This window comes from Streptomyces sp. NPDC058295 (assembly GCF_042880655.1).
Taxonomy (GTDB): domain Bacteria; phylum Actinomycetota; class Actinomycetes; order Streptomycetales; family Streptomycetaceae; genus Streptomyces; species Streptomyces coriariae.
Window position 1 is genome coordinate 1 of the sequence record NZ_JBHVYO010000013.1, and the last position, 56,189, is coordinate 56,189.

Here is a 56,189-nt window from a genome sequence, read left to right on the forward strand (position 1 = left end):
GGGCACCTCTTCGGGAGCCCGGCGCCTTTCGCCGTGGTCGGTGGTGGGCGGCGCCCTCAGATGCCCTGCCACTCCGGCTTGTTGGCAAAGGTGTGCCGGAAGTACTCCGCGAGCTTCAGCTTGGACGCGGCGGCCTCGTCGACGACGACCGTGGCGTGCGGGTGCAGCTGGAGTGCGGAGGCCGGGCACACCGCGGCGACCGGCCCCTCGACGGTGGCCGCGACGGCGTCCGCCTTGCCCTCCCCGGTGGCGAGCAGCACCAGGTGCCGCGCCTCCAGGATCGTGCCGATGCCCTGCGTGATGACGTGGTGCGGGACCTGCTCGATGTCGCCGTCGAAGAAGCGCGCGTTGTCGACCCGGGTCTGTTCGGTCAGCGTCTTGATCCGGGTGCGCGAGGCCAGCGAGGAGCACGGCTCGTTGAAGCCGATGTGCCCGTCGGTGCCGATCCCGAGCAGCTGCAGGTCCACTCCGCCGGCCGCGGCCAGCGCGCGGTCGTACGCCTCGCACGCGGCCTGTACGTCCGGGGCCGTGCCGTCCGGTCCGAGGAAGGCCTCCATGCCGATGCCCAGCGGCTCCAGCACCTCGCGTCGCAGCACCGAACGGTAGGACTCGGGGTGCTCGGCGGGCAGGCCCACGTACTCGTCGAGCTGGGCGATCCGCGCCCGCGCGGTGTCCACCGATCCGGAGCGCGCCTCGGCCGCCAGTGCCTGGTAGACGGGCAGCGGGGTGGAGCCGGTGGCCACACCCAGCAGGGCGTCCGGCTTGCGCCGCAGGAGCTGCGCCATGGCCTCGGCGATGAGTTCGCCGCCCGACCGGGCGTCCGCAACGATGACAACTTCCACGCTGGCCTGCCGTTCTGAGAGGGGCACGGGGGGCCCGGAAGGGCTATGTGGTTTAGACCAATCTATGGGGTCAATCTAACAGAGTCGACCGTGTCCGTCTTCGGGCCCGGGAAGGGGTGGGGGAGGGGGTGGAGGGCCCCTCCGGGAGCGGATCGCGGAAACTGCCGCGCGTAACTGGCCCCGCGCGGGAACCCGCACAGGCTAGGCTGCGTTGTGGATGTCAGAGCGTCCGAATACCCACAACAACGAACGACCTTCCACACATGGACACCCCTAGTGGTCTAGTCCACAATGGAGGGGAGCGCGACACAGAACTTCCGTCTTCCCCGCACAGGAGGGCGGACCGAGGACCCGGAGCTCTCTGCCCTGACTGCCCCGGTTCCTCACCTTCGGTCGACGGGACCGCACACCCCGCGGCCGATATTGCTCCGGGCTGCGGTGCCGGGAGGGCTGAGGGTCCCTCCCAGGCGCCGCGGCCCGCGGGTGTTTCCGGGCCCGGGCCCCTCGCGGCCGACCGCGCGCCGCCGACAGGTTTAGGCCCCGCACAGACCCACGGGTACGCTCGCAGACGTGCCCTCCATGAACGAACTCGTACGCCAGCACACCGCACTCGACGACTCCGACCTCGAGTGGCTCCACCTGCTGGTCTCGGAGTGGCAGCTGCTCTCCGACCTCTCCTTCGCCGACCTGGTCCTGTGGGTCCCCACCCGGGACGGCACCCGCTATGTCTCGGTCGCCCAGATGCGGCCCAACACCGGCCCGACCTCCTACCAGGACGACATGGTCGGCCACCTCGTCCCGCGGGGCCGCCGTCCGCTGCTGGACGCCGCCCTGGACGAGGGCCGGATCGTGCGCGAGGGCGACCCGGAATGGCGTGAGGAGGTCCCCGTACGGGTCGAGTCGATCCCCGTACGGCGTGAGGGCCGCGTCCTCGGGGTCATCGCCCGCAACACCAACCTGCTCACCGTGCGCACTCCCAGCCGCCTGGAGCTCACCTACCTCCAGAGCGCCTCCGACCTCGCACAGATGATCGCGGCCGGCTCCTTCCCGTTCCCCAACCAGCAGATGGACATGGACGCCGCCCCGCGCGTCGGGGACGGCCTGATCCGTGTCGACGTCGACGGGATCGTCCAGTACGCCTCCCCGAACGCGCTCTCGGCCTACCACCGCATGGGCCTCGCCTCCGACCTGGTCGGCCAGCACCTCGGTCTGACCACGGCGGAACTCGCGCCGACCCGGGGTCCGGTGGACGAGGCGCTCGCCAAGGTTGCCAGCGGCTGGGCGCCCCGCGAGTTCGAGATCGAGGCCAAGGACGGGGTCATCCAGTTCCGGGCGATCCCGCTCAAGCCCAAGGGCACCCGCGTCGGCGCGCTCGTGCTGCTCCGGGACGTCACCGAACTGCGCCGTCGCGAGCGTGAATTGATCACCAAGGACGCGACCATCCGGGAGATCCACCACCGGGTGAAGAACAACCTCCAGACGGTGGCGGCCCTGTTGCGCCTCCAGGCCCGGCGCATCGAGTCAGAGCGCGGCCGGGAGGCGCTGGAGGAGGCGGTCCGCCGGGTCGGCTCGATCGCCATCGTGCATGAGACGCTGTCTCAGAACCTGGACGAGCGGGTGGAGTTCGACGAGATCGCCGACCGGGTGCTGGCGATGGTCGCCGAGATCTCGCCGGGCAAGGTCGCCGGCCGGCGCAGCGGACGCTTCGGCATCCTGGACGCCGAGGTCGCCACCCCGCTGTCCATGGTCCTCACCGAGATCCTGCAGAACGCCCTGGAGCACGGCTTCGTCGAGGGCGACACCGGCACGGTCGAGGTGTCCGCGGTCCGCGGCGGCACCACGAAGGAGACGCGTCTCCTGGTCACCGTCCAGGACGACGGCGTCGGGCTGCCCGAAGGTTTCGACCCGCACACCTCCGGCAACCTCGGGCTCCAGATCGTACGGACGCTGGTGGAGGGCGAGTTGGGCGGAACCTTCGACATGGTCCCGGGACCCGAGCGCGGCACCCAGGTGATCCTGGACATCCCGGTCCGCGCACAGAAGTAGCGGGCCCGCGACGGAGCGGGCGACGGCGTGCGCGGACCGCGGGCGCACAGCAAGAAGCCCCGGACCGTTCAGGGGTCCGGGGCTCGAATGCTCGTTGCCAGCTTGTGCTGCGCATCGGGGGTACTGCGCGCTGCGGCTCGGGGGCGGGAGATGCGTACTCGCTGTACGCGCCGCCAAGCTCAGGCTCGCGGGGCGGGTGTTGTCAGGCGGAAGCCTGACGGGCCCGGTTGCGGGCGGCGCGGCGCTTCATCGCACGACGCTCGTCCTCGCTGAGGCCACCCCAGACGCCGGAGTCCTGACCGGACTCGAGCGCCCACTGCAGACACTGCTCCATAACCGGGCAGCGACGGCAGACGGCCTTGGCTTCCTCGATCTGCAGCAGCGCAGGACCGGTGTTGCCGATGGGGAAGAAGAGCTCGGGGTCTTCCTCGCGGCAAACGGCGTTGTGACGCCAGTCCATGGCTGCTACCTCTCCTTGGTATTACGTGCAAGTTGCTTGTGAATGTGAACGCTTTCACGAATCCCTCAACAAGTGAAGGGCCACCAGCCAGGTTCCCTGGCGCGGTCCTGTTGTTTGAAGAGGGGTTCCGGTGATCAGTGGATGCCGGTGTTGCGGGCTGTCCCGATCGCCACGTAGAGACTCGCAAACCTCAGCGGCGGATACAACCCCTTCCGGAAAGTTTTTTTTGATTCCTCGGTGTCGACTAGGTCACAGCCGTACTTCCATGGGGTGGACCCTGGCCTAAACGTTCGAGTGAAAGGACTTCAGCCCTTTCTGCTCACACAATCACACGCAGTGCACGGCGTACGCCTGTGAACGTCACGCTTGTTCGCAGCCCCAGGTGGTCACCGTCCATCTGAAGGGGCAAAGGGACCTTCGAATGCAAGGTGAACTGGTCCAGATCGTGCAGGGAGACGGCGTGCTTGCCGTGCGGTCCCCGTTCGGGGGACGAAGTGAGCAACTGGGTGCCATATCGGGCAACCGAGGCCGTGGACAGACGGCTGAGACCCAGTACGTCGAGCCCCGTATCGAACGAGGCCTTAGGCGACGCGTACACCGGGCGATTGCCCAGATAGGTCCACGGAGCCGTGTTGCAGACTATGGACAGCACCAAATCGGTCACCGGTTCGGCACCCGGACGCTCCAGGGTGATCGACCCGTGCCGGCGCTGTGACTCACCCAACAACTGGCGCATGGCCTGACGGATGTAGAGAGCGTGGGTGGATCTCCTGCCGCGCTCGCGCTGCTGCTCCACCCGCCCCACCACTCCGGCGTCGAAGCCCAGTCCCGCGTTGAACGTGAACCAGCGCGAGGGCACCGCCTCGTCCTCCGTGCCCGGCGTGCCCGCCGCGAGGCCGAGCCCGACCGTACGCTCACTGCCCTCGCGCAGCGCGTCCAGCAGCGCGCCGGTGGCTTCCACCGGATCGTTGGGCAGCCCCAGGGCGCGGGCGAAGACGTTGGTGGAACCGCCGGGGACCACCGCTATGCCGGGCAGGTTCTCCGGATCGGGGCCGGCGTGCAGGAGGCCGTTGACCACCTCGTTGACCGTGCCGTCGCCGCCGAGGGCCACCACCAGATCGACGTTTCCGCTGTCCGCCGCCTGCCGGCCCAGGTCACGCGCGTGTCCGCGGTACTCCGTGGTGACCGCCTCGAGCTTCATCTCGCTCGCGAGCGCGTGGATGAGGACATCGCGCGTCCGTGCACTCGTAGTGGTTGCCGCCGGATTGACCACGAGAAGTGCACGCATGAGTTGCAGCGTACCTACTGGGTGGTACCGGGCACAGGCCGAGGTGGGGATCGGGTAAGAGATCGCGGAGTGAGCCTGGACACGAGCGCCGCGCCTTCGCGCGCGGGTGGCCCGGGGCCCGCTCAGAGCTGCGGGCTACCCTTCTGGGGTGAGCAGTGACGAGACTTCCGCCGCCCCGGAAACCGCCGGACCCCGCCCGCGTCGGCTGACGTACGCCGCCGCGCTCGTCGCCCTGGAGGGGCTGGCGCTGGTCGTCGGCGGGGTGTGCATGCTCGCCCTGGGGATCAGCGGCGACCCGGGCGACCGTCAGCAGGCCGTCACCGGCGGAGTCACCCTGATCGTCCTCGCGCTGCTGCCGCTGCTCGCCGCCCGTGGGCTGCTGGGGCTGCGCAGCTGGAGCCGGGGACCCGCGGTCATCACCCAGATCATGGCGCTGCCGGTGGCCTACAACCTTCTGCAGGCGGACAGCCTGGCCATCCCGGCGGGCATCGCCCTCGCGGCCACCGCCGTCGCCTCGCTCGTCCTGATCGTCAACGGCGAGACGACCCGGGCCCTCGGGATCCGGGGGCCGGGCCGCGCATCGGAGTAGGCGGTTCCCGCCGCCGCTCCTCTGTACCGCTTGTTTGCCTGTACCGCTATTCCTCGACGAGCAGTTTCTCCCGCAGCTGGGCCAGCGTGCGGGCCAGCAGGCGCGAGACGTGCATCTGCGAGATGCCGACCTCCTGCGCGATCTGCGACTGGGTCATGTTGCCGAAGAAGCGCAGCAGCAGGATCCGCTTCTCGCGCGGCGGGAGGTCCTCCAGGAGCGGCTTGAGGGACTCCCGGTACTCGACGCCCTCCAGCGCCTCGTCCTCCGCGCCGAGGGTGTCCGCGACCGCCGGCGACTCGTCGTCGGTGTCGGGCACGTCCAGCGAGAGGGTGGAGTACGCGTTGGCGGACTCCAGGCCCTCCAGGACCTCTTCCTCCGAGATCGCCAGCTTCTCGGCGAGCTCGTGGACCGTGGGGGAGCGGCCGTGCTGCTGCGACAGCTCGGCCGTCGCCGTGGTCAGCGCCAGGCGCAGCTCCTGGAGCCGGCGCGGCACCCGCACCGCCCAGCCCTTGTCGCGGAAGTGGCGCTTGATCTCGCCGACGACCGTGGGGGTCGCGTACGTGGAGAACTCCACGCCGCGCTCCGGGTCGAAGCGGTCGACCGACTTGATCAGGCCGATGGTGGCGACCTGGGTGAGGTCGTCCAGCGGCTCGCCGCGGTTGCGGAAGCGCCGCGCGAGGTGCTCGACGAGCGGCAGATGCATGCGGACCAGCTGGTTGCGCATCTCCGCGTACTCGGCACTGGTGTTCTCGAGCTTGCGCAGCTCGATGAACATCGCCCGTGCGCCGCTGCGGTCCCCAGGCGCGGGGGGACCCGGCACGGGGGTGGCCGGCACAGGGATGGCCGGTGGTTCGTGCTGCGTGCCCGGCACGCTCTGTTCGCCGTCTCGCTGGTGCTCGCTCATTGTCCCGCCCGTCGCCCTCTGTCGAGCCCTCGCCTCTGCTCGGCCCGGGGGCGAGCCCCCGATCCGCCTCTCCCGAGGTGAGCCCTGCACGGCACCTTCCGGCAGGGCCGCCTGCGCGGAGACCGAGTCGTCCTCCGGATGCGGCCGGGCCTGCTCGGGAATGCCGTCGATGCCGTCCGCCATGCGTCGGGAACCGTCCGGAGAGACTGGAATCTCGGCGTTCTCGGCCGGCAGCTCCCGTGTGCCGCGCTCTTCGTCCCGCACCGGCCCGTCCCCGTTCCTCACGCCGGCCCGGGTCCCGCGCCGCGTTGTTTGTAGAGACTGATCGTCACGGTCTTGTCCTCGTCGACGGCGGAGGACACCTTGCCCGCGAGGGCGGACAGGACGGTCCAGGCGAAGGTGTCCCGTGAGGGGGCGTGTCCGTCCGTGGTCGGCGCGGAGACGGTGACCTCCAGCGAGTCGTCGACGAGTCGGAACACGCAACTGAGGACGGAGCCGGGCACGGCCTGCTGGAGCAGGATCGCGCAGGCCTCGTCCACCGCGATGCGCAGGTCCTCGATCTCGTCCAGGGTGAAGTCCAAACGGGCCGCGAGGCCGGCCGTGGCCGTCCGCAGCACCGACAGGTAGGCACCCGCAGCCGGCAGCCGGACTTCCACGAAGTCCTGGGTCGCGGGCTCGCCTGCGATCTGGGACACCCTCACCTCCAAGGTGGTACAAGCTTTTCGGGGCCGAGGGTCGCCCCCCGGGGTAACGCGTGTGTGGTGCAGCGGTGACGCTATCGCGCTCTCAAGTTTCTGTCCCCGGGACCCCAACCCCCTGGCGTCACTCACAGTAAAGCTGTGAACACGCTCCGTGTCTAGAGGTCGGTCGGCCCAAATGGGAACAGGGCGCGCCGGGTTGACGTACCCATGCGTCAGATGGTCGAACCGTACCCGCCGGACGGCCGGGGCGTCATGGTCTCCTCATACGGGGCTCCTCATACGAGGACATGGTCGACGAAGCACCAGCGCCAGTTCTCGCCGGGTTCGAAGGTCCGCATCACCGGGTGACCCGACTCCTTGTGGTGCGCCGTGGCGTGCCGGCTCGGCGAGGAGTCGCAGCAGCCGACGTGGCCGCAGGTCAGGCACAGCCGAAGTTGCACCGGGTGGGTGCCGTCCCGCAGGCACTCCGGACACGTCTCGCCGAGCGGGACGGGTTCCGGGTGGGGCAGCGCGTCGGCGTGCGTGCACTGTTTCATGATTGCCAGATTACGACGGGCGTGCGGACGACCGCGCGGAAAAACGAGGGCGGGCTGGACATGGACGTGATGCCACTGCTGTTGCTGGTGGCCGGCAGTGCGGCTTTCGCGGCGGCGGCCCGGCGTACCCCGGTGCCCGCGCCGCTGCTGCTGGTGGCGGTCGGTCTGGTGGTGTCCTATGTGCCGGGGGTGCCCGACTACACCCTGGACCCGGACGTCGTGCTGCCGTTGCTGCTGCCTCCGCTGCTGTACACGTCGGCCACCGACAGCTCCTATCTCGACCTGCGCGCCCAGCTGCGTCCGGTGGCCCTGCTGTCGGTCGGGTACGTGCTCTTCGCGACCTTCGTCGTCGGCTGGGCGGCCTATCTGATCGTCCCCGGGCTGCCGCTGACGGCGGCGCTGGTGCTGGGCGCGGTGGTGGCGCCGCCGGACGCGGTCGCGGCCACCGCGGTCGCCCGCCGGGTCGGCCTGCAGTCACGGATCACCACGATCCTGCAGGGCGAGTCGCTGCTGAACGACGCCACCGCGATCACCGCCTACAAGGTGGCCCTCGCGGTCGTGGTCGGCGAGGGCGCGTCCTGGGCCGGCGGTATCGAGGAGTTCCTGGTGGCGGCGGTCGGCGGGACCGCCGTCGGTCTGGTCCTGATGGCCCCGCTGCACTGGTTGCGCACCCACCTCAAGGAGCCCCTGCTCCAGAACACGCTCTCCCTGCTGATCCCCTTCGTCGCCTACGCGGCGGCCGAGCAGTTCCACGCCTCCGGCGTCATCGCGGTGGTCGTCGTCGCGCTCTACCTGGGCCACCGCGCGTGGGAGGTCGACTTCGCGACCCGCCTCCAGGAGGAGGCCGTGTGGAAGATGGTCGCCTTCGTCCTGGAGTCGGCGGTCTTCGCGCTGATCGGCCTCCAGCTCCCGGTCGTCCTGAAGGGTCTCGGCGCCTACGAGGGGGTGGACGCCGCCTGGTACGCCGTCGCGCTGTTCCTCGTGGTCGTGGCGGCGCGCTTCCTGTGGGTGTACCCGGCGACCTTCCTGCCCCGGCTGCTGTCGGCGCGTATCCGCGCGCGGGAGGAGAATCCGACCTGGCGGGGGCCGATCGTCATCGCCTGGGCCGGCATGCGGGGCGTGGTCTCGCTCGCCATCGCGTTCTCCATCCCGCTCACCGTGGACCACGGCGACGCGCCCTTCCCGTACCGCAATCTGATCCTCTTCCTCACCTTCACGACGGTCATCGGCACCCTGGTGGTGCAGGGGCTGAGCCTGCCGCCGCTGATCCGGCTGCTGAAGTTCCCCGAGCCCGACCCGCAGGCCGCCACGCTCGCCGAGGCCAATGCCCAGGCGCAGGCCTCCCGGGTCGCCGAGGAGCGCCTGGACGCGCTGCTGTCCGACGAGCGCAACGCGCTGCCGCCGCCGCTCGCCGACCGACTGCGCAGCGTCCTGGAGCGGCGCCGCAACGCCGTCTGGGAGCGCCTCGGGCAGGTCAACCCGGTCACCGGCGAGACCGTCGACGACACCTACCGGCGCCTCTCGCGCGAGATGATCAGCGCCGAGCGCGAGATGTTCGTCCGGCTGCGGGACGGCCGCTACATCGACGACGAGATGCTGCGCACGCTGCTGCGCCGGCTGGACCTGGAGGAGGCGGCGGCCTTCCGGGAGACGGCGTAGGCGCGGCCGTCCGCCGTCGCCTCACGGGAACGGGCGGCCCGTGATCACGGCCGTCACGGTCGTCCCGCGCGCGAAGGCGTCCTCCTCGGCCAGGACGACGAGACCGTAGAGCGACTTGGCGACATAGAGGCGTTCCACCGGCACGTTGTGGCGCCGCTCGAAGTCTGCCGCGAAGGTCTCCAGCTCGGGGGTGACCCGGGCGTAGCCGCCGAAGTGGAAGCGCTCGTCGAGCCGCCACTCGCCCCGTCGGCCGCCGAACGCCTCTTCCTGGAGCGCCTGTATCCCGTCGTCCAGGAAGCCGCCTCTCAGCACCGGTATGCCCAGGGCCCGCTGGCCGGGGCCGAGGCCGGCCGCCAGGCCGGCGAGGGTCCCGCCGGTGCCGCAGGCGAGGGCGACGACGTCGGTGCGGCCCCGCAGCTCCTCGCCGAGCGCCCGGCAGCCGCGGACCGCCGCCGCGTTGCTGCCGCCCTCGGGCACGACGTACGCGTCCCGCGCGCCGACCGTGTCCAGTAGATTCCCGAGCACGTCCGGCTCGGTCTTGCGACGGTAGGTCGAGCGCTCCACGAAGTGCAGCCGCATGCCGTCGGCCGCGCACCGGGCCAGGGACGGGTTCAGCGGCCGGCCGGCCAGTTCGTCGCCGCGCACCACGCCCACCGTGGGCTGCCCCAGCAGACGGCCGGCGGCGGCCGTGGCCCGCAGGTGGTTGGAGTAGGCGCCCCCGAAGGTGAGGAGCGTCCGTCCCGCCGCCCGCTCCAGGTTGGGCGCGAGCTTGCGCCACTTGTTGCCGATCAGCTCGGGGTGGATCAGGTCGTCCCGCTTCAGCAGCAGCCGGACGCCGTACCGCCCGAACCGGTCGTCGGACACTTCCTGGAGGGGGGACGGCAGGCTGGGGCGGAGGTCGGTCACCCGCTCATTGTCGAACACCGTTCGGTGAAACGTACCTCTTCCCTGCCCACGTTGATCCATTCCCGCTCTTTCGTGTAATAGCACGAGCACACACCGTGATGGAAGGCTTGCCGCGTGAACGAAGTGCATCGGCGCAGTTCGGCGTCCGTGCATGAATCGGGAGGGCATTTCTCATGTCGGTAGGCGAAGAGGTCCGCGCGGATTCGGGCAAGCCGCAGCAGAGTCTCGGCACCGCGGCCGCGCGGAACCTGGCCACCACGACCAAGTCCGCACCGCAGATGCAGGAGATCAGTTCCCGCTGGCTGCTGCGGAATCTGCCCTGGGTGGATGTGCAGGGCGGTACGTATCGGGTCAACAGGCGTCTGACGTACGCGGTGGGCGACGGCCGCATCACGTTCGTGAAGACCGGCGACCGCGTCGAGGTCATCCCGGCCGAGCTCGGCGAACTGCCCGCGCTCCGCTCCTACGAGGACCAGGAGGTGCTCGGGGAACTCGCCCAGCGGTGCCGGCAGCGGGAGTTCGGCCCGGGCGAGGTCATCGCCTCCTTCGGCAGCCAGAGCGAAGAGGTCTACCTGCTGGCGCACGGCCGCGTCGAGAAGGTCGGCACCGGCCCCTACGGCGACGACCAGGTGCTCGGGATGCTCGCGGACGGCGCCTACTTCGGCGACCAGGCGCTGCTCGACGCGGACGCCATCTGGGAGTACACGGCCCGCGCGGACACGGCCTGCACGGTGCTGATCCTGGCCCGGCAGGACGTCGAGCAGGTCGCGGAGCGCGCCGAATCCCTGCGCGAGCACCTCCAGCAGCTGCGCGCGATCCCCGAGCAGCGCACCAACAAGTACGGCGAGAAGGAGGTCGATCTCGCCGCCGGTCACGAGGGCGAGCCGGACATCCCGCACACGTTCGTGGACTACGACGCCCGGCCGCGCGAGTACGAACTGAGCATCGCCCAGACCGTCCTGCGCATCCACTCGCGCGTGGCCGACCTGTACAACCAGCCGATGAACCAGACCGAGCAGCAGTTGCGACTCACGGTGGAGGCGCTCAAGGAGCGCCAGGAGCACGAGCTCGTCAACAACCGCGAGTTCGGGCTGCTGCACAACTGCGAGTACGACCAGCGGCTCCAGCCGCACGACGGCGTGCCCAGCCCGGACGACCTCGACGAACTGCTCAGCAGGCGGCGCGGCACCAAGATGCTGCTCGCCCACCCGCGCGCGATCTCCGCGATCGGCCGTGAGCTCAACAAGCGCGGGCTCGTCCCCGAGACCATCGACGTCGGCGGCAACCGGATCCCGACCTGGCGCGGGGTGCCGATCTACCCGTGCAACAAGATCCCGGTCACCGCGGCCCGCACCAGCTCCATCATCGCGCTGCGTCTGGGCCAGGAGGACCAGGGCGTCATCGGCCTGCGCCAGTCCGGCATCCCGGACGAGATCGAGCCCAGCCTGTCCGTGCGGTTCATGGGCATCAACGAACAGGCCATCATCAAGTACCTGGTCACGGCCTACTACTCGGCCGCGGTCCTGGTGCCGGACGCGCTGGGCGTCCTGGAGAACGTCGAGATCGGCCGCTGGCGGTGACTTACGCCACCAGGCGGTACCGGGGTGAGGCGCGCGAAAGGCGGAGGCCCATCGGCAACCAGGGCGACAGTGGTCCGGGGCCGGCCGACGGGCACGACGCGGCGGTGATCCTGGAGCGTTCCCGGGCGTCGGTCGACCCCGAACTGCGCCAGGCCATCGACTCGTTGCCCGGTTCCATGCGCCGGGTCGCGCTCTACCACTTCGGCTGGGAGCACGCGGACGGCACCCCGGCGGCGGCCAACGCGGGCAAGGCGATCCGCCCGGCCCTCGTGCTCGCCGCGGCCGCCGCGCTCGGTGGCCCGGCGGCCCGCGCGGCGGCCCTGCGGGCGGCCACGGCGGTCGAACTGGTCCACAACTTCACGCTGTTGCACGACGACGTGATGGACCGGGACACCACCCGCCGGCACCGCCCCACCGCCTGGACCGTGTTCGGCGACGCCGACGCGATCCTCGCCGGGGACGCCCTCCAGGCCCTCGCCCTCGGGCTGCTGGCCGCGGATCCGCATCCCGCGTCCTCGGCGGCCGCCCGCCGGGTCGCGGCCTGTGTGGTCGAACTCTGCGCCGGCCAGCAGGCGGACACGGCCATGGAGAAGCGCGGCCCCGCCGAGATCACCCTCGACGAGGTGCTCGCCATGGCCGAGGCCAAGACGGGAGCGCTGCTCGGCTGCGCCTGTGCCGTGGGCGCGCTGTACGCGGGGGCGGCCGAGGAGGACGTGGACGCGCTGGACGCGTTCGGCCGGGAGGCGGGCCTCGCCTTCCAGCTCATCGACGACGTCATCGGCCTCTGGGGGGACCCGCGGCACACCGGCAAGCCGGCCGGCGCGGATCTCGCCGCCCGCAAGAAGTCCCTGCCGGTGGTCGCCGCGCTGACCTCCGGCACCCCGGCGGCCGGCGAACTGGCCGAGCTGTACGCGGCGCCCTACGACCCGGCCGACCTGGACCGCACGACGCTGGCCGTCGAACGGGCCGGCGGCCGTGAGTGGGCGCAGGAGCAGGCGGCCGACCGCATGGCCCGCGCGATGCACGAACTGGCCCGGGCGATCCCGGACCCGGAGTCGGCGGGCGGCCTGCTGTCCCTGGCGGAGTTCGTGACCCGTCGCAGCAGCTAGGTCCTGACCTGACCTGACCGGTCCGAGGGCGGGGACGAGGGGGGACGAGAACGAGAGCGAGGAGGGGCGACGGAGGAAGCCGGACTGTTCTACGGCGGGTTCCGGTCCGGCGGGTCCCGCACATCCCCACGGTGTGCGGGGCCCGCCGCCGTGCGTCCTACGCGGGTCCCTCGGCCCCGTCCGGGACCACCGTCGCCACGATCCGCTCGACCAGCCCCTCCGGCACTCCCACCCCCGGCAGGACGCCGTCCAGGACGCCCGGCAGGGTCAGGTGCTCCAGGATCAGCCCGAGCATCGCGAGATACAGGACGACGACGGTCTCGTCGCCGCCGGGCAGGCCGGCCTCGCGGTGGAAGAACATGCCGTGGTCGAGGTCGCCGCGCACCGACGTGGTGAAGGAGGCGCGGAGCTCGGGGCGCCGGGTGGCTTCGAGGCGCATCTCCAGCAGGGCGAGGTAGCCGCTCCGGTCGCGGGTCGCGCGGGTCATCAGGTCGTGCATGAACGCGGTGACCAGGGAGCGGTCGCGCGGCCGCGCCAGCAGTGCGCCGAGCACCGCGGGGTCGGGCGCCAGCCGGACGTGCAGCCGGGCGTCGATCTGCCGCAGCAGGTCGTCGCGCCCGGTGAAGTAGTTGGAGGCGGTGCCCACCGGCACCGCGGCCGCCGAGTCCACCGCACGGAACGTGAGCCCTCGCGCGCCCTCATGTGCGAGCACCTCCACCCCGGCGTCCACCAGGGCCGCCCGGCGCTCCGGATTTCCGGCCATGCGGAACCTTCTCTCTCACTTGGCTCCGTTTCCCGAAACACCGGGAAACCCGCTTGCAACCACTACATCCGAAGTACTACAACTGAAGTGGTTAGGAAGTCAGCCTACGGAAAGAGACCCACTTGCGAAAGCTCACCTACTTCATCGCCTGCTCCGTCGACGGCTTCATCGGAGACGTGAACGGCGACGGCTCGGCGATGGTCGCCTACGTCGACGAGGAGTTCCTCGACTTCCTCAAGACGGACTACCCGGAGACGCTGCCGACCCACGGCCGTCGCGCGCTCGGCTTCGACGACCTGGAGAACAAGAGGTTCGACACGATCATCCAGGGCCGGGCCAGCTACGACGTGGCGCTGAAGGAGGGCATCCGCAGCCCGTACGCACACCTGCGCCAGTACGTGGCCTCCCGCACCCTCGGCGAGTCGCCCTCCCCGGACGTCGAGATCATCGCGGACGGTCTGCTCGACAAGGTCCGCGAGCTGAAGGCGGAGGACGGCGACCTCGGTATCTACCTGTGCGGTGGCTCCCGTCTCGCGGGCGAGCTGATCGACGAGATCGACGAGCTCGTGATCAAGACCTACCCGATGGTCTACGGCACCGGCATGCCGATGTTCGGCGCCGGCTTCGACATCGCCCGCTTCACCTTCGGCGGGGTGCGCTCCTTCGGCAACGGCGCGATCGTACGGACGTACGACAGGGAACGCTGACCGACACTGACGTACAGCGGGGAGCGCTCGGGTCCGTGCCGCCCTACTCTGGAGTGCATGGACCGGGAACAACGCGTCTGTCCCGCCTGTGGGCAGCCAGTGCAGTCCGTCGTCCGGCGACACAAGACGCTGGGCGCGTGGGTCCCGCGCTGGGTGCCGGGCCCGTGTCACAACCCGCGCTGCGAGGCTTACGTGGAACCGGGCACCCGGCACAAGGCCGCCGAGGCCGAAGAGGAACCCGAACCCGAAGCCCCCGCCGCCCCGACCTCCTGACCTCACCGAGCGGAGACCGATGACCAGCCGAGTGACCCTGGTCTCCCCGGCGATCACTTCGGCCCTGCGCGAGGCGCGGTTCGACGACGGCAGCTGCGAGGTGGACGACGCCGGGGTGCGCCGGGCCCGCTCGGTCGCGGCGCTGCTGCCCGGTGCGGACCGCGCGGCGGCGTCGCCCTCCACCCGGTGCCGGCAGACCGCCGAGGCGCTGGGCCTGCCCGCGCCCCAGGTACCCGCGCTCGCCGCTCTCGACGTGGGCCGCTGGCGCGGCCGGACCCTCACCGAGGTGACGGCCGCCGAGCCGGACGCGGTCGCGTCCTGGCTGGCGGACCCGGCCCATGCCCCGCACGGCGGGGAGACGGTGCGGGAGCTGTGCGACCGGGCCGGGGCCTGGCTGGAGGACATCGCCCGCACTCCCGGGCGGGTGACCGCCGTGGTGGAACCCGACGTCGTACGAGCCCTGCTCGTCCGTGCGCTGGGCCTGCCGGAACCGGCCTTCTGGCGCCTCGACGTGCGTCCGCTGACCGCCGTGGACCTGAGCGGCCGGGCGGGACGGTGGAACCTGCGGGTGGGCGCGCCGCTGGGAGAGGGACAGTAAGCGGCTCAGCGCTCAGCGCTCAGCGCTCAGTGGTCGGACGTTGGTCCGGTGGCCGGGGAAGCGGCTCATGGCAGCCCGCCCGTCTCCGCCTCCCGCCCGGTCAGGCAGTACAGGCCGCCGGTCGGGTCACGCATCACCGTCCAGTACGGTCGGCGGGCGACGAGGACCGCGCCCAGCTCCTCGTGCCGGGCGCGTACGGCGTCGACGTCCGGGCCGCAGGCCAGGTCGAGATGGGCGCGGACAGCGCTCTCCGCGTCGAGCCGCTGGAGCAGGATGCGGACCGGCAGCCCTGACGGCGGCTCGACCACGTGGAACTCGGGCCGGGAGCCCGGCCGGGCCGACCAGTCGGGCAACAGGCCGCTCCAGAAAGCCACTTCGGCCTCGTACGCCGACGGCGGGACGTCCATGCACACCTGGTCCAGACGGCTGCCGGCCACCACCGGCGGCCGTACGGACTCCCCGTGCCACGGCACCGCGCAGAACAACTGTCCGGCGGGGGAGCGCAGTACGGCCCAGCCGTCGTGCGCGGCGGCCGTCTCCGCGCCCAGTTCCCGCGCCGCCGCGACGAAGCCGGGCACATCCCGCACGGAGAGGTCCAGATGCGCGCCGCCTTCGCCCTCCGCGACCGCCTGCGCCTTCACGCAGGCGTCGGCGTCGGAGCCCTTCGGCAGCAGGGTGACGAACTCTTCGTCCTCGCCCCTGGGTGCGGAGAGGGACGTATCCGTGACGGCGGTCCAGAAGTCGCACGCCCGCGCGAAGCTCCGGGTGGGCCGGTCGACGAAGACGTGGGCCCAGCGGACCGGTCCGCTCATCCGGTCCGCTCCATGAACCGCAACATGTTCCCCGCCGGGTCACGGAACGCGCAGTCACGCACCCCGTAGGGCTGGTCCGTCGGTTCCTGGAGCACCTCGACGCCGGCCTCCCGCACCCGCGCGTGCAGCGCGTCGCAGTCGGCGGTGGTGAAGATGACCCCGCGCAGCACACCCTTGGCGAGCAGCCGGGCCATCGCCTCCCGGTCGGCGGGCGAGAAGTCGGGGTTCGCGCCCGGCGGCTCCAGTACGAGGTTCACGTCCGGCTGGAGCGGCGACCCGACGGTCACCCAGCGCATCCCCTCGAAGGAGACGTCGTTGCGGACTTCGAGACCGAGTACCTCGACGTAGAAGTGCAGCGCCTTGTCGTGGTCGTCGACGGCGACGAAACACTGGTGGAGTTTGAGGTCCATGGCGTCCAGCCTAGGTGCGCCTGCCGCGCAGCGGGCGGGTGTACGTCCGGGCCACACAGGACGGGATCACCGCGCCGGCCTCGTGCGACCGCGCCCGGTACGCGCTCGGGGTCTCGCCGACCAGCTCGGTGAAGCGGGAGCTGAACGAGCCGAGCGAGGTGCAGCCGACCGCCATGCAGACCTCCGTCACGGTCAGGTCGCCGCGGCGCAGGAGGGTCTTGGCGCGCTCGACCCGCCGGGTCATGAGGTAGCCGTAGGGCGTCTCGCCGTAGGCCTCGCGGAAGCTGCGCTGGAAGTGGCCCGGGGACATCAGCGCGGTCCTCGCGAGCGCCGCGACGTCCAGCGGCTCCGCGTACTCACGGTCCATCCGGTCACGTGCCTGTCGCAGCCGTTTCAGGTCCTCGAGGGTCACGGGGCCAGCATCGCACGGAGGGCGACATCCGGGCGGGGGACGTCCGGGAGGAGGGAATCGGGGGCGAGGGCATCGGGGGCGAGGCGTCCGGAAGGGGGAGAAAAGGAGACCGCACCCGGGCCGTCGGGGTCGCCTTGTTCGGCGGCCCGCGGACCGGGTGCGGACAGGTGGGCCAGGCGACCGGCGCAAGAACAGGTCGAACGTCCCGGTGTGAAGATCAGGCCTTCTTGGTCTCCCAGAAGATCTTGTCGATCTCGGCGATGAGCTCCAGGGCCTTCTCGCCGGTCTTGGGGTCCGTCGAGGCCTTGGCGGCCGACAGGGCCTTCAGGGTGTCGTTGACCAGCTGGTGCAGCTGGGGGTACTTCTCGAAGTGCGGCGGCTTGAAGTAGTCGCTCCACAGCACGGAGACGTGGTGCTTCGCAAGCTCGGCACGCTGCTCCTTGATGACGGTGGCGCGCGCCTGGAAGTGCGGGTCGTCGTTGGCGGCCATCTTTTCCTGGACGGCCTTCACCGACTCCGCCTCGATGCGGGCCTGGGCCGGGTCGTACACACCGCAGGGCAGGTCGCAGTGTGCGCTGACCTTGACCTTGGGGGCAAACAGGCGGGAAAGCATGGAGCGTTCCTTCCTCGTGATCGTCTTCTCAGGTGGGACATTACTCCCTGCAAGACGGCTTTTCGCGAGTGCCCCCATGGGCTTAGGACAAAAGTCCGGGGTCAGACTGAGACTGGTGGAGGAACAGACCGGGGAGGTGCCGGCGATGCCGGAGCTGTCGCAGGAGACCGAGCGGGCGAGGGCGGCCGCGCTCTTCGGGCTGGCCGAGGTGACCGGCCCGTCCATGGTGCCCACGCTGTACCAGGGGGACCGGCTGGTGGTGCAGTACGGCGCCCGGGTCCGGGTCGGTGACGTGATCGTGCTGCGGCATCCGTTCCAGCAGGACCTGCTCGTCGTCAAGCGGGCCGCGGAGCGCCGTGAGGGCGGGTGGTGGGTCCGTGGGGACAACACCTACGCCGGCGGCGACAGCACCGACTACGGGACCGTGCCCGACGAGCTGATCCTGGGCAAGGTGCGGCTGCGCTACCGCCCGCTGAAGCCCGGTCAGCGTTCGCCGCTGGCGATGGTGCGCTGGGCGCTGTCGGCGGCCAGGCCGGTGGTGGCCGTCCGGTCCGCCTCCAGGCGCTTGCGGGCGCGGTAGGCGGCCACGTTGGCGCGGGTGGCACAGCGGTCGGAGCAGTAGCGCCGGGAGCGGTTGGTCGAGGTGTCGAGGTAGGCGTTGCGGCAGGGGCCGGCCTCGCACAGGCCCAGGCGGTCGACGCCGTACTCGGTGAGATGGAACGCCAGGCCCATGGCCGCGATGGCCGCGTAGCCCGCCGTCGCGTTCGACGGGTGGTCGGCCAGGTGCATGTGCCACAGCGGGCGGCCGTCGTCGTCGCGGAAGTCGTGGCCGGAGATCTGCGGGCTCACCGGGAACTCCAGCAGGAGCGAGTTCAGCAGGTCCACCGCGAGCGTCTCGTCGCCGCCGTCGGCCGCCTCGAAGACCGCGCGCAGGCGGGCCCGGACCGAGCGGAACCGGGTGACGTCCGCGTCGGTGGCCCGACGGCCCGCCGACTGGTTGCCGCCGAAGAGGGCGCGGACCGCCTCGACCGAGGTCAGCGCGTCCTTGCCCCGGGCCGGTTCCTCGCTGTTGACGAGGCGCACGGCGTAGTCCGAGTAATAGGCCAGTTCCACTTGTAGTCCTTACGGTGGCGCTCTATGGTCGGGGTGCGGGCGGGGGTAACAGCCGTTCGTGCTTCCAGGGTATTACGTGACGAACACGGCGGAGGGTTGCGAGGACGGACGCGCAGACGACCACGACCGGTGCCCCGACCGGAGCCCTGAACGGTGTCACGACCGGCGCCACGACCGGTGCCGACTGGGCTGCCTGGCAGCGGAGCTGGGACCGCCAGCAGGAGTGGTACATGCCCGACCGCGAGGAAAGTTTCCGGATCATGCTCGGTGGGGGTCCCTCCATGCCTTTCAGGCTATGGGGGAGGTCGAGGGGCTCGTCGGGCCCGCCCCGCGCGTCCTCGACCTCGCCTGCGGCACCGGCACCATCACCGCCCGGCTGCTCGCCCGCCTCCCCGACGCGACCAGCACCGGCGTCGACCTCGACCCGGCGCTCCTCGCCATCGCCGAGGGCACCTTCGACGGCGACGACCGCGTCACCCTCGTGACGGCGGACCTCAAGGACCCGGACTGGCGGGCCCGGCTGCCGTACGACACGTACGACGCCGTCCTGACCGCCCCGGCCCTGCACTGGCTGCACAGCGAACCCCTCGCTGCCCTCTACGGTCAGGTCGCGGAACTCGTCCGCGACGGCGGTGTCTTCATGAACGCGGACCACATGATCGACGACACGACGCCCCGGATCAACGCGGCGGAGCGCGCGCAGCGCCACACCCGTATGGATCAGGCCAGGGCCGACGGGCTGCTCGACTGGGCCGAGTGGTGGCAGCTCGCCGCCAAGGACCCCGTCCTCGCCGGACCGACCGCCCGCCGCTTCGAGATCTACGGCGAGCACGCCGAAGGCGACACGCCCTCCGCCTCCTGGCACGCTCGCGTGCTGCTCGAACAGGGCTTCAGCGAGGCTCGGCCGGTGTGGGCGTCACCCTCCGACACTCTGTTGCTGGCGCTGAAGTGAGCGCGCCCGCGTACCGGCCGAAACCAGCCGTCCTGCGCTGACACGTCCCGAACGACGGAAAGGGGCGGTACGGGAATCCCGTACCGCCCCTTCTCGTCCGCCGTGCCGCTACAGCACCTTGGACAGGAACGCCTGCGTCCGCTCGTGCTGCGGGTTGGTCAGGACGTCGCGCGGGTTGCCGGACTCCACGACCACGCCGCCGTCCATGAAGACCAGGCTGTCGCCCACCTCGCGGGCGAAGCCCATCTCGTGGGTGACGACGACCATCGTCATGCCGGACTCGGCCAGGTCGCGCATGACGTCGAGGACGTCACCGACCAGCTCCGGGTCGAGCGCCGAGGTCGGCTCGTCGAACAGCATCAGCTTCGGGTCCATCGCCAGGGCCCGGGCGATGGCGACGCGCTGCTGCTGGCCGCCGGAGAGCTGCGAGGGGTAGCTCCCGGCCTTGTCGGCGAGGCCGACGCGGTCCAGAAGCTCCTTCGCGCGCTCCTTCGCCTTGGCCCGGCTGAGGCCCTTCACCTGGACCGGGGCCTCGATGACGTTGTCCGCCGCCGTCATGTGCGGGAACAGGTTGAACCGCTGGAACACCATGCCGATGTCCCGGCGCTTCAGCGCGACCTCGCTGTCCTTGAGCTCGTACAGCTTGTCGCCCTTCTGGCGGTAGCCGACCAGCTCGCCGTCGACGTACAGCCGCCCGGCGTTGATCTTCTCCAGGTGGTTGATGCACCGCAGGAAGGTCGACTTGCCGGAGCCGGAGGGACCGATGAGGCAGAACACCTCGCCGTTCCTGACCTCCAGGTCGATGCCCTTGAGGACCTCGACCGCGCCGAAGGACTTGTGCACGCCCTCGGCCTTCACCATCGCGGTCATGACGCACTCCTTTCGCGGCCGATCGAGAACAGGTTCGCCCGGATCTTCTGGAAGACCGTGGGCGGGAGGCTGTGGCTCGAACCGCGGGCGTAGTACCGCTCCAGGTAGTACTGGAAGACGCTGAAGACGCTGGTCATGACCAGGTACCAGATGGAGGCGACGAACAGCAGCTCCATCACGGCGAACGACGAGGAGCCGATCACCGAGGTCGAGCGGAGCAGTTCGTTGTACGTCACCACGTACACCAGCGACGAGGTCTTCAGCATATTGATGAACTCGTTGCCGGTCGGCGGCACGATCACCCGCATCGCCTGCGGGATGACGATCCGGCGCAGCGTCTTGGCGTGGCTCATGCCGAGCGCGTGCGAGGCCTCGGTCTGTCCCTCGTCCACGGCCAGCAGGCCGGCCCGGCAGATCTCCGCCATGTACGCGGCCTCGTTCAGACCGAGTCCGAGCAGGGCGCACATGAACGGCGTCATGACGTCCGTCATCTCGTCCTTGTAGATCGGACCGAGGTTCAGAACGGGGAAGATCAGCGCCAGGTTGAACCACATCAGCAGCTGCACATACACCGGGGTGCCGCGGAAGAACCAGATGTACAGCCAGGCGACCGTGCTGGTCACCGGGTTCTTCGACAGCCGCATCACGGCCAGCAGAACGCCCAGGACCACGCCCAGCACCATGGACAGGACGCTGATCAGCAGGGTGCGTCCGGCGCCCGCGATGACGGTCGAGTTGAACAGCTGGTCGCCGACCGTGTCCCACTGGATGTCGCCGTTCGCGAAGGCGTTGACCAGCAGTGCCAGGAGCGCGATGACGATCACGGCGCTGATCCAGCGGCCGTAGTGGCGCACCGGGATGGCCTTGATGGCCTCCGGCGGGCCGGAGAACGCCGCGTCCTTGGCCACCGGCGGGGTGTCCTCGGGTGGTGCGCCGCCCGAGGCGGACTTGTCGAGCTTGTCAGTCATGGGGACTGCCCTTCGAAGACTTCAAGAGGTGCGGGTGGATCACTTGCCGCCGTTGATCGCGGAGGCCTTGATCGCGCCGCTCTCGGCGCCCCACTTCTCCAGCACCTTCTGGTAGGAGCCGTCCTTGATGATCGCGTCGACGGCCTCCTTCAGGGCGTCACGCAGCTGGGTGTTCTTCTTGTTGACGACGATGCCGAACGGAGCGGCCTCGTACTGCTTGTCGAGAACCTCGAAGGTGTTGCCGTCGCCCGCCTTGCGGGCCATGTCCACGGCGACCGGGTAGTCGTTGACGCCGGCCACGGCGCCGCCGGACTTCACGCGGGTCTGGGCCTCGGTGTCGTTCTCGAAGGACTCGATCTTGAGGGCCTTCTTGCCGCCCTCGGTGCACGTCTTGGACTGCGCCTTGAGGGCCTCTTCGTAGGTGGTGCCCCGCTGCACGGCGACCGTCTGACCACAGAGGTCGTCGATCGTCTTGATGCCCTTGGGGTTGCCCTTCTGGACGTAGATGGCCGTGCCGGCGGTGAAGTAGTCGACGAAGTCGACGCCCGTGCCGAGCTTCTTGCCGCTGTCGTCCAGGCCTTCCTGGCGCTGCTTGTTGTCCGTGATCGACGACATGGCCACGTCGTAGCGGCCGGTGTTGACCGAGGTGATCAGGGTGTCGAAGCCGCCCGAGGTGAACTGGAAGTCGACGCCGAGCTGCTTGCCGAGCGCCGCGGCGATGTCGGGGTCGACGCCCACGATCTTGCCGCCCTCGACGGACTCCATCGGGGCGTACTCGGCGTTGGTGCCGACCTTGATGACACCCGCCTTCTGGATGTCGGCCGGGAGCTTCGAGAAGAGGGGGGCCTTGTCGGAGCCGCTCGACGACTCGGAGGAGCTGCTGCCGCCCTCGGTCTGGTCGCCGCAGGCGGTGAGCAGCAAGGCGCCCGCGACCGCGAGGGATCCGACCGCTGCCAGGCGGGTGCGCGCGGCGGTCGTGCGTCGGGTGGAGCTTGCGGTCATGGTGGATTCCTCCGGCGGATGGATGGAGATGCCGATGGGTCGACAAATGCCGATGGGTCGACGAGAACACACACCTTCGGGTGTCGCGACCTCGTGTGATGACGGCATCTTGCCATTCGGACTACGCCATTCAGGGGGCCAGCCATGTCAAAATCGGATAACGGGCGACCCCCGAACCGCATCACTCCGGTACATCACGACCGGACGGAGCCGGACCATCTGCGGGAATCCCCCGTTCCGGCCGAAAGATCTTCGGTTGATCTCATGGTGTGATCGCTCGGCATGCGCGCCGTTCGTCGACTTGAGTCCGTGTCAAGGGTTCTCGTTGAGTCCGTGTCAAGGGTTCTCGGCAGCTTGGCGAGACTTCGCGCATGAGTCATGTCACTCAAGGTGACCGCTGTTCAAGGTCCACAGAGTGAGCCATGTGACCTTGCACGGAATGGACTCGTCGGCTGTGGTCTCCGTCCGGTAAGAAGGATTTTTACACCCCTCATCCGGGGCTCAGGGCGCGTGTGCGGCGCGCCCGACGCGCAGGCACCCGTACGCATCACCTCTGGGGCCCGCGCGATGCCCGCCCACTTCTCAATCAGGAGTGGCCACCCTCAAACCATGCAGACCTAAGGGGTAAGACACAGTGGCAGCGGAGATCGTCAATCCTCGCAGCGAGAGCGCCGACCGAACGGGCCAGGAGGGCGGTGCGGAGCCCCTCGACTCGTTCGACCCGGTGTTCGCGCTGCACCGCGGCGGAAAGATGGCCGTGCAGGCCACCGTCCCGATTCGCGACAGGGACGACCTGTCCCTCGCTTACACCCCCGGCGTCGCTCGCGTGTGCACCGCGATCGCGGAACAGCCGGACCTGGTGAACGACTACACCTGGAAGTCCTCCGTCGTCGCCGTCGTGACCGACGGCACGGCCGTCCTCGGGCTCGGCGACATCGGCCCCGAGGCCTCCCTTCCGGTCATGGAAGGCAAGGCGATCCTGTTCAAGCAGTTCGGCGGTGTGGACGCGGTTCCGATCGCGCTCGCCTGCACGGACGTGGACGAGATCATCGAGACCGTGGTGCGCCTCGCGCCCTCCTTCGGCGGTGTGAACCTGGAGGACATCTCGGCGCCGCGGTGCTTCGAGATCGAACGCCGGCTCCAGGAGGCGCTCGACATCCCGATCTTCCACGACGACCAGCACGGCACGGCGATCGTGACGCTGGCGGCGCTGCGTAACGCCGCGCGGCTGAGCGGCCGGGGTATCGGCGAGCTGCGCGCGGTCATCTCGGGCGCCGGCGCGGCCGGTGTCGCCATCGCCAAGATGCTGGTGGAGGCCGGCATCGGGGACGTGGCGGTCATCGACCGCAAGGGCATCGTCTCGGCGGACCGCGAGGACCTGACCGACGTCAAGCGCGAGCTGGCCGGGTTCACCAACAAGGCCGGCCTGACCGGGTCGCTGGAGAACGCGCTGGCGGGCGCCGACGTCTTCATCGGCGTCTCCGGCGGTACGGTCCCGGAGGAGGCGGTGGCCTCGATGGCCAAGGGCGCGTTCGTCTTCGCGATGGCCAACCCGACCCCCGAGATCCACCCGGACGTCGCCCACAAGTACGCGGCCGTCGTCGCGACCGGGCGGTCGGACTTCCCGAACCAGATCAACAACGTGCTGGCGTTCCCGGGGATCTTCGCGGGCGCACTGCAGGTGCGGGCGTCGCGGATCACCGAGGGTATGAAGATCGCGGCGGCCGAGGCGCTGGCGGGGGTCGTCGGTGAGGATCTCGCGGCGGACTACGTGATTCCGTCGCCGTTCGACGAGAGGGTTGCTCCTGCGGTGACCGCGGCGGTTGCTGCGGCTGCTCGGGCCGAAGGGGTTGCGCGTCGCTGACGTGCGTGTGGGTGGCCCCGTCGGTCTCGGCGGGGCCACCTTTTTTTGCCCACCCACCCGCCCGATCGGGTGATGACGAGGGCACCGTCCCCGGGGGCTGCCGCCCCCGCACCCCCGCGTCGGCCCTGAACGGGCCTCGTTCTCAATCGCCGGACGGTCTGAAATACCCGACCGGCGCTCGATCGGTGCCGTGGGGTCGAGCGGTGGGGTGGGTGGGAATTACCGGGCCGGCGTTCGATCGATCCCGTGGCGTCGAGCCGCCGGGTGTGCTGGAAGTACCTGATCGGGCGTCCGATCGGTCCCGTGGGGTCGAGCTGGCGGGTGGGCTGGAAGTACCTGATCGGGCGTCCGATCGGTCCCGTGGGGTCGAGCTGGCGGGTGGGCTGGAAGTACCTGATCGGGCGTCCGATCGGTCCCGTGGCGTCGAGCTGGCGGGTGGGCTGGAAATACCCGACCGGCGTTCGATCAGCGCCGTGGGGTCGAGTCGTCGGACGGGCTGGAGGTGTCCGGTCGGGGTCCGGGCTGGGCCGGGGGCGGATGCGCAAGAGGGTATGTCTCACAGTGGTGTCCGGTTTCGCTTGTCGGCGGCGGACCCTATCGTCGGCTGCATGTTCGCCGTCTACGCCGCCCGAATCGACCGCGACCAGCCGCTTTCCGGCCTGGAGTTGGGGGAGCGCCCGGCCCCCGAGGCCCGGCCGGGCTGGAGCACCGTCCATGTCAGGGCCGCCTCCCTCAACCATCACGATCTCTGGTCGCTCCGGGGGGTCGGACTCCCCGAGGGCCGGCTGCCGATGATCCTCGGCTGCGACGCCGCCGGGGTCGACGAGGACGGCAACGAGGTCGTCCTGCACTCCGTCATCGGTCAGACCGGGCACGGTGTCGGGCCCGACGAGCCTCGTTCCATCCTCACCGAGAGGTACCAGGGCACCTTCGCCGAGCAGGTCGCGGTGCCGACCTGGAACATCCTGCCCAAGCCAAAGGAGCTCTCCTTCGAGGAGGCCGCCTGTCTGCCCACGGCCTGGCTGACGGCGTACCGCATGCTCTTCACCAACGCGGGCGTACGGCCCGGTGACTCCGTCCTCGTCCAGGGCGCCGGCGGCGGTGTCGCCACGGCGGCCATCGTGCTGGGCCGGGCGGCCGGACTGCGGGTCTTCGCCACCAGCAGGGACGAGGCCAAGCGGAAGCGGGCCCTGGAGCTCGGTGCCGTCGAGGCGGTGGAGCCCGGCGCGCGGCTGCCGCAGCGGGTGGACGCCGTCATCGAGACCGTCGGCGCGGCCACCTGGTCGCACTCGGTGAAGTCCCTGCGGCCCGGCGGCACGCTCGTCATCTCCGGCGCCACCAGCGGTGACCGTCCCTCGCACGCCGAGCTGACCCGGATCTTCTTCCTGGAGCTGAAGGTCGTCGGCTCCACCATGGGCACCAAGGACGAGCTGGAGGACCTGCTCTCCTTCTGTGCCGCCACCGGTGTCCGCCCCGTCATCGACGAGGTGCTGCCGCTCGACCGGGCCCGCGAGGGCTTCGAACGGCTCGCGTCCGGCGACCAGTTCGGCAAGATCGTGCTCACGCACGGCTGACCTGTCGGCAGGCGGGTCCGGGGTTGGCTCCGGGCCCGCCTTTTTGCGTGCCGTTCCCGCGCGTGTCAACTGTGGTTGACATGTCGTGTGCGTCAACGTACGTTGACATCATGACCGAAGCAACGGATCTCGCCGAGCGCGCAGGAGACCGTGATCCACGGGTCGGACTGCGCGCCGTCGCCGCACTGCGCCGGCTGCTGGAGCAGTTGGAGGCGGTGCAGGTGCGCAGTGCGCGCAACCAGGGCTGGTCGTGGCAGGAGATCGCCGCGGAGCTCGGAGTCAGCAGGCAGGCCGTGCACAAGAAGTACGGGAGGCATTGATGTTCGAGCGGTTCACGAAGGACGCCCGTGCCGTGGTCGAGGGCGCGGTGGGGCATGCCGAGCGGGAGGGGGCGGCGCGGGTCGAGGAGACGCATGTACTGCTGTCCCTGCTCGACCGCGAGGGCAGTCGCGGTTCCTTCGCGCTGGCCTCGCTCGGTCTGCCGCCCGGTGGGCGGGCCGGGCTGGTGCGGGACCTGGACGAGACGCGCCGCCGCGGCGGACTCTCCCGGGCCGACGCGGACGCCCTGTCCGGGCTGGGCATCGACCTGTCGGAGATCGTGTCCCGGGTCGAGGAGACGCACGGCGAAGGAGTACTGGCCGCCGCCGGCCGGGGTGGCCTCTTCGGTGGGCGGTCCGGCCGGCGGGCGTTCAGCCGCGGTGCCAAGGACCTGCTCACCGGCACCCTGCGCGTCGCCGTCGCCCAAGGCGAACGGCACATCGGCGACGAGCATCTGCTGCTCGCCCTCACCGTCCGCCGGGGCGTCCCCTCGGAGATCCTCGCCGACCACGGCGTCACTCACGCGTCCCTCACCCGGGTGCTGTACGGCGCCGGCCGAGGAGGCGAGCCCGGGACCGCGACCGAGGTCAAGGCCGGCTGAACGGGCCGCCTGCCTGCCTGCCTGGCTTGCTGTGTGCCTGGCCGCCTGTATGTCTGCCTGGCTGGCGGTCGCCGGTCTGCCTGAGGCCGGCCGGGGGCGTCAGGGTTTCGGCGCTCGCAGGATCACCCCGATGTGTGCCGCCGCCGTGGACAGGTGGTGGCGCGCTTCGCGGAGCTGCTCTCCGGTGACGCCGTGGTCGCGGGCCGCGTCACGGATGTCGTCCCGGAAGCGGTCGAGCAGGCGGTCCAGATCGCGGGCCGGGTCGCCGCCGGTGTCCTCGTGGGCCCAGGCCGGTTCGTACTCGGCGGGGAAGTCCTCCGGGGTGCGGGAGTATTCGGCGGTGCGGGAGGCGTCCGCGGCGCGGGAGCCCTCCGAGGGAGGGGAGTCCTCCGCGGTGCGGGAGTCTTCCGGATGCGTGGTCGCCGTCGAGCCTGTCGTACCCGTGCGGCCGAAGCCGAAGTCCCTGCCGTACTCCCTGCCGAAGTCCCCGAACTCCTTGGCGAGTTCCGTCAGGCCCTCGCGGACGCCGGTCGGCCAGTCGCCCCGGGTGAAGTGATCCTGGACCTGCTCCTGGACCCGGCGGGCGATGCGCTGCACCTCTTCCTGGGCCTGGGTGCGGGCCCGCTCCTGCGCCTCCTTGGCCTGGCGGCGGGCCCGCTGGGCCTCCTCGCGGGCGCGGCGGCTCTCGTCCTTGGCCCGGCGCGCCTGTTCCTTCCACTCCTGCTTGACGCGGCGCATCTCCTCCTTGGCGGCGCGCCACGACTCCTTGTCGCCGTACTCCCCGTACTCACCCTGTTCGCCGGGCTCGGTGGAGCCCACCCCGGTGCCCTGGCGGGCCTCGGTGGCCGCCGCCCGCATCTCGCGCCGCAGATCGCCCGCCGCGCCGCGTACGTCGGCCCGGATCTCGGCGGCCAGCTCGGCGACCGAATCGCGGATCTCCAGTTCCAGGTCGGCCAGTTCGCCGCTGCGGTCCGCCAGTTCGGCCCGGCCGGCGTCGGTGATGGCGTAGACCTTGCGGCCGCCCTCGGTGGTGTGGGTGACCAGGCCCTCGGTCTCCAGCTTGGCCAGCCGGGGGTAGACCGTGCCCGCCGACGGCGCGTAGAGCCCCTGGAAGCGTTCTTCGAGGAGGCGGATCACCTCGTAGCCGTGCCGCGGCGCTTCGTCCAGCAGCTTCAGCAGGTAGAGGCGGAGACGGCCGTGGGCGAAGACGGGAGGCATGTCAGAGCACCTTCTTGTCGGTCGTGCTGTCGGCCGGGTCGCCGGAGGAGCTCTCGCCGCCCGGGCCGGAAACGGCATTGTCCCCCGAGTCGATGGGCCGGTCCGAGCGTGCTTCACCCTCCGGACCGGCCGCCGGGACCGGCGTCGAGGCCGGGGTCGGTGCCGGTGTCGCCGCGGGCGCCGGTGCCCGCTTCGGTGCGCCGCTCGCCGTCGCCGTCGCGGTCTTCGTCTCCTGCTTCTCCCGCTCTTCCCGCTTCTCCCGCTCGTCGGGCCAGGCCTCGTCCGTCGCGTCTTCCGTCGGGGGTCTGCGCAGCAGGGCGATCGAGCCGGAGATCGTCGTCGCCTTCAGGCTGCCGTTGCCCGCGCCCAGGCGGCCGGTGATGCGCTTGGCGCCCCACTGGCCGCTGACCCGGAGGTCCTCGAAGGCGTTGGAGACCGAGCCGCTCGCGGTGTTCGCCTCCACCCGGGCGTCCGCCGGATGGGGCAGCCGGATGGCGATCTCGCCCGAGACGCTGGTCAGGTCGATGCTCGTGGGGCGGCTTGTCGGATCGAGGTCGACGATCATCGACCCGCTCACGGAGTCGGCCTTCACGGAGGAGCCCGCCTCCACCACCGTCAGATCGCCGGACACGGAGTTGAAGTGCAGGTCGCCGGTGAGGGCCTGGGCCTCCACGTTTCCGGAGACGGTGTCCGTGCGCACCGGGCCCGCGAGCCCGACCAGGGTCGTGTCGCCGTTGACCCCCTTCACCTCGGCCCGGCCCTCGATGCCGGAGACCACCGCCCCGGCGCTGACCACGCCCACCTCCACGCGGGTGCCGGCCGGCACGGCCAGCGAGACCACGGCGCTGCGCCGCCAGCCCTTGCGGTCGAGCCACTTGAGGAAGCCCTTCCAGGGCAGGTCCTCGTACGCCACCGTCAGGTTCCCGTCGCGGTGGCTGACCACCAGGGGCGGTCCCTCGATCCGTGAGATCTCCAGGCGGGCGGGGCCCTCGTCGGTGCCCACGATGTTCACGGTGCCGTCGACGATGCGCACGCGCAGTTCGCTCACGGGCTTGTCGAAAGAGAGCTTCCTCGGCTCGGCGACGGACCACTCGGACATGGTGCGGACCTCCTCCACGACAGCGACACGACACGCCATATCGCGTCTCACGTAAAACACGATATATCGCGGTGGGGGAAAGTCAAGACACCCGTTCCGGTGATCACTTCGGCGCACGCAAAAGGGGCGCCCCAGGGCGCCCCTCCACGCGTACCGCCGCCGAACGGCCGCCGAACGGCCTACTCGTCGTCCTCGTCGTCCAGCCGTGCCAGCCAGGTCGCCAGCCGCTCCACCGGCACCTCGAAGTCCGGATTCAGGTCGACGAACGTCCGCAGCTGCTCGGCGAGCCACTCGAAGGTGACTTCCTCCTCGCCGCGCCGCTTCTCGAGTTCCTCGATTCCGCGATCGGTGAAGTACATGGATCGTGCTCCGTGGGTCGGTCGCAGGGATAGGGATCCCCCCTCGGGGGAAGGACCCTTGTTCCTGCGAGGGGAGGAAGAGATCCGCTCTCCGATGGGGAGGGGACAGGAAAAGGATAGGCGCAGGGGGACGGCGTCCCGCGGGCCGCCGGGGCCCTCGCGCGGTCGAACCCCGTGGCGGGCCCGCGCACCGACGGGCGGGGCCGGGGGACTGGGGACAGCGGGGGAGTGTCATGAGTGGTGAGGACGTGACGCGGGTGGCGCGCATCGCGCTGCCGGACGGGACGCCCGTCTGGGCCCGGATCTCGGGGGCGGGGGAATTGTCGGCGCCCTCCGGGCGGCTGTCGTACAGCGACACCGGCTTCGCCGAGCGGGTGGAGGCGAGCGTGGAGAGCCTGCACGCGCTCGTCACCGGGGTCGCGCGGTCGCTGGCGGAACCGCTGCGCGCGGTGCGGCCCGACGAGGTCAGCGTCGAGTTCGGCATCGAGCTGACCGCCAAGGCGGGGAAGGTCGTGGGTCTGCTCGCCGACGGGGAGGCCAAGGCCGGCCTCACGGTCACCCTCACCTGGAACGGCGGGCCACCGGACCTCGACGCACCACCTCCCGCACCTTCCGGCGCGCGCCCCCGCGCGCGTGACGGATCGCCGTCCGACGAGGACGGGGCCCGGCACGCGGGCGCGTCTCCCGGCGCGCCGATGCACGGGGGCGCCGACGGCAGTGCGGGCGGGGGCGCGGAATGACGGGCGGGCACGCCCCGGGCGCATCGAACGCGTTCGATGCGGCCCGTCGTGCACTGCGTGGACTCGTCGTGGCGGCGACCGTGCGCATTCATCGCCCGGTCGTCGGGTATGCCCTGGAGGAGCCCGACACGTTCCTCGGGAGCGGCTTCTTCGTCGCCCCGAACTGGGTTCTGACCTGCGCACATGTGGCTTGCGGCGGGGAGGGGGGCGAGGTCGCGGTGGTGTACGAGACGGCGCCGGGGCGGGGCACCTCCGCCGCTCCCGGCCGCGTGGTGGCGACCCTTCCCGACCGGGCCGACGTTGCCGGGCGGGCCCTGCCCGCGGGCAACTGGCCCGCCCCGGACCTCGCCCTGGTGCAGCTGACCGCGCCCGTCGACGACCACGAGTGCGTGTACGTCTCCGAGCGTCCGGCGGCCTATTACGGCGAGGGGCGGGTGCTGTACGCCGGCTGGACCGAGAACGAGGGCCGCCTGCAGGTCCTGGACGGCACGCTCACCGTGCAGGGCACCATCGGTGGCTGGTCGTCGGACGTGCAGATGCGGCTGGGCGACAACGACCTGCCGTACGGCGTCTCGGGCGGCCCGGTGATCGACCCCGAGCGCGGCGAGGTGATCGGCGTGCTGAAAGCGCGCTCGGACCACCGGCCCGGCGGCACGTCCACGGGGATCGAGCAGCTGCGCACCCTGCGGGTCCCCGCGGAGGTGGCGGCCGAACACAGCGACCTCTACCAGGCGGTCTTCCACGCCCACGACCGCTACCACCGCGACCGTCAGCGCCACCCGGCCTCCCGGCGGCAGACCTGGACCGACGTCCAGGGCAGGCTCGGCGCGCGTCCGGGCCGCACCCTCAGCCCGGACGAGCGGATCCAGCTGCTGGGCCGACTCGCCGAACTCCCGCCGCCCGAGAGCACCCGCGGCCTGCTGGACATCCTCGACTCCCTCCCCGACTTCCAGGCCCTCACCCCGCTGCCCGCGCCGCGCGGCTGGCGCGACGGCCTCGGAGCGCTGTACGAGAGCGCGAGTGACGACGGGGCACTGGAACTCGTCCTCGACTACGCGATGCGCGCGATGTCCGCTCCGCGCCCGTTCGTCGTGCCCAGCACCCCGGATGCCGAGAGGGCCCTCTGGGTCTGGGTGTGGCAGGCCGCGCAACGGCTCGGCGCCCGCTACCGGTCCGGTCTCGCCGAGCAGCGCGTCGAGCGGCTGCGCCGACGGGACGAGGCCGAGCACGCCGCCCCCGACACGGTCTCCGGCGGCATCCACCCGACGGACGGCGCCGGCGGGCGCAGGCGGCACCGGCGCGGTGGGCCCGACGCACGCGCGCGTGCCCGTTCCGTCGGCAGTGTGGCCCGGCCCTCCGCCCTGCTCGAACTGGTGCGACGGGGCTGGGAGCCGGACCGCTGCGACTGGTCGGTGTCCGTGGCCGCACCCGGCGGCGAGGTGGTCCGGCTGCACCAGGCCGAGCGCACCGCGCTGGCCGACCTGCCCACGCACCTCGCCGGCCCGCTGGGGGAGGCCTTCCGGCACTGCGACGAGCCCGGCAGGCCGGCGCTCCTTCAGGTGGCGCTGCCGCACGCGCTGCTCGGCCTGGAGGTCGACAACTGGCAACTCACGCCCGGAGAAGAGCCGTTGGGGGCGTTGCGGCCGGTCGTCGTGCGCTGCTCCGACCGCGACCTGCTGCCCGACGAGGCGTTCGGGGCGTACGGCGGCGGAGAACCGGGCGGTACGGCCGCAGCCGACAGGGGGGACGGTGCCGGCGGCGCCGAAGGTGCCGACGACCTGGACCACCTGGATTACCTCGACGACCTGGACGCGGAGCGCCGGGCCCGCTGGCGCTGGCTGCACACGCACCGCGCCAAGGCCGAAGTCCTGGACTGCGACGAGGGGTTGCGCCAACCCGTACCGACCGTGGAGCAGTTGCGCGCCCTGTCGCACGGCACCGTCCCGGTGCTCTGCCGTTACGGCGACCTCCGTTACGAGGACGACGCGGAGGCGCTCGCCCGGATCGTGCTCGGCGGATACGGCGTGGCCCTGTGGCGCCGGCGCCGCGGCCGGGCCGACGCCGTCTGCGGGGAGTTCCACCGCGGCACGATCGACGGCATCGCCGAACCGCCCACCGCGCAGCACCTGCCCGAGGCCGTGCACGATCTCCGGATGCGGCTGCGCGCGGGCCGCACGGAGTCGTTCTGGGCCGACGGCGTCGCCCTGCTGTACGACGATCCCCACCAGCCGCTGCCCGGCGCCGGAGACCTGCTGGAGGCCCCTTGAACGCACCCGCCCGCGGGGCCGGTCGGCCTCTTACCAGGCACCTCCAGGATGGATAACGTGATGCACGTTCGGACGGCCGCGGCGGTGGACGAGTGACGAGGACCGGATCATGACCGAATCCAGTGAGTGGCTCATCTACCGAGGCGCCGGCGAACCGCACGACGGCATCGAGCGGCTGCCCGACCCGCCCCCCTGGCGGGACTTCACCAGCCGGGACGCGGCCGGCTCCGGCGACGGGTCGCAGGACCGCAGGCTCGGCGCCCACCGGCATCTGGCGGAACTGCACCGGCCGGGCGCCGAGGAGCTGGAGATGATCAACGCGGCGCTCTATCTGCGCCGCCCCCTGCTCGTCACGGGCAGTCCCGGCGCGGGCAAGAGCACGCTCGCCCACTCGGTAGCGTACGAACTCGGCCTCGGCAACGTGCTGCGCTGGTCGATCGTCAGCCGGTCCGCGCTCCAGGACGGGCTGTACCACTACGACGCGATCGCCCGGCTCCAGGACGTGCAGATCGCCGCGCAGGGCGGGTTCGGGTCGGCGGCGGGCTCGCCGGGCGCGGTCGAGGGCATCGGCAGCTACATCCGGCTGGGGCCGCTCGGCACCGCGCTGCTGGCCTCCGACACCCCGCGCGTGCTGCTCATCGACGAGCTGGACAAGAGCGACATCGACCTGCCGAACGATCTGCTGAACGTGCTGGAGGAGGGCGAGTTCGCCATTCCCGAACTGGAGCGCATCGCCGACCGGCTGCCCGACGGCGAGGCGGAGGTACTGACCGCCGACGGGGTGAAGGTCCGGGTGCGGGACGGCCGCGTACGCTGCCGCGCCTTCCCGTTCGTCGTGCTCACCAGCAATGGGGAGCGCGACTTCCCGGCCCCGCTGATGCGCCGGTGCATCCACCTGGAGCTGGGGCGCGCCGACCACAACCGGCTCGCCACCTTCGTCCGCGCGCATCTCGGTGACGAGGCGGCACGCGCGGGCGACGATCTGATCACGCGGTTCCTGGAGCGGTCGCGCAGTGAACTCCTCGCGGCGGACCAGCTGTTGAACGCGATCTACCTCACCGACGCGGCCGCGCCGCCCAGTCGGGACCGCCTGGCCGACCTGCTCATCCAGCGACTCGACCGCCCGAGGTGACGGCCTGATGCCCGACGCAGCGGCCCGCCACGGCCCCGTCCCGCCCGACGGCCGCCGTCCCGGCCCCCCGGGTGCCGTCCCGGCCGGAGGCGGCTCCGCCGAGCCCGGCGGTGCCCCGACCTCCGTACCGCGCGGCGGTGATCCGCTGGCCGAACTCGTCGCGCGGTTGCGTGACGTCGGACTCGACCCCGATGTGCCGCAGTTGTGCGACGCGCTCTGGCTGGCGCGCTGGACCCGGCCGGTCGAGCCCGCCGACCAGGAGGACCCGCCCGCCGGGACCGGCGGCCGGCCCACACCCCGGCCCGACGGCGGACGGGGCCCGGACGGGGACGGACGGGCGCGCGGGGACCGCCCCGAACGGCCGGAGCGGCCGCCGCGGGACGTGGGGGCCGACGGGCGGGTGAGCCTGTACCCGGTCCCGCAGGACGGGGCGGAGCGGACCCGTGGCGCCGGGCGGGCCGCCGCGCTGCCGGTGGGCGTACCCGCTGCCCCCGTGCTGCCCGCCCCGCTCGAACTCCAGCGCGCGTTACGGCGGTTGCAGCGCTACCGCAGCCCCGCGCCGCCGCTGCGCATGCGGCTCGACGAGACGGCGACGGCGGAGCGCAGCGCGCAGGCGGGCGGTCTGATCCTGCCCGTGTACCGGGCCGTCACCCGGGGCGACGCCCGGCTCCAGCTGGTCCTGGACGCCTCCTCCTCGATGCGCGTGTGGGACCGCTTGTTCATCGAACTTCAGCAGGTTTTCGGCCAGTTGGGCGCCTTCTCCGACATCCAGGTCAGTCATCTGCACCAGGGGCCGGACGGTGAGCCGGCCGTCAGCCGCAGCCCCGACGCCTACGCGGCGCCGCTGCACTCCGCGGACCGGCTCAGCGATCCCACCGGCCGCCGGATCGTCCTGCTGGTCAGCGACTGCGCGGGTCCGCTGTGGCACAGCGGCCACGCGCACCGGCTGCTGCACCAGCTCTCCCGGCAGGGCCCGGTCGCCGTCCTCCAGCCGCTGCCGCAGCGCCTGTGGAACCGCACCCGACTGCCGGTGCTCTTCTGCGAGTTGAGCCGCGGCGAGACGCTGGGCGGAGCGGCCGCACTGCGCGTACGGACCCCCGCGGGGACCCCGGCGGAGGCGCGCCGAGGGGCGCTGCCGGTGCCGGTGCTGCCGCCCGAGCCGGTGGCACTGGGCGCCTGGGCCAGGCTGCTGTCCGGGGCCGGCGCCGGGCCCGTCCCGGGGGCCGTGGGCTGGGTGCGCGCGGACCAGCCGGCCGCCCCGGCGGCCCGCGCCGACCGCCGGCGCACCCCGTTCGAACGGGTCAGCAGGTTCAGCTCCAGCGCCTCCCCGGCCGCCGGACGGCTCGCCGTGTACCTGGCCGCCGCACCCCTGTGCCTGCCCGTGATGCAGCTCGTCCAGCGCACGATGCTGCCCGACTCCGGGCCGGCCGAGCTCGCCGAGGTGCTGGTCGGCGGCTTGGTCACGCGCGCGTCGGAGGAGTACGCCGACGGCGGCGCCCAGTGGTACCGCATCGAGCCCGACGTGCGTGACGCCCTGCTGTCCCGGCTGGGCCGCGACGAGGCCATGCTGGTGCTCAAGCACTGCTCGGAGTACATCGAGCAGCGCTTCGGCAAGGGCGGCCCCAACTTCCCGGCCCTCGCCCTGGCCCAGCTCGGCGACGGCGGCGCGGGCCGCCCGTACACACCCACCACCCAGCGCACGGACCACGGCGACCAGGGGGACCACGGCGATCACGCCGGCCACGGGGACAACGGCGGCAACGGCGAGGAGGCCTCCGTGCCCCAGCCCTTCGCGGAGGTCGCGGCCCGCGTGCTGCGGCGGTTCATGCCGCTGCCCGAGCAGTTCGAGAGCCCCGGAAGCCGGACCGGACCGGGACAGCCCGCGGAACGGCCGACGCACCAGGCGGTCCGCAGGGCCCGAGCGCTGATCGAGCGCTTCGACAGCGAGGGCATGATCCAGGACGTCATCGACGCGGTGCAGCTGCTGCGCGGCGCCACCGAACGCGAGCGGACGGGCGCGGACCCCGAACTGTGGGCCGAGTACGCGCACTGCACCCTGCGGCTCTGGGAGGTACAGGGCGGCGACGACCTCCTCCAGGAGGCCGAGGCCGCCGCCGAACGGGCCACCGCGCATCCGCGCCGGCTGCACGAGCGCGCCGTGCTGGCCCGGGTGTTGCACGCGGCCGCGACCGACCGCAGGCGGCGCGGCGACCGCAGCGGCGCCCTGGACCTGCTGCGCCGCGCAGACCGCGAGTACGCCGTCGCCTGCGCCGCGCCCGGACTCGACGAGAACCAGGCGCTGAAACTCACCCTGGAACGGGTGCGCGCCCTGGAGGCACAGTGGCGGCTCGGCGGGGACAGCGCGCTGCTCCAGGGCGCCGTCGGCATGCTGGAGGCCTTCGCCGACGTCTGGCCCGACCGGCGCCGGCGCCCGCCCGAACTCCCCCTGGAGCACGGCCGGATCCTGCTGCGTCTCTCCGGCGCCACCGCCGATCCCGTCCAGGCCCGCCTCTACGCCGAACAGGGCGCTCAGTCGCTGCGCAACGCCCTGGACACCGGCACGGAGCCGTACACCGCCGAGTCGGCACGCGCGCGGGTGCGCATCCTGCTCGACCTGGTCGACGCGCTGCTCCGGGCGGGCGGCCCGCTGGACGACGCCCAGGCCCGGGTCGACGAGGCCCTCGCCCTGGTGCGCGAACAGGGCCGGCGCGCGTCCTTGCTGGCGCGGGCCGGCCGGATCGCCGTGGCCCGCTACGCCGAGTCGGGCGAACCGGCGGAGCTGGAAGTGGCCGCGGACCGCTTCGCGCAGGCCGCCCAGCGGATGTCCCGCGACGCGCCCGCGCACGCCGACGTCCTCGCCGAGTGGGGCGAGGCACTGTTGCGGCTGGCCGGGCTCCAGTCCGGGGTACGGGCGCAGGACGTGCTGTCCCGGGCGATCCGTGTGCTGCGGGACTGCCGGATGGAGACCGCGGCGGGCAGCCGTCAGGTCGCCCACCGGCTGCTGCTGCTCGGCCGCGCGCTGATGCTGCGCTACCGGGCCCGCGGGGACCGGGTCGACCTGCGCGAGGCCGAGCACCTCTTCGGCCTCGCGGCGGCGGAGGCGGGCGATCCGCTGCTCGCCGCCCGCTGCCGACTGGACCTCGGCCAGGTCCAGTTCGAGGCCTACCGCAGCCTGCGCCGCCCGGCTCGGCTCGACCTCGCGGTCGACGCCTTCCGCGACGCGGCGGAGGCGGCCCGGGAGGCGGAGGGGATGGCCGAAACCGGCCGTCGGCGCCATGAGGCCGTCGAGTTGGGTGCGCAGGCGCATCACTGGCGGGGTATGTCCTACGAGGCGGCCGCCCGGCCGCGTGCCGCCCGGGAGGCCTACCGCCTGGCCCGCGCGGAGTGGTCGAGACTGCCGGACGACTACCTGGGCACGGGCGAGCCGACGGCGGAGCAGACGGCGCGGCGGCTGGCCGAGCTGGGCTGAACGCGGCGGTACGGGTCACGTCGGCACGAGAGGGGAACGAGATGGACAGCTCGGACCGCACGGACGGCATGGACCGCACGGACGGCATGGATGGCCCGGTCGGCATGGACGGCACGTACGGCACGGACCGGACGGACAGCACGGACAGCACGGACAGCACGGACACCACGGACCGCGCGGAACCCCCGGGAGACCCGGCGGCGCTGCCGGACCTGACGGAGTTGAGCCTGGCCGAGCTGGCGGCGGTCCAACACCCCTTGCTCCAGGAGGTGTTGGCGGATCTGCGCGAGCGGGCCAGGCGGCCGAGCGAGATGCTCTGGGGATGGGCCAACTCCTTCTGACCGCCCGCCCGGCCCACCACGGGGTGCCTCCCGCGCGCCACACCGGTTTCGGTCGTGTCGTCCACCGAATCGGCCAGCGTCACCTGCTGCGCGTTTGGGCTGTCCCCCGGGGCGGGAAGCGGTTCCCGTACGAGCGGTTTCGCGGCGCGGGCATACGACGGGGGGTGCTGATGTGGCGGAACAGCACGCGCCCTTCCGGCAGTTCATCGTCAAGGTCCATGGGCGTTGCAACCTCGCCTGCCGGTACTGCTACCTCTACGAGGGCCCCGACGACACTTGGCGCGACCGCCCCGCCGCCGCGCCCCCGGAGGTCCTGGACCGCACCGCCTTCCGCATCGCCGAGCACGCGCGCGCCCACGGTCTGACCGCCCTCTCGCTGATCCTGCACGGTGGCGAGCCGCTGCTGGCCGGAGCGGAGACGCTCGGCCGGTTCACCGCCCTGGTCCGCGACCGCGCCCCGGCCGGCTGCACGGTCCGCGCCGTCGTCCAGACCAACGCCACCCTGCTGACCGCACCGCGCCTGGCGATCCTGGCCAGGCACCGGATCGGTGTCGGCATCAGCCTCGACGGAGGGCTCCCCGCCCAGAACGCCCGGCGCGTCGACCACGCGGGGCGCCCCTCGTGGCCCGCCGCCGCTCGCGGGGCGCGCCTCGTCGCCGACCGCTTCCCGGAGGCGTACGCCGGGATCCTCGCGGTCGTCGACGTCACACAGGACCCGGTGCAGACGTACGAGTCGCTGCTCGCCCTGCGCCCGCCGGCCCTGGACCTGCTTCTGCCGCACGGGAACTGGTCGGAGCGCCCGCCCCACTGGGACGGTACGGGAACGGTGTACGGCGGCTGGCTGTGCGCCGTCTTCGACCGCTGGTGGAAGGCCGGGCGCCGGGAGACGCGGGTGCGGCTGTTCGAGGAGTGCATCGCGCTGCTGCTCGGCCTGCCGGCGATCACGGAAGCGCTGGGGCTGGAGCCCTTCGACGCCGTGGTGGTCGAGACGGACGGGTCGATCGAGCAGGTGGACTCCCTGAAGTCCGCCTACGAGGGCGCGGCCCGTACCGGGCTGGACGTCTTCCGGCACGGGTTCGACGAGGCGCTGCGGCATCCGGGGGTGGCCGCCCGGCAGGCGGGCGTGACGGCCCTCGCCGAGCAGTGCCGTGCCTGCCCGCTGGTCTCGGTCTGCGGAGGCGGTCACTACGTCCACCGGTACCGGGCGGGACACGGCTTCCGCAACCCCTCCGTGTACTGCGCCGACCTCCAGCGATTCATCCGCCATGTGGCCACCCGGCTCGCCGCCACGGCCACCACCGCCACGGCCACCTCCGCCATGGCCACCACCGCCGTCCCCGCCACCACCGCCGTCCCCGCCGTCGTCCCGAGCTCACCTGAAGGGGGCATCCCGTGATTCTCCCGGCGATCCCGGACCGGGCCCTCGCCGAACTCGGCCGGTCCGAGGGCGGCCCCGAGACGCTCGCACTCCTGGCCCGGGACCAGGACGCCCGGCGGCTGCTTCTGCTGCGTGCCGTGCTCGACGCGGCTCAGGCGGCGGACCCGGCCGTCTGCTCCGCGGCGGAGAAGTCACGGCTGCGGGAAGACTGGGCGCTGCTGGCCGAGGCGGACCGCGCCGTGCCCTCCGGCCTGCGAACTTCCGAGAGCACGGACCGCCCGGCACCCTCCTTCGCGCGCGACCGGCTGCTGTACCCGCTCACCGGACCGTGGGCCCTGAGCTGTCTGCGCGGCCTGGACCCGGCGGAGCGACCTCCCAGCCGGGAGAACGCGCGTGAACTCCGTCGCGCCCTCGCCCACTTCAGCTGCCTCGCCGCCGCGGCCGCCGCACGCGCCGGGATCCCCTTCACCGCCGAGCTGACAGGCCATGACGGGGTGCTCGACCTTCCCTCGCTCGGGACCCTCCGCACGGCGACGGCCGGCGAGGTCCCGGTCCGGGCCACCTACGCCCAAGGCCGGGTGACGCTCCGCCGGCCCGAGGCCGCGGACGTGATCGTGTTTCCGGAGCGCGGGTTCGGCGCCTGGTCCGGGGCGCTCGCGTGGACACCGGCCCACGCGCTGCCCGGGCTCGTGCCCGAGGCCGACCCCCTGCCCCTGGACGACCTCGACCCGTACCGCACGGCACGGGGCGACCCCCGCCACCGCGCGCTGAGCGCGCCGACGACCCTGGACGACCCGGAACGCAAACGGTGGTTGCAGGCCTGGTCGGGCACGGCCGCCGCCCTGCGTTCGGGCGGAGCGCACCGGGTGGCGGAGGCGGTCGCGCTGCTGCGGTGCCTGGTGCCCCTGGAGATGCCGCCGGACGCGGAAGACGACGGGGACGGTGGCTGCAGCGCGACCCGGCGCGACGCCTTCGGCGCGCTGTTGTGCAGCACCCCGCCCTCACCGGTGGCTTTCGCGGGGACGCTCGTCCACGAACTCCAGCACGCCAAACTGGCGGCGCTGAGCGACCTGACCACACTCCATCAGGCAGGGCCGGACGCACGGTACTTCGCGCCCTGGAGGCCCGACCCCCGCCCGTTCGACGGCCTGCTGCAGGGCGCCTACGCGCATCTGGGACTCGCGGACTTCTTCCAGCGCCGTGCCCTCACCGCCGACCCCGCGCACCGGGAGTCGGCCTGGGCCCAGCACGCCCGCTACCGGGCCCAGGTCGGGGCGGCCCTGCCCGCGCTCGTCGGGGCCCCGCACCTCACCGCCCCCGGGCGGCGGTTCGTCGACGCCATGGCCGCCGCCTACGAGGACATGGCCGCCCATCCCGCGCCCCGGGGCCACACGGCCCGGGCCCAGGCGTACCTGAAGGCCGCACGCACGTTGTGGACGCGACGTCAGACCCCGTCCGTGCCACGGCCGAATGGGTGAAGATACCGGCGCCGAGCCGTCCACTGCGGAAAGATCGTCGCGCCGAGGTGTCGTTCGCGGGCCCGCCGCACTTACCAGCGATGCGCCGAGGTTCTAGGATTTTCGTGGACTACGCGCTGGAGGCCGCTGCATGTCTGGAGCTCGTTCGCCGGTCGGGACGACCGTGGGGGAGGCGGCGCATCAGACCGTCACCATCAGCTTCGCCGGTTTCAACCGGGCTTGGGCGGCCTGGATCGGCGACCGGCTCGAGCGCCGGGGGCTGCGCGTGGTGTTCCAGCGATGGGACTCGCCGGCGGACGTCCCGCTCGTGGACCTGCTGCGCCACCTGAAGATGGCCGAAGGCCGGATCCTCGTGCTCGTCAGCGAGTGGTACTTCCAACTGGGCCCGCGCACCCGCGAGGAGTGGAACACGGCGCTGGGCGAGGTCGTGGGCCCCGACCCGTCCCGGTTCGCGGCCGTCTCCGTCACCACGGCGTCCGTGCCCACCGCCGCCGCCGTACTCGCCCCGGTCGAACTGATCAACGTGGGCGCCGACGAAGCGGAGCGGCGTCTGCTGGACCGGCTCGGCCTGCCCGCCGGACCGCTCCCGCAGACGGCGGCGGTCGAGCGCCGCGCGCCGCGCTTCCCCGCGTCCATGCCCGAGGTGTGGGGCGGGGTACCGCGCCGCAACACGCGCTTCACCGGCCGCGAGTCCCTGCTCAACGACGCCTATCACCAGTTGCAGGGCGCGGCGCCGGGCGCCGGCGTGGTGACGTTCCACGGCATGTCGGGGGTGGGCAAGACCCAGCTCGCCGCCGAATACGTCTACCGCTTCGGCTCCGAGTACGACGTCGTCTGGTGGGTCAACGCCGAGAAACGGGTCACCTACCGACGGCTGCTGGCCGAACTGGCCCCCAAACTGGGCCTGCGGACCGGGCAGGAGTACGGCGAGCGGCTGCGCGCGGTGCGGGACTCGCTGCGCCGGGGCGACCCGTTCGCTCGCTGGCTGCTGATCCTGGACGGCGCCGACGAGCCCGACCAGATCTGGGACCTGGTGCCCACCGGCCCCGGGCACGTGATCATCACCTCGCGCAACCCCGAGTGGAGCGAGCACAACAGCATGCTGCTGGAGGTGCCGGTGTACGCGCGGGACGAGTCGGTGGCGTTCATCCGCCGCCGCGCGCCGCGTCTCGCCGAGCCGGAGGCGGACCTGCTCGCGGAGGCGCTGGAGGACCTGCCGCTGCTGCTGGACCAGACGGCGGGCTGGCTCAACGACTCCGACCTGTCGGTCCAGGAGTACATCGGACTGCTGGAAGGCGGCATCGACCAGGACGTCGTGAAGGTCTCGGCGGACTTCCCGCTCGCCTTCCAGACCGCCTGGTCGATACTGCTGAACAAACTCCGCGAGACCGTCCCCGAGTCCGTCGACCTCCTGCGGCTGTGCACCTTCTTCGCGCCCGGCTTCATCCCCGTACGCCTCCTCAAGGAGATGCCGAGCGGGGACCTGCCCGAACAGATCGCCGGGCTGCTCAACGACCCGCTGCTGTGGAACAAGGCGATCAGTCAGCTCCGTCAGTACTCCGTGGTGCGCCTGGAGTCCCACGAGACCCTCGGCGACGAGGTGGTCTCCTCCGGTGAGTCGCTCTACCTGCACCGCATGGTCCACCAGATCGTGCAGAAGGACATGCCGGACGCGGACCGGGCCGAGTTCATCGATGTCGTGCGCCGGGCGCTGGCCGCGGCCGATCCGCGCAGGCCCACCGACACCCGCCTGTGGCAGCGGTACGCCGACATCGTGCCGCACCTGAAGTACGCGGACGTCCTCAACAGCCGGGACCCGGGTGTCCAGGGCCTGGTCCTCAACTGCCTGCGCTACATGTACTTCTCCGGCGAGTACGTGGCCGGCAGCAAGCTCGGCGAACGCGCCATGGAGTCCTGGCGTTCCCTTCTCGGCGAGAGCCACCCGAGGATCTGGGAGCTGACGTTCCACTACGTCAACGTGCTGCGCGCCGGCGGTGAGTACGCGCGTACCGAGGCCCTCAACCGCACGGCCGTCGACCAGCTGCGGGAGGAACGGGGAGCGCAGGACCTGGAGCACCTGCGCTTCGCCAGCGGTCTCGCCGCCGACCTGCGCGGCCTGGGCCGCTACGACGAGGCGCTCGAACTGTCCCGATGGAGTCAGCTGGCCTACCACGAGCTCCTCGGCGAACAGGACTCACGCACGCTCAACGCGCGCAACAACGTGGCCGTCTCGCTGCGCCTGCTCGGCGCGTACCCGGAGGCGCTGGAGATCGACCGGCAGGTCATGGAGGCGCGGCGGCTGGTGCTGAAGGGGCGTCACCCGTGGACGCTCGACTCGCAGATCTCCTACTCCATCGACCTGCGGCTGCTGGGCCGCTACACCGAGGCCGAATCGATCCAGGCGCAGAGCGTCCGCGACAACGCGATCGTGATGGGGGACAGCAACCCGCAGACCCTGAAGGCCGAGTACAACCTCGCGCTGTGCCACTACCGCAACGGCGATCGCGCGCGGGCCGGCGAGCTCTTCAGCACCGTCCTGGAGAACGGCGAGCGGGTCATGGGCGAGACGCACCCGTGGACCCTCATGTTCGGCTGCGCCCAGAGCTGCTTCGCGCGGGAGCACGGCGACATCGACCAGGCCCGGGAGCTCAGCGAGGCCGTCGTCGCCCGCTACGAGGTGATGCTCGCCGACGACCATCCCTTCGTCGCCGGAGCCCGCGCCAACCAGGCGCTCATCCTGCGCAACGTGGGCGAACGGGAACATGCCCACGTCCTCCTCGAACAGGCGCTGGCCGCCATGACGGAGGCGGTCGGGGAGAACCATCCCTGGAGTCTGGGGTGCGCCCTCAACGCCTCGGCCCTGCGCAACCTCGTCGGCGACACCGAGAGCGCGGCAGCGCTCAGCAGGGACACGGCGACCCGGGCCGCCGAGCTGCTCGGGCGCACGCACCCGCTCACCCTGTCGGCCCGTATCGCGTACGCGGCCGATCTGCGCGGACTGCGGGACCGGCGGCAGGCGGAGAAGGTCGAGCAGGAAGCCCTGTCGGACCTTGAGGCGACGCTGGGCAAGCAGCATGTGCACACCATCTCGGCGCGCTCCCGCAACCGGCCGTACTGGGACTTCGAACCCCAGACGACCTGACCCCCGACGGGCTGCCCGCCCGACGGCCTGCCCCCCGGACCGCCCGACCCCTGACGGCCGGTCCGGCGGTCCGGACGAACGGCGAAGGGCCCACCCCCCGAAACCTCGGGGGGCGGGCCCTTCGCCGTCGGACGGTGGTCGGACAGGTTCGTCGGACGCGCTCGTCAGGCGGTTCGGAGGCTCAGGCCTCGAACACCTCACGCACCAGCTGCTCCTGTTCCGCCTGGTGCCGCTTGGCGGAACCGACCGCCGGGGACGAGCCGTGCGGACGCGAGATGCGGCGCAGGCGCTCGCCGTGCGGCACGTCCGCGCCGACCGCGAGGTCCAGGTGGTCGATCAGGTTCAGGGCGATGAACGGCCAGGCGCCCTGGTTGGCCGGCTCCTCCTGGGTCCAGAGGTACTTCTCGGCGTTGGGGTACTTGTTGACCTCCGCCTGCACCTCGGCACCCGGCAGCGGGTACAGCCGCTCGAGGCGGATGATCGCCGTGTCCGTGACGCCGCGCTTCTGACGCTCGGCCTCCAGGTCGTAGTAGACCTTGCCGGCGCAGAAGACGACCTTCTTCACGGCCGCCGGGTCGGTGATCGTCGAGTCGCCGATGACCGGGCGGAACTGGCCGCTCGTGAACTCCTCCGCCTTCGACGCGGCGGCCTTGAGGCGCAGCATCGACTTCGGGGTGAAGACGACCAGCGGCTTGTGGTGCGGGTTGTGCACCTGCCACCGCAGGAGGTGGAAGTAGTTCGACGGGAGCGTGGGCATCGCGACCGTCATGTTGTTCTGGGCGCAGAGCTGGAGGAAGCGCTCGACCCGGGCCGAGGAGTGGTCCGGGCCCTGGCCCTCGTAGCCGTGGGGGAGGAGGAGCGTGACACCGCTCGTCTGACCCCACTTCTGCTCGGCCGCCGAGATGTACTCGTCGACCACGGTCTGCGCGCCGTTGACGAAGTCGCCGAACTGCGCCTCCCACATCACGAGCGCGTCGGGACGGGCCAGCGAGTAGCCGTACTCGAAGCCCATCACCGCGTACTCGGAGAGGAGGGAGTTGTAGACGTTGTAGCGCGCCTGCTCGTCGTTGAGGTACTGGAGCGGGGTGTGCTCCTCGCCCGTCTCGCGGTCGATGAGCACCGCGTGGCGCTGGCCGAAGGTGCCGCGCTGCGAGTCCTGGCCGGACAGCCGGACCGGAGTGCCTTCCAGCAGCAACGAGCCGACGGCCAGCGTCTCGCCCATGCCCCAGTCGATCGTGCCGTCCTCGACCATCGTCGCCCGGCGCTGGAGCTGCGGCAGCAGACGCGGGTGGACGTGGAAGTAGTCCGGGATGTTGACCTGGGACTCGGCGATGCGCTTGACGACCTCCGCGGAGACGGCGGTGTTGACCGCCACGGGGAAGTTGTCCTGCGGCTCGTGGGCGTCGCCGGCGGCGGGCTGCGCGGTGGCCTCGCGGACCTCCGTGAAGACCTTCTCCAACTGGCCCTGGTAGTCCTGGAGCGCCTGCTCGGCCTCTTCCAGGGTGATGTCGCCGCGACCGATGAGGGACTCGGTGTACAGCTTGCGCACCGAGCGCTTCTTGTCGATCAGGTCGTACATCAGCGGCTGGGTGAAGGCCGGGTTGTCCGACTCGTTGTGACCGCGGCGGCGGTAGCAGATGAGGTCGATCACCACGTCCTTGTTGAACGCCTGACGGAACTCGAAGGCCAGCCGCGCGACGCGGACGACGGCCTCGGGGTCGTCGCCGTTCACGTGGAAGATCGGGGCCTCGATCATGCGCGCCACGTCCGTGGCGTACATCGACGAGCGCGAGGACTCCGGGGCGGCGGTGAAGCCGACCTGGTTGTTGATGACGATGTGGACCGTGCCGCCCGTGCGGTAACCGCGCAGCTGCGACATGTTCAGGGTCTCGGCCACCACGCCCTGGCCCGCGAAGGCGGCGTCACCGTGCAGGGCGACCGGCAGGACGGTGAAGTCCGTGCCGCCCTTGTTGATGATGTCCTGCTTGGCGCGGCTGATGCCCTCGATGATCGGGTCGACCGTCTCCAGGTGGGACGGGTTCGCGGCCAGCGAGACCTTGATCTGCTCGCCGTCCAGGCCCGTGAAGGTCCCCTCGGCGCCCAGGTGGTACTTCACGTCGCCGGAGCCGTGCATCGACTTCGGGTCGAGGTTGCCCTCGAACTCGCGGAAGATCTGCGCGTACGACTTGCCGACGATGTTGGCGAGGACGTTCAGCCGGCCGCGGTGGGCCATGCCGATGACGACCTCGTCCAGCCGCGACTCGGCCGCGCTGTCCAGCACCGCGTCGAGCAGCGGGATGACGGACTCGCCGCCCTCCAGGGAGAAGCGCTTCTGGCCGACGTACTTGGTCTGCAGGAAGGTCTCGAAGGCCTCCGCCGCGTTCAGCCGGCGCAGGATGCGCAGCTGCTCCTCGCGCTCCGGCTTGCTGTGCGCGCGCTCGATGCGGTCCTGGATCCAGCGGCGCTGCTTCGGGTCCTGGATGTGCATGAACTCGACGCCGGTGGTGCGGCAGTACGAGTCGCGCAGCACGCCCAGGATGTCGCGCAGCTTCATGAGGGACTTGCCCGCGAAGCCGCCGACCGCGAACTCGCGCTCGAGGTCCCACAGGGTGAGGCCGTGCTCGGTGATGTCCAGGTCGGGGTGCTTGCGCTGGCGGTACTCCAGCGGGTCGGTGTCGGCCATGACGTGGCCGCGGACCCGGTAGGAGTGGATCAGCTCGAAGACCCGGGCGGCCTTGGTGACGTCGTCGTCGTGGCTGGCGTCGATGTCCTTGAGCCAGCGGACCGGCTCGTAGGGGATGCGCAGCGCCTCGAAGATCTCGTCGTAGAAGCCGTTCTCCCCGAGGAGGGAGTTGGCGACGACGCGGAGGAACTCGCCGGAGGCGGCACCCTGGATGACCCGGTGGTCGTAGGTCGACGTGAGCGTCATGACCTTCGAGATGCCGAGCTTGTTCAGGGTGTCCTGGCTGGTGCCCTGGAACTCCGCCGGGTAGTCCATCGAGCCGACGCCCATGATGACCGACTGGCCGGGCATCAGACGCGGCACGGAGTGCACGGTGCCGAGACCGCCGGGGTTGGTCAGGGAGACCGTGACACCGGTGAAGTCGTCCATCGTCAGCTTGCCGTCGCGGGCGCGGCGGACGATGTCCTCGTAGGCCTGCCAGAACTCGAAGAAGTTCAGCGTCTCGGCCTTCTTGATGCCGGCCACGACGAGCTGGCGGTCGCCGTTCGGCTTCACCAGGTCGATGGCCAGGCCGAAGTTGACGTGCGGCGGCTTGACGAGGGTGGGCTTCCCGTCCTTCTCCGCGTAGTGCCAGTTCATCGACGGCATGGCCTTGATGGCCTGCACCATCGCGAAGCCGATCAGGTGCGTGAAGGAGATCTTCCCGCCCCGGGCCCGCTTGAGGTGGTTGTTGATGACGATGCGGTTGTCGAACAGCAGCTTCACCGGGACCGCGCGCACGGACGTGGCCGTGGGCAGCTCCAGCGAGGCGTTCATGTTCTTGGCGACCGCGGCGGCGGGGCCGCGCAGCGTCACGAATTCCGGACCCTGCGCCGGCGCGGCCGAGGCCGCGGCGGGCGCGGGCTTCGCGGCGGCCGGCTTGGCGGCCGGGGCCGCCTTCACCGGAGCCGGAGCGGCGGCAGGTGCGGCGGCCGCGGGCTTCGGGGCGGCGGCCGGCGCGGGAGCCTGCGCGGGTGCCGGAGCAGCGGGCGCCGCCTGGGCCGGAGCGGCCGGTGCGGCGGGCGCAGGGGGCGTGGTGGTCGCTGCGGCCCCCGCGGCCGCAGTACCCGCCGGAGCCGAGGGAGTGGCGGCCCCCGGCTTGTAGTCGGCGAAGAAGTCCCACCAGGCACGGTCTACCGAGTTCGGGTCCTGGAGGTACTGCTGATAGATCTCATCGACGAGCCACTCGTTCGGCCCGAACGCGGCAGCGGGATTCTTGCCCGCTTGGTCTGCGTCGGTCGAGATGCTCGATGCGTTACTGGGGGACTGTGGCGACACGGCGGCAACCGCCCTCTTCCGCTTCACAAGGTGATGGACAGCGGGAATAAAGGCTACGCCCCCTGGAGGGGGAAGGTCAGGCCGGGCCGGTGCATCGTCGCGTAAGTCACATCGGAAAGCGCGTTTCGCGGCTGTAAATGGCGGGAAACAAGCGCGGTTGCGCGTCAAAAGGGGTGCGCTGATGCAGGTCGCGCACGCTGAGCGTGCGGACCCGTGCCGACCTGGGACGGTCCGCTGCCTGATCACACGTGTCCGGCTGCGCGAACGCCGGTGGATCTTGTGGCTCCGCTTCGAACTTTACGTCAACTTGGGACGGAAAACTCTCCCGGAAGAGTGACAAGAATCCGGCAGCCCCGCTCGGATTCGGCCACTCCGATCCGGCCGCCGTGAAGATCGACCGCCCAGCGGGCGATCGCCAGCCCCAGCCCCGTGCCGCCGTCGCTGCCCGGTCCGTGCGGACGGCGGACGGCTCCCCGGTTGAACCGCTCGAACACCCGGCGCCACTCCGAGCGCGGAATGCCGGGTCCCTCGTCCAGGACCTCGAGCTCCAGCGACTCCGGCAGCGGCCCGCGCCGCGCCTTCACCGTCACCCGTCCGTGCGGCGGGCTGTGCTTGACCGCGTTGTCGATCAGGTTCGCGACGACCTGGTGGATCCGCTCCGGGTCCGCGTGCGCGGTCAGCTCCGGCGGGGACACGTCGAGGTGCAGATGGACGTCGGTGCGCGTGTGGTTGCCGCCCGAGCCCATCGTGGCCCGCGCCGAGGCGACCATGTTGGCCTCCTTCAGCACCCCGGACAGGTACGGCCACACCTCGAAGCGCCGCTTGCGCAGCGGGACGACGCCGTTGTCGAGGCGGGACAGGTCCAGCAGCGTCTCCACCAGCCGCCCGAGCCGCTCCGTCTGCTTCAGGGCGGTGCGCATCGTCTCGGGGTCCGCCTCGGCGATGCCGTCGACCACGTTCTCCAGGACGGCGCGCAGGCCGGCGATGGGCGTGCGCAGCTCGTGCGAGACGTTGGCCACCAGCTCCTTGCGCTGCCGGTCCTGCGCCTCCAGCTCGTCCGCCATGACGTTGATCGTCTGGGCCAGGTCGCCCAGCTCGTCGCGGCGGTTCTCGCTCACCCGGCGGGTGTAGTCGCCGTGCGAGATGGACCGGGCCACCGTGTTCATCTCGTCCAGCGGCGCGGTGAGCGAATGCGCCACGAACTGCGTGATCAGCAATGTGGCGATCATCGAGAAGACCGTGATGAAGCGCAGCTCCGTCTTGGTGTGCACCGCGATGACCGACAGGCCGGTGGTGATCAGCACCGAGACGACGACCAGCGCACCCAGCTTGGTCTTGATCGAGAACGGCCGTACCCGGCCCCAGGGCTCCCCGGGGCTTCTCGGCCCGTCCGGCCCGGAACTCATGGCGTCGGGGTCTCCAGCGCGTAGCCCACGCCGTGCACCGTGCGGATCCGCTCCGCGCCGATCTTCCGCCGCAGCGCCTTGATGTGGCTGTCGACGGTACGGGTGCCGGAGGCGTCCGCCCAGTCCCAGACCTCCGCGAGGAGCTGCTCACGGGAGAGCACCGCGCGCGGGGTGTTCGCCAGGCAGACCAGCAGGTCGAACTCGGTGGGCGTGAGATGCACGTCCTCCGAGCGCACCCGCACCCGGCGCTGCGCGTGGTCGATCTCCAGCTCGCCGAGCCGCAGGATCCCGCTGCGCGGAGTCGTCGCCGCGATCGCGGCCCGCTCCACCCGGCGCAGCAGCACATGCACGCGTGCCGCCAGCTCCCGCATCGAGAACGGCTTGGTCATGTAGTCGTCGGCGCCCACGCCGAGCCCGACCAGCATGTCGGTCTCGTCGTCGCGCGCGGTGAGCATCATGACCGGCACCGGACGGGAGGCCTGCACACGACGGCAGACCTCCAGACCGTCGAAGCCGGGCAGCATGATGTCGAGGATCAGCAGGTCGGGCTGCCAGGCCTCTGCCGTGTCGACGGCCGCCGGGCCGTCGCCCGCCGTTTGCACGAGGAATCCCTCGGCGCGCAGGCGGGCCGCGATGGCGTCGACGATCGTCGGGTCGTCCTCGACCACCAAAACGCGCCGCTGCGCGCCCGGCGTCGCCGTCGCCGTGCTGTTGTGTGCGGTGTGTGTCTGCTCCATCGCCCGCCCCTGAGTGTGCTTTCCGGAACCAGTGGGGTGATCCCATGTCTGCGCATGACTGCGGTTGACGCGTAAATGATCGGCGTCAGGGGTGCAGCGTACGGGGAGTCACCACGGCTTTGCTATCCAGGTCGGACGGCGAGATGTACGACGTCCGGCACTCCCCGGGCAACCGGGATCTCTTCGGTACGCACCTGTTGGAACCCGGCATTCCTCATGGTTCCCTCGAATTCCGGAGAGGGTTGGGCCGACCACACGGCCAGTACCCCACCGGGTCTCAACACCCGTGCGCAGCTTGCGAGTCCGGTCGTGGAATAGAGGCTGTCGTTGCCCTCGGTGACGGTCCAGTCGGGCCCGTTGTCGATGTCGAGGCATACCGCGTCGAACGTGTCGCATGTCTCATTGACGTAGTCGAGCAGATCCGCTTCGACGATCTTCGACCGGGGATCGGCGAGCGCGTCCCCGGACAGGGCGGCCAGCGGGCCGTCCAGATGCCAGTCGATGACGGCGCGCTCGCGCTCCACGACCGTGACGGCGCCCCAGCGGGGATCGGCGGCGGCATGCGCGAGGGAGAAGCCGACGCCGAGGCCGCCGATGAGCAGATCGGGCGACGGGCGGCCGTCCAGCGCGGCCAGCGCGGCGTCGATCAGGAGCCGCTCCGAGCGGCCGTCCGAGGTGTCCATCAGGAAGCAGCCGTTGGCGATGATCTGGAGCAACTCGCCGTGCCGGCGCAGGACGACCTCACCGTAGGGGCCCTCGCGACGGTCCAGCACCTCGGGCGCGTCGGGGATGTCGTACGGGATGGGCATCGGCCCATCCTCGCACTTCCCTGACGGTTTGTTGAGGGATTTCCGTGGGCGGGGGATGAGGTTGACGTACGGCCGTTCGGGACGGGTTCGCAGTGGCTTCGGGGCGGCTTCGGGGAAGCGTGGGAACCGGCTGGGGAAAGTTTCGGGGAAGCGTGGGAACCGGCTGGGGAAAGTCTCGGAGCTTGCTGTGAATCGGCTCGGGCGTGGTGTCGGTCACAGACAGCGGACCGGCGCGGCACGAAAGGTGGGGTGGAACGGAAGGAGCGCCGCACGGTGGAACGCACGGCCGCACCCACGAGCCCGCCGCCGCCCGACGTCCGCGGGTTGCTGGACGGCATCCCCGGCCAGCGCACGCCGCCCCGCGCCGAGCCGCCCTCAGAGCCGCCCGCCGAGGCGGCCCCCCGCCGCCGGTACCGGGTCCCCGTTCCCTTCACCCTCTCGTACGCGGCCGTCCTCGCCGTCACCTCCTTTCTCACCGCGCACGTCGGCCCCACCCTCGTGCACGCCCTGCACCAGGGCTCCAGCACCGATGTCGCGCATCTGGTGCGGACACCCGTGCTGGTGCTGGTGGCCAGCGCGCTCTGGGTGGCGGGCGGCTTCGCCTCCCCCTTCACGCTCGGCTTCCTGGCCGTCCTGACGACGCTGGAGCGACGCGTAGGCGGCGTCCGTACGGCCGTCGTCTTCCTGCTCGGGCATGTCCTGGCCACCCTCGCGACCGAGGTGCCGGTGGGCCTGGCCGTGCTGGTGGGACGGCTGCCCGACAGTTCGCTGCACCGCCTGGACTACGGCATCAGCTTCGGGGTCGCCGCGAGTGTGGGCGCCCTGGCGGGTCTGCTCGGGCCGCGGCTGCGCTGGCCGCTGCTCGCCGCCTTCGGCGGGATGCTGCTCCAGGACCTGATCGCCTTCACCGACCCGATGACGAACTGGGGACACCTGATCGCGCTGGCGATAGGCGTCGGCACCTGGCCGTGGCTCCGGCGCCTGCCGCGGGCCCGGCCGCTTCCCGGCGCGGATCTTCGGCCCGGCCGCTGACCGTCGGCCCGGCCGTCGCGGGTCGCCCCGGTCGCGGGTAGGTGCCGGGTCTCTCCCGGTCAGTCGTCGTACTGGACCGTGCCGTCCGTGTGCAGGGTCGGGTGGAGCTTCATGGGGCCGTACTCGTCGAGGTCCGACGGGCGGGGCGGCTCGGGGCCGTCGGGCCCGAGGCGGACCATCCGCTCGACGCGGCAGATCCGGAACAGGCGGTCCTCCACGCTCGCCTCGTCGGCCCGGCCGGCCGCCCGGAACGCCTCCGCGGCCCGCGCGTACAGGGCCTTCTTGTGCTCGTCGAAGCGGTAGAGCATCGACCAGACGCGGGCCATCCCCTCGTACAGCGAGCGGCGCGCCTCGTGCGGGGTCGCCGCCAGGGACCCGCACGGGGTCCAGCCGGACCCGTCGCGTTCGGCCACCGAGAAGCCGACCGGCAGCCGCACCACGTCCGGGTGCGTCCGGGCCGCCCACTCGGAGTCCGCGCGCACGTCGGGAGGGAAGCGGTCACCCGTGTACGTGAAGTCGCGCAGGCCCAGCCGGAGGGCGCCCGCCATCGGGCCCTCGTCCCGGTCGGGGTCCAGGACGTACCCCACGTCCGGCGACGGGGCGGTTCCCGGGTCCTCCCACGACGGGTTCACGGGCTCGAGGTCGGTGGGCCGGGGCGGCTCCAGACCGTCGTCGCCGGTCCGGGCGAACTCGTCGCCGCGCACCACCCGGTAGCGCACGCCCAGCGCCTCCACCTCGTCGGCCGGGGCCCGCTCCAGCACGGCCACGGCCGCCAGCAGCTCGCGCCGGGCGGCCGGGTCGTCGGTGCCGTCCTTCGCCTTGAACCACAGGTGCGAGTTGAGCCCGTCCCGGGCCTGCTGGGGCATGCCGTCCACCACCGGCTTCAGCAGCCGCCAGGTCGGCGCGGCGGCCGTCCGGTCCCGTGCGGCGACACCGAAGACGGGTCCGCGCAGCGCGATGTGCGGATAGCGGCGCGAAGCCTCGACGGCGTCCGCCTCCGTCACCCAGGCGACGGGGTCGTCACGGCGGACCAGGTCGGCGTGGAGGGCGTCGAGACGTCGCTTCCAGTCATCGGTCATACGCGCATTGTGGTCGGGTCGGCGGGCGACTTCGGGGTGAATGCCGGAAGTGGGCGGGGTACGGGGAGGGGGCGCGAGGGGCGCGCCCCGTCGTGCGGCGGCGAAGGGTGCGCCCTCCCGGCCGCCGGACGTCACCCTCGTGCGTCTCCCGTGAACTTCGCGCTGGTCAGCGATGACTCGACGCGCCAGCCCAGCGACTCGTACAGTGCCCGCCCTTCCGGTGTGGCGCCCAGTACCCCGGTCCGGGCGCCCTGCGCGAGCGCCGCGTGGTGCAGGGTCCGCATGACGAGGGCGCCGAGCCCGCGGCGGCGGTGGCCGGGGGAGGTCTCGATCTGGTCGACGACCGCCGTGCCCCCGGTCGGGGCGATCTGCCCGCGCGCGGCCAGGGAGCCGTCCGGGGCGACGATCATGGTGCGGGTCACGCCGCCGCGCGACCAGGTGCGGGTCCGGTAACCGTCGGGCGCGGAACCCGGCGGGACGTCGGGGAGCGGGGCCGTCATCAGGAAGCCGGGCTCGGGGTCGATCCACCAGCCGGGCCCCAGCCAGGGCCCGACCACCGCGGGGTCGGCGAACACCTTCAGCCACACGCCGGCCCCGGTCACCGCGCCCGCCACCCTCCGGACGGCCGGCTCCGACACCGCGCTGTCCGTCGCGCCGAACACGTGCCGGGTGACGTGCTGGATTCCCGTTCCCACGTCGACGGTCCAGCCCCACGGCTCGGCCACGGGCGGAGCCGCCCCGCGCGACACGACCCACCCGTCCACCCATGCCTGGACAAAACGATCCACGGGACCCCCCGAGAGCGGCTCGGTAAGAGCCGTACAGCCTATTGAGCTATTACGTCCGACCGTAAGGGCGAAGTCGTCGGCCGGACCAGTCGTGATCGCCCACAGCGAACGGGTCGCCTCCTGGGGAACATTCGGAGACTCACCTGCATTGAGTCGGCATAGCTCAACTTGACTGCCTAAGGGGAGATCATGGCATCGACGTCCACACCGCTCACCCTGCCCGTGCTGCCTCTCGACGACGAGGTCGTGCTCCCCGGCATGGTGGTTCCGCTGGACCTCAACGACACCGACGTACGTGCGGCGGTGGAGGCGGCCCAGGCCGCCGCCCGTTCAACACCCGGGAAGCCCCAGGTACTCCTGGTCCCGCGCATCGACGGGACCTACGCGAGCACCGGTGTGCTCGGCACCGTCGAGCAGGTCGGCCGGCTGGCCGACGGCGACCCGGGCGCGCTGATCCGCGGCCGCGGCCGCGTGCAGATCGGCGCCGGCACCACCGGACCCGGCGCGGCGCTCTGGGTCGAGGGGACGAAGGTCGACCAGACCGTCCCCGAGCCGCTGCCCGGTCACGTCGCCGAACTGGTCAAGGAGTACAAGGCGCTCGCCACCGCCTGGCTGCGCAAGCGCGCCGCCTGGCAGGTCGTCGACCGCGTCCAGGCCATCGACGACGTCTCCGCGCTCGCCGACAACTCCGGCTACTCGCCGTTCCTGACCGCCGAACAGAAGGTGGAGCTGCTGGAGACCGCCGACCCGGTGGCCCGCCTGAAGCTCGCCACCCAGCAGCTGCGCGACCACCTCGCCGAGCAGGACGTCGCCGAGACCATCGCCAAGGACGTCCAGGAGGGCGTCGACAAGCAGCAGCGCGAGTTCCTGCTGCGGCGCCAGCTCGAGGCCGTGCGCAAGGAGCTGCGCGAACTCAACGGCGAACAGGAGGGCGAGGAGTCCGACGACTACCGCGCCCGCGTCGAGGCCGCCGACCTGCCCGAGAAGGTCCGCGAGGCGGCCCTCAAGGAGGTCGACAAGCTGGAGCGGTCCAGCGACCAGTCGCCCGAGGGCTCCTGGATCCGCACCTGGCTGGACACCGTCCTCGAACTGCCGTGGAACGAACGCACCGAGGACCGGTACGACATCCAGGGCGCCCGCGCCGTCCTCGACGCCGAGCACGCCGGCCTGGACGACGTGAAGGAGCGGATCACCGAGTACCTCGCGGTGCGCAAGCGGCGCGGCGAGCGCGGCCTGGGTGTCGTGGGCGGGCGGCGCGGCGGTGCCGTGCTCGCGCTCGTCGGCCCGCCCGGCGTCGGCAAGACCAGCCTCGGCGAGTCCGTCGCGCACGCCATGGGCCGCAAGTTCGTCCGCGTCGCCCTCGGCGGCGTCCGCGACGAGGCCGAGATCCGCGGCCACCGTCGTACCTACGTCGGCGCGCTGCCCGGCCGCATCGTGCGGGCGATCAAGGAGGCCGGGTCGCTGAACCCGGTGGTGCTCCTCGACGAGATCGACAAGGTGGGATCCGACTTCCGGGGCGACCCGGCGGCCGCCCTGCTGGAGGTCCTGGACCCGGCGCAGAACCACACGTTCCGCGACCACTACCTGGAGGTCGAGCTCGACCTGTCGGACGTGGTCTTCCTCGCCACCGCCAACGTGCTCGAAGCCATCCCGGAGGCCCTGCTCGACCGTATGGAGCTGGTCCGCCTCGACGGCTACACCGAGGACGAGAAGGTCGTCATCGCCCGCGACCACCTGCTCCCGCGCCAGCTGGAGCGGGCGGGCCTGGACAAGGACGAGGTGGCCCTCGACGAGAGTGCCCTGCGCAAGCTCGCCGGCGAGTACACCCGCGAGGCGGGGGTGCGCACCCTGGAGCGGTCCATCGCGCGGCTGCTGCGCAAGGTCGCGGCCCAGCACGAACTGGGCGAGCGGAAGCTGCCGTTCACCATCGCGGACGAGGATCTGCGCGCGCTGATCGGGCGGCCGCACCACGTGCCCGAGTCCGCCCAGGACCCGGCCGAGCGCCGGACCGCCGTGCCCGGTGTCGCGACCGGTCTCGCGGTCACCGGGGCCGGCGGTGACGTCCTCTTCGTCGAGGCGTCGCTGGCCGACCCGGAGACGGGCGCGGCGGGCCTGACCCTGACCGGTCAGCTCGGCGACGTGATGAAGGAGTCGGCGCAGATCGCCCTCAGCTTCCTGCGCAGCCACGGCGCCGAACTGGAGCTGCCGGTGGGCGACCTGAAGGACCGGGGCGTGCACATCCACTTCCCGGCGGGCGCGGTCCCGAAGGACGGCCCGAGCGCGGGCGTCACGATGACGACGGCCCTCGCCTCCCTGCTGTCCGGCCGGCTCGTCCGCACGGACGTGGCGATGACCGGCGAGGTCTCCCTGACCGGCCGGGTCCTGCCGATCGGCGGCGTGAAGCAGAAGCTGCTCGCCGCGCACCGGGCGGGCGTCACCACCGTCGTCATCCCCAAGCGCAACGAGCCCGACCTGGACGACGTCCCGGCGGAGGTGCTGGACAAGCTCGACGTCCACGCCGTCACCGACGTCCGCCAGGTCCTGGAACTGGCGCTCGCGCCCGCCACGAACGGCGCGACGCCGGAGGTTCCGGTCGCGGCGTGACGGACGCGACCGGAAAGGGCAGGGCCCGGGTCCCGTGAGGGAGACCCGGGCCCTGCCCGGTTCCGCCGCGGACCCGCGTCGGCGGCCTGGGAAGCGCCGCCGGTCCCCGCCTGCGAAATACTTAAGAGCTGCGCCGATGGCGGCGACCGGCGAGATCAGGGGTGCTGACGTGCACGAGGACATCAACGGCGACGGACGCGACAGCGGGTCCGACACGTCGTCGCGCGGTGTGGAGCAGGGCGACCGGGAGTTCCTGTCCCTGGAACGGGAACTCACGGTGCTGCTGCGCCGCGCCCGCGCCAACCAGGGGGAGATGGCCCGTGAGGTCCACCCGGACCTGGAGTCCGCCGCCTACGGGCTCCTCGTCCGGCTGGAGGAGTGCGGCCGCCAGCGCGCCACGGAACTCGCCGGGTACATCGGCGTAGGCAAGGCCACCATGTCCCGCCAGCTGCGCGCCCTGGAGCAACTCGGGCTGGTCGCCCGCGAGCCGGACCCGGCGGACGGCCGCGCCTGGCTCGTCGACCTCACCGAGGAGGGCCGCACCCGGGTGCGGCGGGTCCGCGAGGCCCGCCGCGAGCGGTATGTCACCCACTTCTCCGACTGGGACCGCAGAGAGGTCTCGGAGCTGGCCCGGCTGCTCC

Annotated in this window: 49 protein-coding genes and 1 pseudogene (1 of these 50 running past the window's edge); 25 read left to right on the plus strand and 25 right to left on the minus strand. The window is 71.7% G+C overall.

All coding sequences use genetic code 11. From position 1 onward, the window contains the following. Positions 1 to 56: 56 nt before the first annotated feature. Complete coding sequence (gene nagB / locus ACFVYS_RS15855; RefSeq protein WP_389502438.1) at positions 57 to 842, minus strand: glucosamine-6-phosphate deaminase; 786 nt, start codon at positions 840 to 842, stop codon at positions 57 to 59. Between the two features lie 579 nt (positions 843 to 1,421). Here nagB and ACFVYS_RS15860 point away from each other — a divergent pair. Further along, positions 1,422 to 2,888, plus strand: coding sequence for a sensor histidine kinase (locus tag ACFVYS_RS15860; RefSeq protein WP_389502711.1), 1,467 nt, complete (start codon positions 1,422 to 1,424; stop codon positions 2,886 to 2,888). Between the two features lie 202 nt (positions 2,889 to 3,090). On the opposite strand, the gene ACFVYS_RS15865 is transcribed toward ACFVYS_RS15860, so the two are convergent. After that, on the minus strand, positions 3,091 to 3,348 hold the full coding sequence (locus ACFVYS_RS15865) for a WhiB family transcriptional regulator (RefSeq protein WP_016639615.1): 258 nt from the start codon (positions 3,346 to 3,348) through the stop codon (positions 3,091 to 3,093). Between the two features lie 319 nt (positions 3,349 to 3,667). Beyond that, entirely contained in the window at positions 3,668 to 4,636 is a 969-nt protein-coding gene (locus tag ACFVYS_RS15870; protein WP_028806993.1) for a diacylglycerol kinase family protein, read from the minus strand. 148 nt (positions 4,637 to 4,784) lie between these two features. Here ACFVYS_RS15870 and ACFVYS_RS15875 point away from each other — a divergent pair, with 148 nt between their 5' ends. Then, positions 4,785 to 5,225, plus strand: coding sequence for a hypothetical protein (locus ACFVYS_RS15875; RefSeq protein WP_327185026.1), 441 nt, complete (start codon positions 4,785 to 4,787; stop codon positions 5,223 to 5,225). Positions 5,226 to 5,271: 46 nt separating this feature from the next. Here ACFVYS_RS15875 and ACFVYS_RS15880 read toward each other — a convergent pair whose 3' ends face one another. The 3 genes from ACFVYS_RS15880 to ACFVYS_RS15890 form a co-directional block, all read right to left on the minus strand. Beyond that, positions 5,272 to 6,393: an RNA polymerase sigma factor SigF gene (locus tag ACFVYS_RS15880; RefSeq protein WP_389502440.1), complete on the minus strand. Its 1,122-nt coding sequence runs from the start codon at positions 6,391 to 6,393 to the stop codon at positions 5,272 to 5,274. Between the two features lie 17 nt (positions 6,394 to 6,410). After that, positions 6,411 to 6,824 (minus strand): anti-sigma regulatory factor, encoded by a 414-nt coding sequence (locus tag ACFVYS_RS15885; RefSeq protein WP_020130755.1) that lies wholly within the window; start codon positions 6,822 to 6,824, stop codon positions 6,411 to 6,413. Positions 6,825 to 7,105: 281 nt separating this feature from the next. Next, the gene (locus ACFVYS_RS15890) at positions 7,106 to 7,366 is read right to left on the minus strand and encodes a UBP-type zinc finger domain-containing protein (RefSeq protein ID WP_057603359.1); all 261 of its coding nucleotides are present in this window, start codon (positions 7,364 to 7,366) and stop codon (positions 7,106 to 7,108) included. A gap of 60 nt (positions 7,367 to 7,426) precedes the next feature. On the opposite strand from ACFVYS_RS15890, the gene ACFVYS_RS15895 reads away from it, so the two are divergent. Beyond that, complete coding sequence (locus ACFVYS_RS15895; RefSeq protein ID WP_389502443.1) at positions 7,427 to 9,025, plus strand: Na+/H+ antiporter; 1,599 nt, start codon at positions 7,427 to 7,429, stop codon at positions 9,023 to 9,025. 21 nt (positions 9,026 to 9,046) lie between these two features. Here the strand turns inward: ACFVYS_RS15895 and ACFVYS_RS15900 are convergent, their stop codons facing one another. Then, positions 9,047 to 9,931 carry a 1-aminocyclopropane-1-carboxylate deaminase/D-cysteine desulfhydrase gene (locus tag ACFVYS_RS15900; protein WP_389502445.1) on the minus strand — a complete coding sequence of 295 codons (885 nt, stop codon included), beginning with the start codon at positions 9,929 to 9,931 and terminating at the stop codon, positions 9,047 to 9,049. A gap of 173 nt (positions 9,932 to 10,104) precedes the next feature. On the opposite strand from ACFVYS_RS15900, the gene ACFVYS_RS15905 reads away from it, so the two are divergent. Together ACFVYS_RS15905 and ACFVYS_RS15910 are read left to right on the plus strand one after the other, a co-directional pair. Continuing rightward, complete coding sequence (locus ACFVYS_RS15905) at positions 10,105 to 11,511, plus strand: family 2B encapsulin nanocompartment shell protein (protein WP_389502447.1); 1,407 nt, start codon at positions 10,105 to 10,107, stop codon at positions 11,509 to 11,511. 50 nt (positions 11,512 to 11,561) lie between these two features. Next, the gene (locus ACFVYS_RS15910) at positions 11,562 to 12,620 is read left to right on the plus strand and encodes a family 2 encapsulin nanocompartment cargo protein polyprenyl transferase (RefSeq protein WP_389502712.1); all 1,059 of its coding nucleotides are present in this window, start codon (positions 11,562 to 11,564) and stop codon (positions 12,618 to 12,620) included. A 157-nt stretch (positions 12,621 to 12,777) separates the two neighbouring features. On the opposite strand, the gene ACFVYS_RS15915 is transcribed toward ACFVYS_RS15910, so the two are convergent. After that, a complete protein-coding gene (locus tag ACFVYS_RS15915) occupies positions 12,778 to 13,383 on the minus strand; it encodes a TetR/AcrR family transcriptional regulator (protein WP_389502449.1) in 606 nt (201 codons plus the stop codon). A gap of 122 nt (positions 13,384 to 13,505) precedes the next feature. Here ACFVYS_RS15915 and ACFVYS_RS15920 point away from each other — a divergent pair, with 122 nt between their 5' ends. From ACFVYS_RS15920 to ACFVYS_RS15930, 3 genes are read left to right on the plus strand one after another with little or no spacing between them, the layout of a single operon-like run. Then, entirely contained in the window at positions 13,506 to 14,090 is a 585-nt protein-coding gene (locus ACFVYS_RS15920; RefSeq protein ID WP_389502451.1) for a dihydrofolate reductase family protein, read from the plus strand. Between the two features lie 57 nt (positions 14,091 to 14,147). Then, a complete protein-coding gene (locus ACFVYS_RS15925; RefSeq protein WP_389502453.1) occupies positions 14,148 to 14,363 on the plus strand; it encodes a hypothetical protein in 216 nt (71 codons plus the stop codon). A gap of 19 nt (positions 14,364 to 14,382) precedes the next feature. Continuing rightward, positions 14,383 to 14,961, plus strand: a complete 579-nt coding sequence (locus ACFVYS_RS15930) for a histidine phosphatase family protein (RefSeq protein WP_389502455.1) — start codon at positions 14,383 to 14,385, stop codon at positions 14,959 to 14,961. Positions 14,962 to 15,026: 65 nt separating this feature from the next. Here ACFVYS_RS15930 and ACFVYS_RS15935 read toward each other — a convergent pair whose 3' ends face one another. The 4 genes from ACFVYS_RS15935 to sodN all read right to left on the minus strand — a co-directional run bounded on the left by ACFVYS_RS15935 (position 15,027) and on the right by sodN (position 17,208). Next, complete coding sequence (locus ACFVYS_RS15935) at positions 15,027 to 15,773, minus strand: VOC family protein (RefSeq protein ID WP_389502457.1); 747 nt, start codon at positions 15,771 to 15,773, stop codon at positions 15,027 to 15,029. After that, the gene (locus tag ACFVYS_RS15940) at positions 15,770 to 16,183 is read right to left on the minus strand and encodes a VOC family protein (RefSeq protein WP_054242786.1); all 414 of its coding nucleotides are present in this window, start codon (positions 16,181 to 16,183) and stop codon (positions 15,770 to 15,772) included. Before ACFVYS_RS15940 ends, ACFVYS_RS15935 begins: the two co-directional genes overlap by 4 nt. A gap of 10 nt (positions 16,184 to 16,193) precedes the next feature. Then, positions 16,194 to 16,595 (minus strand): helix-turn-helix transcriptional regulator, encoded by a 402-nt coding sequence (locus ACFVYS_RS15945; protein WP_389502459.1) that lies wholly within the window; start codon positions 16,593 to 16,595, stop codon positions 16,194 to 16,196. Between the two features lie 217 nt (positions 16,596 to 16,812). After that, positions 16,813 to 17,208 carry a superoxide dismutase, Ni gene (sodN, locus tag ACFVYS_RS15950; protein WP_020130742.1) on the minus strand — a complete coding sequence of 132 codons (396 nt, stop codon included), beginning with the start codon at positions 17,206 to 17,208 and terminating at the stop codon, positions 16,813 to 16,815. Positions 17,209 to 17,353: 145 nt separating this feature from the next. Here sodN and sodX point away from each other — a divergent pair, with 145 nt between their 5' ends. After that, entirely contained in the window at positions 17,354 to 17,788 is a 435-nt protein-coding gene (gene sodX / locus ACFVYS_RS15955; protein WP_389502714.1) for a nickel-type superoxide dismutase maturation protease, read from the plus strand. On the opposite strand, the gene ACFVYS_RS15960 is transcribed toward sodX, so the two are convergent. Next, complete coding sequence (locus tag ACFVYS_RS15960; protein ID WP_389502461.1) at positions 17,692 to 18,321, minus strand: CGNR zinc finger domain-containing protein; 630 nt, start codon at positions 18,319 to 18,321, stop codon at positions 17,692 to 17,694. The two genes, sodX and ACFVYS_RS15960, sit on opposite strands and share 97 nt — an antisense overlap. A 230-nt stretch (positions 18,322 to 18,551) precedes the next feature. On the opposite strand from ACFVYS_RS15960, the pseudogene ACFVYS_RS15965 reads away from it, so the two are divergent. Next, a pseudogene (locus tag ACFVYS_RS15965) lies at positions 18,552 to 19,273 on the plus strand (class I SAM-dependent methyltransferase). A gap of 108 nt (positions 19,274 to 19,381) precedes the next feature. On the opposite strand, the gene ACFVYS_RS15970 reads toward ACFVYS_RS15965, so the two are convergent. The 3 genes from ACFVYS_RS15970 to ACFVYS_RS15980 are packed head-to-tail and all read right to left on the minus strand — an operon-like array spanning position 19,382 to position 22,113. After that, complete coding sequence (locus ACFVYS_RS15970) at positions 19,382 to 20,143, minus strand: amino acid ABC transporter ATP-binding protein (RefSeq protein WP_389502463.1); 762 nt, start codon at positions 20,141 to 20,143, stop codon at positions 19,382 to 19,384. Further along, entirely contained in the window at positions 20,140 to 21,111 is a 972-nt protein-coding gene (locus ACFVYS_RS15975) for an amino acid ABC transporter permease (RefSeq protein WP_389502465.1), read from the minus strand. Before ACFVYS_RS15975 ends, ACFVYS_RS15970 begins: the two co-directional genes overlap by 4 nt. Before the next feature lie 39 nt (positions 21,112 to 21,150). Continuing rightward, complete coding sequence (locus tag ACFVYS_RS15980) at positions 21,151 to 22,113, minus strand: ABC transporter substrate-binding protein (protein ID WP_389502467.1); 963 nt, start codon at positions 22,111 to 22,113, stop codon at positions 21,151 to 21,153. A gap of 634 nt (positions 22,114 to 22,747) precedes the next feature. Here ACFVYS_RS15980 and ACFVYS_RS15985 point away from each other — a divergent pair. The 4 genes from ACFVYS_RS15985 to ACFVYS_RS16000 all read left to right on the plus strand — a co-directional run bounded on the left by ACFVYS_RS15985 (position 22,748) and on the right by ACFVYS_RS16000 (position 26,470). Next, on the plus strand, positions 22,748 to 23,977 hold the full coding sequence (locus ACFVYS_RS15985) for an NADP-dependent malic enzyme (RefSeq protein WP_389502469.1): 1,230 nt from the start codon (positions 22,748 to 22,750) through the stop codon (positions 23,975 to 23,977). 608 nt (positions 23,978 to 24,585) lie between these two features. Then, positions 24,586 to 25,551 carry a zinc-binding dehydrogenase gene (locus tag ACFVYS_RS15990; RefSeq protein ID WP_389502471.1) on the plus strand — a complete coding sequence of 322 codons (966 nt, stop codon included), beginning with the start codon at positions 24,586 to 24,588 and terminating at the stop codon, positions 25,549 to 25,551. A gap of 110 nt (positions 25,552 to 25,661) precedes the next feature. Then, positions 25,662 to 25,871: a helix-turn-helix domain-containing protein gene (locus ACFVYS_RS15995; RefSeq protein ID WP_016437953.1), complete on the plus strand. Its 210-nt coding sequence runs from the start codon at positions 25,662 to 25,664 to the stop codon at positions 25,869 to 25,871. Then, positions 25,871 to 26,470 carry a Clp protease N-terminal domain-containing protein gene (locus tag ACFVYS_RS16000; RefSeq protein WP_389502473.1) on the plus strand — a complete coding sequence of 200 codons (600 nt, stop codon included), beginning with the start codon at positions 25,871 to 25,873 and terminating at the stop codon, positions 26,468 to 26,470. The genes ACFVYS_RS15995 and ACFVYS_RS16000 overlap by 1 nt, the downstream gene beginning before the upstream one ends. A 99-nt stretch (positions 26,471 to 26,569) precedes the next feature. Here ACFVYS_RS16000 and ACFVYS_RS16005 read toward each other — a convergent pair whose 3' ends face one another. The 3 genes from ACFVYS_RS16005 to ACFVYS_RS16015 form a co-directional block, all read right to left on the minus strand. Further along, a complete protein-coding gene (locus ACFVYS_RS16005) occupies positions 26,570 to 27,688 on the minus strand; it encodes a helix-turn-helix transcriptional regulator (RefSeq protein WP_389502474.1) in 1,119 nt (372 codons plus the stop codon). A gap of 1 nt (position 27,689) precedes the next feature. Next, entirely contained in the window at positions 27,690 to 28,787 is a 1,098-nt protein-coding gene (locus ACFVYS_RS16010; RefSeq protein WP_389502476.1) for a DUF4097 domain-containing protein, read from the minus strand. Between the two features lie 179 nt (positions 28,788 to 28,966). Then, on the minus strand, positions 28,967 to 29,146 hold the full coding sequence (locus ACFVYS_RS16015) for a DUF6104 family protein (protein ID WP_003992906.1): 180 nt from the start codon (positions 29,144 to 29,146) through the stop codon (positions 28,967 to 28,969). Between the two features lie 233 nt (positions 29,147 to 29,379). Here ACFVYS_RS16015 and ACFVYS_RS16020 point away from each other — a divergent pair, with 233 nt between their 5' ends. The 8 genes from ACFVYS_RS16020 to fxsT all read left to right on the plus strand — a co-directional run bounded on the left by ACFVYS_RS16020 (position 29,380) and on the right by fxsT (position 43,093). Beyond that, the gene (locus ACFVYS_RS16020) at positions 29,380 to 29,886 is read left to right on the plus strand and encodes a CU044_2847 family protein (RefSeq protein WP_389502478.1); all 507 of its coding nucleotides are present in this window, start codon (positions 29,380 to 29,382) and stop codon (positions 29,884 to 29,886) included. Continuing rightward, positions 29,883 to 32,153 (plus strand): trypsin-like peptidase domain-containing protein, encoded by a 2,271-nt coding sequence (locus tag ACFVYS_RS16025; RefSeq protein ID WP_389502480.1) that lies wholly within the window; start codon positions 29,883 to 29,885, stop codon positions 32,151 to 32,153. The genes ACFVYS_RS16020 and ACFVYS_RS16025 overlap by 4 nt, the downstream gene beginning before the upstream one ends. 109 nt (positions 32,154 to 32,262) lie before the next feature. Continuing rightward, complete coding sequence (locus ACFVYS_RS16030) at positions 32,263 to 33,285, plus strand: AAA family ATPase (protein ID WP_389502481.1); 1,023 nt, start codon at positions 32,263 to 32,265, stop codon at positions 33,283 to 33,285. 7 nt (positions 33,286 to 33,292) lie between these two features. Then, positions 33,293 to 36,754: an SAV_2336 N-terminal domain-related protein gene (locus tag ACFVYS_RS16035; protein WP_389502483.1), complete on the plus strand. Its 3,462-nt coding sequence runs from the start codon at positions 33,293 to 33,295 to the stop codon at positions 36,752 to 36,754. A 41-nt stretch (positions 36,755 to 36,795) separates the two neighbouring features. Next, positions 36,796 to 37,095 (plus strand): FxSxx-COOH cyclophane-containing RiPP peptide, encoded by a 300-nt coding sequence (gene fxsA / locus ACFVYS_RS16040; RefSeq protein ID WP_389502485.1) that lies wholly within the window; start codon positions 36,796 to 36,798, stop codon positions 37,093 to 37,095. Positions 37,096 to 37,267: 172 nt separating this feature from the next. After that, positions 37,268 to 38,491: an FxsB family cyclophane-forming radical SAM/SPASM peptide maturase gene (locus ACFVYS_RS16045; protein ID WP_389502487.1), complete on the plus strand. Its 1,224-nt coding sequence runs from the start codon at positions 37,268 to 37,270 to the stop codon at positions 38,489 to 38,491. Then, positions 38,491 to 39,951 (plus strand): aKG-HExxH-type peptide beta-hydroxylase, encoded by a 1,461-nt coding sequence (locus tag ACFVYS_RS16050; RefSeq protein ID WP_389502715.1) that lies wholly within the window; start codon positions 38,491 to 38,493, stop codon positions 39,949 to 39,951. Before ACFVYS_RS16045 ends, ACFVYS_RS16050 begins: the two co-directional genes overlap by 1 nt. Before the next feature lie 130 nt (positions 39,952 to 40,081). Beyond that, entirely contained in the window at positions 40,082 to 43,093 is a 3,012-nt protein-coding gene (gene fxsT / locus ACFVYS_RS16055; protein WP_389502489.1) for an FxSxx-COOH system tetratricopeptide repeat protein, read from the plus strand. A gap of 181 nt (positions 43,094 to 43,274) precedes the next feature. Here the strand turns inward: fxsT and ACFVYS_RS16060 are convergent, their stop codons facing one another. The 4 genes from ACFVYS_RS16060 to ACFVYS_RS16075 all read right to left on the minus strand — a co-directional run bounded on the left by ACFVYS_RS16060 (position 43,275) and on the right by ACFVYS_RS16075 (position 50,045). Continuing rightward, positions 43,275 to 47,093 (minus strand): multifunctional oxoglutarate decarboxylase/oxoglutarate dehydrogenase thiamine pyrophosphate-binding subunit/dihydrolipoyllysine-residue succinyltransferase subunit, encoded by a 3,819-nt coding sequence (locus ACFVYS_RS16060; protein ID WP_389502491.1) that lies wholly within the window; start codon positions 47,091 to 47,093, stop codon positions 43,275 to 43,277. 302 nt (positions 47,094 to 47,395) lie between these two features. Then, a complete protein-coding gene (locus tag ACFVYS_RS16065) occupies positions 47,396 to 48,499 on the minus strand; it encodes an ATP-binding protein (RefSeq protein WP_020130721.1) in 1,104 nt (367 codons plus the stop codon). Continuing rightward, entirely contained in the window at positions 48,496 to 49,236 is a 741-nt protein-coding gene (locus tag ACFVYS_RS16070; RefSeq protein WP_020130720.1) for a response regulator transcription factor, read from the minus strand. Before ACFVYS_RS16070 ends, ACFVYS_RS16065 begins: the two co-directional genes overlap by 4 nt. Positions 49,237 to 49,358: 122 nt before the next feature. Beyond that, complete coding sequence (locus ACFVYS_RS16075) at positions 49,359 to 50,045, minus strand: spermidine synthase (protein WP_389502493.1); 687 nt, start codon at positions 50,043 to 50,045, stop codon at positions 49,359 to 49,361. A 273-nt stretch (positions 50,046 to 50,318) separates the two neighbouring features. Here ACFVYS_RS16075 and ACFVYS_RS16080 point away from each other — a divergent pair, with 273 nt between their 5' ends. Then, positions 50,319 to 51,077, plus strand: coding sequence for a rhomboid-like protein (locus ACFVYS_RS16080; protein WP_389502495.1), 759 nt, complete (start codon positions 50,319 to 50,321; stop codon positions 51,075 to 51,077). Positions 51,078 to 51,136: 59 nt separating this feature from the next. Here ACFVYS_RS16080 and ACFVYS_RS16085 read toward each other — a convergent pair whose 3' ends face one another. Then, on the minus strand, positions 51,137 to 52,156 hold the full coding sequence (locus tag ACFVYS_RS16085; protein WP_389502497.1) for a DUF5954 family protein: 1,020 nt from the start codon (positions 52,154 to 52,156) through the stop codon (positions 51,137 to 51,139). Positions 52,157 to 52,287: 131 nt separating this feature from the next. Then, positions 52,288 to 52,944 (minus strand): GNAT family N-acetyltransferase, encoded by a 657-nt coding sequence (locus ACFVYS_RS16090; RefSeq protein WP_389502499.1) that lies wholly within the window; start codon positions 52,942 to 52,944, stop codon positions 52,288 to 52,290. A 189-nt stretch (positions 52,945 to 53,133) separates the two neighbouring features. Here ACFVYS_RS16090 and lon point away from each other — a divergent pair, with 189 nt between their 5' ends. After that, entirely contained in the window at positions 53,134 to 55,548 is a 2,415-nt protein-coding gene (lon, locus tag ACFVYS_RS16095) for an endopeptidase La (protein WP_389502501.1), read from the plus strand. 169 nt (positions 55,549 to 55,717) lie between these two features. After that, positions 55,718 to 56,189, plus strand: partial view of a MarR family winged helix-turn-helix transcriptional regulator gene (locus tag ACFVYS_RS16100; RefSeq protein WP_389502717.1) — the 5' portion only. 29 nt of this gene lie beyond the right edge of the window; 472 of the gene's 501 nt are visible here — the first part of the coding sequence; the start codon lies at positions 55,718 to 55,720; its stop codon lies beyond the right edge, outside the window.

Bases quoted from the DNA above. Each gene is read 5' to 3' on its own strand.
- ACFVYS_RS15860 (WP_389502711.1), top strand. From the start codon at position 1,422: ATGAACGAACTCGTACGCCAGCACACCGCACTCGACGACTCCGACCTC.
- ACFVYS_RS15865 (WP_016639615.1), bottom strand. From the start codon at position 3,348: ATGGACTGGCGTCACAACGCCGTTTGCCGCGAGGAAGACCCCGAGCTC.
- ACFVYS_RS15870 (WP_028806993.1), bottom strand. From the start codon at position 4,636: ATGCGTGCACTTCTCGTGGTCAATCCGGCGGCAACCACTACGAGTGCA.
- ACFVYS_RS15890 (WP_057603359.1), bottom strand. From the start codon at position 7,366: ATGAAACAGTGCACGCACGCCGACGCGCTGCCCCACCCGGAACCCGTC.
- ACFVYS_RS15895 (WP_389502443.1), top strand. From the start codon at position 7,427: ATGGACGTGATGCCACTGCTGTTGCTGGTGGCCGGCAGTGCGGCTTTC.
- ACFVYS_RS15905 (WP_389502447.1), top strand. From the start codon at position 10,105: ATGTCGGTAGGCGAAGAGGTCCGCGCGGATTCGGGCAAGCCGCAGCAG.
- ACFVYS_RS15915 (WP_389502449.1), bottom strand. From the start codon at position 13,383: ATGGCCGGAAATCCGGAGCGCCGGGCGGCCCTGGTGGACGCCGGGGTG.
- ACFVYS_RS15925 (WP_389502453.1), top strand. From the start codon at position 14,148: ATGGACCGGGAACAACGCGTCTGTCCCGCCTGTGGGCAGCCAGTGCAG.
- ACFVYS_RS15930 (WP_389502455.1), top strand. From the start codon at position 14,383: ATGACCAGCCGAGTGACCCTGGTCTCCCCGGCGATCACTTCGGCCCTG.
- ACFVYS_RS15935 (WP_389502457.1), bottom strand. From the start codon at position 15,773: ATGAGCGGACCGGTCCGCTGGGCCCACGTCTTCGTCGACCGGCCCACC.
- ACFVYS_RS15940 (WP_054242786.1), bottom strand. From the start codon at position 16,183: ATGGACCTCAAACTCCACCAGTGTTTCGTCGCCGTCGACGACCACGAC.
- sodN (WP_020130742.1), bottom strand. From the start codon at position 17,208: ATGCTTTCCCGCCTGTTTGCCCCCAAGGTCAAGGTCAGCGCACACTGC.
- sodX (WP_389502714.1), top strand. From the start codon at position 17,354: ATGCCGGAGCTGTCGCAGGAGACCGAGCGGGCGAGGGCGGCCGCGCTC.
- ACFVYS_RS15970 (WP_389502463.1), bottom strand. From the start codon at position 20,143: ATGACCGCGATGGTGAAGGCCGAGGGCGTGCACAAGTCCTTCGGCGCG.
- ACFVYS_RS15975 (WP_389502465.1), bottom strand. From the start codon at position 21,111: ATGACTGACAAGCTCGACAAGTCCGCCTCGGGCGGCGCACCACCCGAG.
- ACFVYS_RS15980 (WP_389502467.1), bottom strand. From the start codon at position 22,113: ATGACCGCAAGCTCCACCCGACGCACGACCGCCGCGCGCACCCGCCTG.
- ACFVYS_RS15990 (WP_389502471.1), top strand. From the start codon at position 24,586: ATGTTCGCCGTCTACGCCGCCCGAATCGACCGCGACCAGCCGCTTTCC.
- ACFVYS_RS15995 (WP_016437953.1), top strand. From the start codon at position 25,662: ATGACCGAAGCAACGGATCTCGCCGAGCGCGCAGGAGACCGTGATCCA.
- ACFVYS_RS16000 (WP_389502473.1), top strand. From the start codon at position 25,871: ATGTTCGAGCGGTTCACGAAGGACGCCCGTGCCGTGGTCGAGGGCGCG.
- ACFVYS_RS16005 (WP_389502474.1), bottom strand. From the start codon at position 27,688: ATGCCTCCCGTCTTCGCCCACGGCCGTCTCCGCCTCTACCTGCTGAAG.
- ACFVYS_RS16010 (WP_389502476.1), bottom strand. From the start codon at position 28,787: ATGTCCGAGTGGTCCGTCGCCGAGCCGAGGAAGCTCTCTTTCGACAAG.
- ACFVYS_RS16015 (WP_003992906.1), bottom strand. From the start codon at position 29,146: ATGTACTTCACCGATCGCGGAATCGAGGAACTCGAGAAGCGGCGCGGC.
- ACFVYS_RS16020 (WP_389502478.1), top strand. From the start codon at position 29,380: ATGAGTGGTGAGGACGTGACGCGGGTGGCGCGCATCGCGCTGCCGGAC.
- ACFVYS_RS16025 (WP_389502480.1), top strand. From the start codon at position 29,883: ATGACGGGCGGGCACGCCCCGGGCGCATCGAACGCGTTCGATGCGGCC.
- ACFVYS_RS16030 (WP_389502481.1), top strand. From the start codon at position 32,263: ATGACCGAATCCAGTGAGTGGCTCATCTACCGAGGCGCCGGCGAACCG.
- ACFVYS_RS16035 (WP_389502483.1), top strand. From the start codon at position 33,293: ATGCCCGACGCAGCGGCCCGCCACGGCCCCGTCCCGCCCGACGGCCGC.
- fxsA (WP_389502485.1), top strand. From the start codon at position 36,796: ATGGACAGCTCGGACCGCACGGACGGCATGGACCGCACGGACGGCATG.
- fxsT (WP_389502489.1), top strand. From the start codon at position 40,082: ATGTCTGGAGCTCGTTCGCCGGTCGGGACGACCGTGGGGGAGGCGGCG.
- ACFVYS_RS16065 (WP_020130721.1), bottom strand. From the start codon at position 48,499: ATGAGTTCCGGGCCGGACGGGCCGAGAAGCCCCGGGGAGCCCTGGGGC.
- ACFVYS_RS16070 (WP_020130720.1), bottom strand. From the start codon at position 49,236: ATGGAGCAGACACACACCGCACACAACAGCACGGCGACGGCGACGCCG.
- ACFVYS_RS16075 (WP_389502493.1), bottom strand. From the start codon at position 50,045: ATGCCCATCCCGTACGACATCCCCGACGCGCCCGAGGTGCTGGACCGT.
- ACFVYS_RS16085 (WP_389502497.1), bottom strand. From the start codon at position 52,156: ATGACCGATGACTGGAAGCGACGTCTCGACGCCCTCCACGCCGACCTG.
- lon (WP_389502501.1), top strand. From the start codon at position 53,134: ATGGCATCGACGTCCACACCGCTCACCCTGCCCGTGCTGCCTCTCGAC.